49 protein-coding genes (2 of these 49 running past the window's edge) are annotated in these 57,671 nt (G+C 36.6%); 31 read left to right on the forward strand and 18 right to left on the reverse strand.

Features of this window, described 5'->3' with window-relative positions; all coding sequences use genetic code 11:
* From HCO57_RS13820 to HCO57_RS13850, 7 genes are all read left to right on the forward strand, one after another.
* Window positions 1-2,799: the 3' portion of a DNA repair ATPase gene (locus HCO57_RS13820; protein WP_167989507.1), read on the forward strand. The gene continues 2,067 nt to the left of window position 1, outside the view; 2,799 of the gene's 4,866 nt are visible here — the last part of the coding sequence; its start codon lies beyond the left edge, outside the window; the stop codon is at window positions 2,797-2,799.
* A gap of 1,069 nt (window positions 2,800-3,868) precedes the next feature.
* Window positions 3,869-6,850, forward strand: a complete 2,982-nt coding sequence (locus tag HCO57_RS13825; RefSeq protein WP_167989508.1) for a SusC/RagA family TonB-linked outer membrane protein — start codon at window positions 3,869-3,871, stop codon at window positions 6,848-6,850.
* A gap of 13 nt (window positions 6,851-6,863) precedes the next feature.
* Window positions 6,864-8,423 carry a RagB/SusD family nutrient uptake outer membrane protein gene (locus tag HCO57_RS13830; RefSeq protein ID WP_209066173.1) on the forward strand — a complete coding sequence of 520 codons (1,560 nt, stop codon included), beginning with the start codon at window positions 6,864-6,866 and terminating at the stop codon, window positions 8,421-8,423.
* Window positions 8,424-8,435: 12 nt separating this feature from the next.
* Window positions 8,436-9,749 carry a SusF/SusE family outer membrane protein gene (locus tag HCO57_RS13835; protein ID WP_167989509.1) on the forward strand — a complete coding sequence of 438 codons (1,314 nt, stop codon included), beginning with the start codon at window positions 8,436-8,438 and terminating at the stop codon, window positions 9,747-9,749.
* 11 nt (window positions 9,750-9,760) lie between these two features.
* The gene (locus tag HCO57_RS13840; RefSeq protein ID WP_167989510.1) at window positions 9,761-12,046 is read left to right on the forward strand and encodes an alpha-amylase domain-containing protein; all 2,286 of its coding nucleotides are present in this window, start codon (window positions 9,761-9,763) and stop codon (window positions 12,044-12,046) included.
* Between the two features lie 244 nt (window positions 12,047-12,290).
* On the forward strand, window positions 12,291-14,222 hold the full coding sequence (locus HCO57_RS13845; protein ID WP_167989511.1) for a helix-turn-helix domain-containing protein: 1,932 nt from the start codon (window positions 12,291-12,293) through the stop codon (window positions 14,220-14,222).
* 112 nt (window positions 14,223-14,334) lie between these two features.
* Window positions 14,335-16,170 (forward strand): glycoside hydrolase family 13 protein, encoded by a 1,836-nt coding sequence (locus tag HCO57_RS13850; protein WP_167989512.1) that lies wholly within the window; start codon window positions 14,335-14,337, stop codon window positions 16,168-16,170.
* Between the two features lie 83 nt (window positions 16,171-16,253).
* On the opposite strand, the gene HCO57_RS13855 is transcribed toward HCO57_RS13850, so the two are convergent.
* Together HCO57_RS13855 and HCO57_RS13860 are read right to left on the reverse strand one after the other, a co-directional pair.
* On the reverse strand, window positions 16,254-16,775 hold the full coding sequence (locus tag HCO57_RS13855) for a DUF421 domain-containing protein (protein ID WP_167989513.1): 522 nt from the start codon (window positions 16,773-16,775) through the stop codon (window positions 16,254-16,256).
* A gap of 325 nt (window positions 16,776-17,100) precedes the next feature.
* Window positions 17,101-17,397 carry a hypothetical protein gene (locus HCO57_RS13860; protein ID WP_167989514.1) on the reverse strand — a complete coding sequence of 99 codons (297 nt, stop codon included), beginning with the start codon at window positions 17,395-17,397 and terminating at the stop codon, window positions 17,101-17,103.
* Between the two features lie 555 nt (window positions 17,398-17,952).
* On the opposite strand from HCO57_RS13860, the gene HCO57_RS13865 reads away from it, so the two are divergent.
* The 17 genes from HCO57_RS13865 to HCO57_RS13945 all read left to right on the forward strand — a co-directional run bounded on the left by HCO57_RS13865 (window position 17,953) and on the right by HCO57_RS13945 (window position 39,809).
* A complete protein-coding gene (locus tag HCO57_RS13865; protein ID WP_167989515.1) occupies window positions 17,953-20,292 on the forward strand; it encodes a chondroitinase-B domain-containing protein in 2,340 nt (779 codons plus the stop codon).
* Window positions 20,293-20,294: 2 nt separating this feature from the next.
* The gene (locus HCO57_RS13870) at window positions 20,295-22,535 is read left to right on the forward strand and encodes an alginate lyase family protein (RefSeq protein WP_167989516.1); all 2,241 of its coding nucleotides are present in this window, start codon (window positions 20,295-20,297) and stop codon (window positions 22,533-22,535) included.
* A gap of 6 nt (window positions 22,536-22,541) precedes the next feature.
* Window positions 22,542-22,889 (forward strand): cupin domain-containing protein, encoded by a 348-nt coding sequence (locus HCO57_RS13875; protein ID WP_136951007.1) that lies wholly within the window; start codon window positions 22,542-22,544, stop codon window positions 22,887-22,889.
* Window positions 22,890-23,300: 411 nt separating this feature from the next.
* Window positions 23,301-26,342: a SusC/RagA family TonB-linked outer membrane protein gene (locus tag HCO57_RS13880; RefSeq protein ID WP_167989517.1), complete on the forward strand. Its 3,042-nt coding sequence runs from the start codon at window positions 23,301-23,303 to the stop codon at window positions 26,340-26,342.
* 28 nt (window positions 26,343-26,370) lie between these two features.
* Complete coding sequence (locus tag HCO57_RS13885) at window positions 26,371-27,795, forward strand: RagB/SusD family nutrient uptake outer membrane protein (protein ID WP_167989518.1); 1,425 nt, start codon at window positions 26,371-26,373, stop codon at window positions 27,793-27,795.
* A gap of 13 nt (window positions 27,796-27,808) precedes the next feature.
* Window positions 27,809-28,660, forward strand: a complete 852-nt coding sequence (locus HCO57_RS13890) for a PKD domain-containing protein (RefSeq protein ID WP_167989519.1) — start codon at window positions 27,809-27,811, stop codon at window positions 28,658-28,660.
* Between the two features lie 41 nt (window positions 28,661-28,701).
* Entirely contained in the window at window positions 28,702-29,589 is an 888-nt protein-coding gene (locus tag HCO57_RS13895) for a polysaccharide lyase family 7 protein (protein WP_167989520.1), read from the forward strand.
* Window positions 29,590-29,599: 10 nt separating this feature from the next.
* Window positions 29,600-30,544 (forward strand): polysaccharide lyase family 7 protein, encoded by a 945-nt coding sequence (locus HCO57_RS13900; RefSeq protein WP_167989521.1) that lies wholly within the window; start codon window positions 29,600-29,602, stop codon window positions 30,542-30,544.
* Window positions 30,545-30,721: 177 nt separating this feature from the next.
* Window positions 30,722-31,429, forward strand: a complete 708-nt coding sequence (locus tag HCO57_RS13905) for a FadR/GntR family transcriptional regulator (protein ID WP_136951013.1) — start codon at window positions 30,722-30,724, stop codon at window positions 31,427-31,429.
* 199 nt (window positions 31,430-31,628) lie between these two features.
* Window positions 31,629-32,930 carry an MFS transporter gene (locus HCO57_RS13910; RefSeq protein WP_136951014.1) on the forward strand — a complete coding sequence of 434 codons (1,302 nt, stop codon included), beginning with the start codon at window positions 31,629-31,631 and terminating at the stop codon, window positions 32,928-32,930.
* Window positions 32,931-32,963: 33 nt separating this feature from the next.
* The gene (locus HCO57_RS13915; RefSeq protein ID WP_167989522.1) at window positions 32,964-33,728 is read left to right on the forward strand and encodes an SDR family NAD(P)-dependent oxidoreductase; all 765 of its coding nucleotides are present in this window, start codon (window positions 32,964-32,966) and stop codon (window positions 33,726-33,728) included.
* A gap of 12 nt (window positions 33,729-33,740) precedes the next feature.
* Entirely contained in the window at window positions 33,741-34,496 is a 756-nt protein-coding gene (locus HCO57_RS13920; RefSeq protein ID WP_167989523.1) for an SDR family NAD(P)-dependent oxidoreductase, read from the forward strand.
* Window positions 34,497-34,530: 34 nt separating this feature from the next.
* Window positions 34,531-35,577: a sugar kinase gene (locus HCO57_RS13925; protein WP_167989524.1), complete on the forward strand. Its 1,047-nt coding sequence runs from the start codon at window positions 34,531-34,533 to the stop codon at window positions 35,575-35,577.
* 7 nt (window positions 35,578-35,584) lie between these two features.
* Window positions 35,585-36,250, forward strand: coding sequence for a bifunctional 4-hydroxy-2-oxoglutarate aldolase/2-dehydro-3-deoxy-phosphogluconate aldolase (locus tag HCO57_RS13930; RefSeq protein ID WP_136951017.1), 666 nt, complete (start codon window positions 35,585-35,587; stop codon window positions 36,248-36,250).
* A 12-nt stretch (window positions 36,251-36,262) separates the two neighbouring features.
* Window positions 36,263-37,534: an Nramp family divalent metal transporter gene (locus HCO57_RS13935; RefSeq protein ID WP_209066174.1), complete on the forward strand. Its 1,272-nt coding sequence runs from the start codon at window positions 36,263-36,265 to the stop codon at window positions 37,532-37,534.
* 118 nt (window positions 37,535-37,652) lie between these two features.
* Window positions 37,653-38,216: a type 1 glutamine amidotransferase domain-containing protein gene (locus HCO57_RS13940; protein ID WP_136951019.1), complete on the forward strand. Its 564-nt coding sequence runs from the start codon at window positions 37,653-37,655 to the stop codon at window positions 38,214-38,216.
* Window positions 38,217-38,279: 63 nt separating this feature from the next.
* Window positions 38,280-39,809 (forward strand): GH3 auxin-responsive promoter family protein, encoded by a 1,530-nt coding sequence (locus HCO57_RS13945; RefSeq protein WP_167989525.1) that lies wholly within the window; start codon window positions 38,280-38,282, stop codon window positions 39,807-39,809.
* Between the two features lie 5 nt (window positions 39,810-39,814).
* On the opposite strand, the gene HCO57_RS13950 is transcribed toward HCO57_RS13945, so the two are convergent.
* The 8 genes from HCO57_RS13950 to HCO57_RS13985 form a co-directional block, all read right to left on the reverse strand.
* Window positions 39,815-40,438: a hypothetical protein gene (locus tag HCO57_RS13950; protein ID WP_245167602.1), complete on the reverse strand. Its 624-nt coding sequence runs from the start codon at window positions 40,436-40,438 to the stop codon at window positions 39,815-39,817.
* Between the two features lie 71 nt (window positions 40,439-40,509).
* A complete protein-coding gene (locus HCO57_RS13955; protein ID WP_136951022.1) occupies window positions 40,510-40,722 on the reverse strand; it encodes a hypothetical protein in 213 nt (70 codons plus the stop codon).
* A gap of 47 nt (window positions 40,723-40,769) precedes the next feature.
* The gene (locus HCO57_RS13960) at window positions 40,770-40,931 is read right to left on the reverse strand and encodes a DUF1328 family protein (protein ID WP_080319291.1); all 162 of its coding nucleotides are present in this window, start codon (window positions 40,929-40,931) and stop codon (window positions 40,770-40,772) included.
* A 205-nt stretch (window positions 40,932-41,136) separates the two neighbouring features.
* Entirely contained in the window at window positions 41,137-41,829 is a 693-nt protein-coding gene (locus HCO57_RS13965; protein WP_167989526.1) for an SOS response-associated peptidase, read from the reverse strand.
* 138 nt (window positions 41,830-41,967) lie between these two features.
* The gene (locus tag HCO57_RS13970; protein ID WP_136951024.1) at window positions 41,968-42,861 is read right to left on the reverse strand and encodes a mechanosensitive ion channel family protein; all 894 of its coding nucleotides are present in this window, start codon (window positions 42,859-42,861) and stop codon (window positions 41,968-41,970) included.
* 62 nt (window positions 42,862-42,923) lie between these two features.
* Complete coding sequence (locus tag HCO57_RS13975) at window positions 42,924-43,130, reverse strand: hypothetical protein (RefSeq protein ID WP_136951025.1); 207 nt, start codon at window positions 43,128-43,130, stop codon at window positions 42,924-42,926.
* Complete coding sequence (locus HCO57_RS13980) at window positions 43,123-43,476, reverse strand: hypothetical protein (RefSeq protein WP_167989527.1); 354 nt, start codon at window positions 43,474-43,476, stop codon at window positions 43,123-43,125. Before HCO57_RS13980 ends, HCO57_RS13975 begins: the two co-directional genes overlap by 8 nt.
* Window positions 43,476-43,805, reverse strand: a complete 330-nt coding sequence (locus HCO57_RS13985) for a YtxH domain-containing protein (RefSeq protein WP_167989528.1) — start codon at window positions 43,803-43,805, stop codon at window positions 43,476-43,478. Before HCO57_RS13985 ends, HCO57_RS13980 begins: the two co-directional genes overlap by 1 nt.
* 180 nt (window positions 43,806-43,985) lie before the next feature.
* Here HCO57_RS13985 and HCO57_RS13990 point away from each other — a divergent pair, with 180 nt between their 5' ends.
* From HCO57_RS13990 to trxB, 3 genes are all read left to right on the forward strand, one after another.
* Window positions 43,986-44,150 carry a hypothetical protein gene (locus HCO57_RS13990; RefSeq protein ID WP_167989529.1) on the forward strand — a complete coding sequence of 55 codons (165 nt, stop codon included), beginning with the start codon at window positions 43,986-43,988 and terminating at the stop codon, window positions 44,148-44,150.
* 51 nt (window positions 44,151-44,201) lie between these two features.
* On the forward strand, window positions 44,202-47,924 hold the full coding sequence (locus tag HCO57_RS13995; protein ID WP_167989530.1) for a ShlB/FhaC/HecB family hemolysin secretion/activation protein: 3,723 nt from the start codon (window positions 44,202-44,204) through the stop codon (window positions 47,922-47,924).
* Between the two features lie 118 nt (window positions 47,925-48,042).
* Window positions 48,043-49,011: a thioredoxin-disulfide reductase gene (gene trxB, locus HCO57_RS14000; RefSeq protein WP_136951029.1), complete on the forward strand. Its 969-nt coding sequence runs from the start codon at window positions 48,043-48,045 to the stop codon at window positions 49,009-49,011.
* 73 nt (window positions 49,012-49,084) lie between these two features.
* Here trxB and HCO57_RS14005 read toward each other — a convergent pair whose 3' ends face one another.
* From HCO57_RS14005 to HCO57_RS14030, 6 genes are all read right to left on the reverse strand, one after another.
* Window positions 49,085-49,531: a hypothetical protein gene (locus HCO57_RS14005; RefSeq protein ID WP_136951030.1), complete on the reverse strand. Its 447-nt coding sequence runs from the start codon at window positions 49,529-49,531 to the stop codon at window positions 49,085-49,087.
* Between the two features lie 130 nt (window positions 49,532-49,661).
* A complete protein-coding gene (locus tag HCO57_RS14010) occupies window positions 49,662-50,384 on the reverse strand; it encodes a head GIN domain-containing protein (RefSeq protein ID WP_167989531.1) in 723 nt (240 codons plus the stop codon).
* A 93-nt stretch (window positions 50,385-50,477) separates the two neighbouring features.
* Window positions 50,478-52,250: a PspC domain-containing protein gene (locus HCO57_RS14015; RefSeq protein WP_167989532.1), complete on the reverse strand. Its 1,773-nt coding sequence runs from the start codon at window positions 52,248-52,250 to the stop codon at window positions 50,478-50,480.
* Between the two features lie 14 nt (window positions 52,251-52,264).
* The gene (locus HCO57_RS14020) at window positions 52,265-52,594 is read right to left on the reverse strand and encodes a PadR family transcriptional regulator (protein WP_010519797.1); all 330 of its coding nucleotides are present in this window, start codon (window positions 52,592-52,594) and stop codon (window positions 52,265-52,267) included.
* 188 nt (window positions 52,595-52,782) lie between these two features.
* A complete protein-coding gene (locus HCO57_RS14025; RefSeq protein ID WP_167989533.1) occupies window positions 52,783-53,292 on the reverse strand; it encodes a nuclear transport factor 2 family protein in 510 nt (169 codons plus the stop codon).
* Window positions 53,292-53,768, reverse strand: coding sequence for a DUF4870 domain-containing protein (locus HCO57_RS14030; RefSeq protein WP_167989534.1), 477 nt, complete (start codon window positions 53,766-53,768; stop codon window positions 53,292-53,294). Before HCO57_RS14030 ends, HCO57_RS14025 begins: the two co-directional genes overlap by 1 nt.
* 167 nt (window positions 53,769-53,935) lie before the next feature.
* Here HCO57_RS14030 and HCO57_RS14035 point away from each other — a divergent pair, with 167 nt between their 5' ends.
* The 4 genes from HCO57_RS14035 to nudK all read left to right on the forward strand — a co-directional run bounded on the left by HCO57_RS14035 (window position 53,936) and on the right by nudK (window position 56,535).
* Window positions 53,936-54,391: a DUF4442 domain-containing protein gene (locus tag HCO57_RS14035; protein WP_167989535.1), complete on the forward strand. Its 456-nt coding sequence runs from the start codon at window positions 53,936-53,938 to the stop codon at window positions 54,389-54,391.
* A gap of 82 nt (window positions 54,392-54,473) precedes the next feature.
* The gene (locus HCO57_RS14040; protein ID WP_167989536.1) at window positions 54,474-55,274 is read left to right on the forward strand and encodes a TIGR00266 family protein; all 801 of its coding nucleotides are present in this window, start codon (window positions 54,474-54,476) and stop codon (window positions 55,272-55,274) included.
* A gap of 12 nt (window positions 55,275-55,286) precedes the next feature.
* Entirely contained in the window at window positions 55,287-55,940 is a 654-nt protein-coding gene (locus HCO57_RS14045; protein ID WP_167989537.1) for a DUF2461 domain-containing protein, read from the forward strand.
* A 7-nt stretch (window positions 55,941-55,947) separates the two neighbouring features.
* The gene (nudK, locus tag HCO57_RS14050; protein WP_167989538.1) at window positions 55,948-56,535 is read left to right on the forward strand and encodes a GDP-mannose pyrophosphatase NudK; all 588 of its coding nucleotides are present in this window, start codon (window positions 55,948-55,950) and stop codon (window positions 56,533-56,535) included.
* On the opposite strand, the gene HCO57_RS14055 is transcribed toward nudK, so the two are convergent.
* Together HCO57_RS14055 and HCO57_RS14060 are read right to left on the reverse strand one after the other, a co-directional pair.
* A complete protein-coding gene (locus HCO57_RS14055) occupies window positions 56,525-57,124 on the reverse strand; it encodes a D-alanyl-D-alanine carboxypeptidase (protein ID WP_167989539.1) in 600 nt (199 codons plus the stop codon). The two genes, nudK and HCO57_RS14055, sit on opposite strands and share 11 nt — an antisense overlap.
* Window positions 57,073-57,671, reverse strand: partial view of a D-alanyl-D-alanine carboxypeptidase gene (locus HCO57_RS14060; RefSeq protein ID WP_317171172.1) — the 3' portion only. 184 nt of this gene lie beyond the right edge of the window; only the last 599 of its 783 coding nucleotides appear in the window; its start codon lies off the right edge, out of view; its stop codon occupies window positions 57,073-57,075. Before HCO57_RS14060 ends, HCO57_RS14055 begins: the two co-directional genes overlap by 52 nt.

Genomic DNA, 57,671 nt, shown 5'->3' on the forward strand with positions numbered 1-57,671 from the left:
TTGGTGGACCAAAGTGTAATCAATTATTTAGATATTGCATCTACTCCAGAGAAAACGGATGAACTTCTAAATAAAGTAGCCCTTCAGTTAGAAGACTTAGAGGGAAAATTTTCTGATTTTGAGGATTTTATTTCACAAATAATAGAAAAACGAGAAGAAGTTTACAATGCTTTTGAGAATAGAAAAACAGCGTTAATAGAGGCAAGGAATAAAAAAACTATAGCGTTAAAAAAATCTGCAGACCGCATAATAAAAGGAGTTATAAAGAAATCGCTTTCTTTTGATAATCTAAATGACATTAATGGTTATTTTGCCGGCGACCTTATGGTCAGTAAGATAAGAGATATCATTGCGCACTTACTAGAATTGGATGATTCTGGTAAGGCAGAGGCCATAGAAACTGCTATAAAGGTAGCAAAGGAAGATGCTGTTCGCAAACTAAAAGATAAACAAGATCTTTATGAAGATGGCGAAAATATTATAAAATTAGGAAAGCATAAATTTGGAGTTAATAAGCAGGTCTTAGACCTTACCATTGTTTACAAAAATGAACGTCTGTTTTACCATCTAACGGGAACAGATTTTTATCAAGAAATATTTAATGATATACTACAACAGTCTAAAGACTATTGGAAACAGGAGTTAGTTTCAGAGAACAAGAATATTTATAGATCAGCTTATTTAGCTTTTAAAATTTTTACGAATAATAATGCAAATGATTTACATTTACTTTCAGAGGAAGAACTTAAATCAATAGTCTCAGATGAGACTAGTAAAAATTATGCAGAAGGCTATGTAAAAGGCGTACATGATGAGGATGCAATAAGGTTTTTAAAAACTCTAGCAACCAAACATCATGATTTAGGTTTACTTACCTACAGCCCAGATGTTAGGGCATTTGCGCAATATTTCTGGAATACTCAGGAAGATACTTCTTTAGAGTATTGGTATAATAGGATTGAGAATGCTGGAGAAGTATTAAAAATTTTTCCCAATAGTACAGCTCATAAGAAAATAATACAGGAATTAGCAATAGCCATTAAAAAATTTGCAGAAGAGACTTTCTTATTTCCTGATACATTTGCTACAGAAATAGCGGATTATTTATTCTTAGAATTAAGCCAACATAAAGATTTTGTAATAAGTCACAGAGCAGAAGAGTTATACAATAAGTTTGCAAAAGAGCTTAAGAATAAGAAGTTATATAGCAAAATAAAAAATAAAGTAAGTATTGAGCCTAGCAGTTCTGAAAATACTATTGATAAAATAGCATTGTCTTGGCAATGGGTAAAAGCCTTTTTAAGTACAGATGAACAAGAAGAGCAATATCTGCATGAAGTCTGTTGTCTATTTATTTTTCCTCACAGTAATCGAACCATAGCTATAACACCATCGGAACGTATTACAGACTTAAAAGGAAGCCACGACACTTTGGTAGATGGCCAGTTTAATTTTGAATACCACACCTTTATAAAACACTTAAAGAAATTTAATTTAATAGATGTACAGCGCTTTAACCAGTTCGTAAAAGAAAAACATAGTTTAACCGAACGTGTAAAGGAGGAACTTAAATTGTCTGAATTTAAGCCACGTGTATTGTCTTCTTTTGTTAGAAATAAGCTGATTGATCAGGTTTATTTTCCTCTTTTTGGGGATAATTTAGCTAAACAACTTGGCAGTGTTGGTGATAATAAACGCACTGATAGAATGGGAATGCTTCTTTTGGTGTCTCCACCAGGTTATGGTAAGACCACTTTAATGGAGTATATGGCTAATAGGTTAGGTCTAATTTTTATGAAAATAAATGGGCCAGCAATCGGACATGAAATTACTTCTGTAGACCCCGAAGTAGCTACTAATTCTGCTGCAAAAAAAGAGCTGAAAAAATTAAATTTAGCATTTGAAATGGGTAATAATGTAATGTTGTACTTAGATGACATCCAGCACTGTAATCCTGAATTTTTGCAAAAATTTATTTCCCTCGCAGATGGTACACGCAAGATTGAGGGTATTTATAACGGCGTTGCAAAAACGTACGACTTACGTTCTAAAAAATTCTGTGTCATTATGGCGGGCAATCCATACACGGAGAGCGGAGAAAAATTTCAAATACCTGATATGTTAGCAAATAGGGCAGATATATACAATTTGGGGGATATTATCGGTGATACTTCAGAATTATTTGAGTTAAGTTTAATTGAAAATTCATTAACCTCAAACCCTGTATTACAACAACTAAGTAGTAAGTCTTTTGAAGATGTTTATCAACTGATAAAAATGGTTCAAAACAAAATAGAAGACGCATCTCAATTAAAAGGCAATCATACGACACAAGAGATTCAAGATTATTTATCAGTACTTAAAAAAGTATTGATTATTAGGGATACAGTTTTAAAAGTAAATGAGACTTATATAAAATCTGCGGCGATGGAAGATGCCTACCGTACAGAGCCTCCTTTTAAACTACAGGGTTCATACAGAGACATGAATAAATTGGTGGCTAAAATTGTTCCTATCATGAATGATACCGAGTTGTACAGCTTATTACTATCACATTATGAAAGCGAATCTCAAACCTTGACAAATGCTGCGGAAGCGAATTTGTTAAAATTTAAAGAACTGATGAATATGTTGAATACAGAGGAGGAGAAGAGATGGAGTGATATTAAGGCTACTTTTAAAGAAAAAAATAAAATAAATAGTATGGGTAGCCAAGCAACCATGTACAAATTATTAGAACAGGTTAATCTATTTAATCAGCATTTGGATGGTATACAACGCGCTTTAAATAAGGATTGATAGAGTTTCAAAAACCCTTCTTCCCTTTATTTAGCATGTTTTATGTTTGATTTTTACTAAGCAGCAATTTTCTTACATTCCTCCGCACATGCTTTGCAACTTGTTGCGCATGCAAGACAATGAGCATGATTGTGCGCTATGCACTGTTCTGCACACCAATCACATATTTCAGCGCAAATAGCAGCATAAGCCCTGCTAAACTTAGAATTAGCACTCATACTTTTAATACAGGCCAAACAAGCGTCTATACATTCCATACAACACTTTGGACAGTCATTCATACTTTCTTTCCCCGCCATTTGAGATAGGCAGTACTGGCAATCCACTAAACATTGCTGACATAAAGCGATACAAGTAGTGTATTTCTTATTCATATTGTTGGTTTAAATTCCTTTAAAAATTAGCGCTAAAGAAATTACAAAGGCAAGACAAAAGAATAGTCCTGAGCCAATTAAATAAATTTTAGTTCTAATTAGTGTTTTGTTAGCGTTACTTATAGTTGTCATAGTTTTTTTTTTTTTTTTGGTACGTTGTCTTATGTAAACAACACAACAAAGATGCAACACCATTTTAGGGTATAATTGCTGCATTAAAATTGTGTTTAACTCATTTCATTAAGAAAACATTTAGATATGCACACTTAGCATCTAATGGATACTACTAAATAGAGAAGGAAATTTCGAATTTCGTAATTAAGAGCTCGTCTATTTATAAATTTAATTTTTAAGTAGGGCAACAATTTTCATATTAAAATTTAACTAAGGCTCTATTGATAAATTCACAATAAACTTCGTCAAACGGATAGCTGCAGACAATTTTAACATCTCATGGTATTTGTCATCAAATACTGCTTTGATGTCTTCTATTTTTGTGCTTATGTATCTTAATTACAAGGTTTTAAAGGGTGTGTTGGTTTTTGATTCAAAAATGCAAATAGATGGTGTCAAAATCTATTTTTAGGTCATTTTATAAAATGAAGCGAACCTAATTACCCTCTTAACATAGTTTTAAGTTGCTAAAAAGTGAGGTTGTGTGAACCTCTTACTGATAACTAAAAACTAACTTGAATATGCGAAAGAAAATTTCGATGTTATTCTTGGTACTCTTAGCTGTACCATGTATTGCATTAGCGCAAATGAATGTGTCGGGAACCGTCACAGATGATATGGGTACTCCTTTACCCGGCGCTACAATTATTTTAAAGGGAACCACAAACGGTGTAACCACAGATTTTGATGGTAATTATACCATCCAAGCCAATGAAGGCGATGTTTTGGTATTTTCTTACATCGGTCTTAAAAACAAAGAAGTCACCGTAGCTACAGAGGTAATTAATGTTTCTTTAGAAAGTGATGTTGCCCTTTTAGATGAAGTTGTAATAATTGGTTACGGTACCACTACAAAAAAAGACGCTACAGGTGCCGTACAGTTATTGACATCAGAAGATTTGAATAAGGGAGCTATCACTACAGCAGACCAAATGATTACGGGTAAATCTGCCGGTGTACGTGTGGTTAACAACGGTGGTGACCCAGATGCAGGGATTAACATTCGTATTCGTGGAGGTTCTTCCTTAAATGCGAATAACAGTCCGTTAATCGTAATTGATGGTGTGCCATTATCCAACCAGAATCCTGCTGGTCAGGCAAACCCATTAACCTTAATTAATCCTAACGATATTGAGTCGTTTTCGGTACTTAAAGACGCTTCTTCTACAGCTATTTACGGTTCAAGGGCTTCTAACGGGGTAATTATTATCACTACTAAGTCTGGTACTAAGGGAGCACCACAATTTAATTTCTCTTCTAACGTACAGGTTGGTACGTTGAGCAATCAAATAGATATTTTCGATTCTGCGGAGTATGTAGATTTTATCCAGAATACCTATCCAGACAGTGCTGGGTTACTAGGTTTAAATGGTACTATTTATGATACCAACTGGCAAGAAGAGGTATACAGAACCTCTTACACCGTTAATAATAACCTTACGGCTAGAGCAAACCTTTTTAATAAAATCCCAATTAGAGCTTCTTTTGGCCATTCAGAAATTGCGGGTATTTTAAAAGAGTCGCAATTAGATAGGTACACAGCGTCTTTAAATATTGCACCAGAGTTTTTTGATCAGCATTTAAAAGTGACTATCAATGCAAAAGGGATTGCTACAGAAAAAGACCAGCCAGATGGTGGAGCTATTGGTAGTGCCTTAGCTGCCAATCCAACATTACCAATATACGACCCACAAGGTGGTATTTTCGGAGGCTATTTTCAATTAACAGATGATCAAGGTATAGTGGGGCCAGCCAACCCATTAGCATTACTAAAGCAACGTGAGCGTAATGAAGATGCAGACCGTTTTATTGGTAGCGCTGAATTTAGATATAAAATTCATGGTTTTGAAGAGTTAACAGCGGTGGTTAACGCAGGTATAGATTATTCAGAATCTACTATTAACGAGTATTTTTTACCAAGTGCCGTGGGCGCATATAGCGTTTTTGATGGGCTGGAGATATTCAACAATTTCAGTCCAAGTTATAGAGAAAATCAAATTAAGAGAGACCATTTGTTAGATGCCTATTTGTCTTACGCTAAAGACTTTGAAGGAGCTTTGAACAGATTAGATGTCCAAGCAGGTTATGCTTATCAAAATTTTTCAACTCAAGGAACTACATTTCCAACTACAACAGAAAATGGTTTTAGAGAGTCGCAACAACCCTTTCAGTATTTTACGGAGCTAAACTTGCAATCGTTTTTTGCCAGAGCAAACCTTACATTGTATGATAACTTTTTATTGACAGCATCTTTAAGGGCAGATGCTTCTTCTTTGTTTTCTGAGGATGACAGATGGGGATATTTTCCTGCGGCAGCTTTAGCGTGGAAATTAGATGAGGAAAAATTCTTTGAAGAAACAGATTGGATAGACCAATTAAAATTAAGATTAGGTTGGGGTCTAACAGGACAACAAGATATTACCGGTCCTGTGGGCTATTTTCCGTATACTGCTTTGTATGACGATGGAGACCCTACTGTAGGCTATATTTTTGGAAATCAAGTAGTAACTACATATAGGGCAAATGCTTTTAATCCAGATTTAACGTGGGAGAAAACATCAACCTATAATCTTGGGGTAGACTTTAATCTTTTTTCTAATGTGCTGAGCGGTAGTATTGATGGATACATAAGAAACACTACGGATTTGCTAGCAGAAGTACCACAGTCAGAGGGCGCTTTGAGAAATAGATTTGTTAGTAATGTTGGTGAAACCGAAAGTAAAGGTTTTGAAGCGGCCTTACAATTTAGACCAGTTCAAACAGAGGATTTTACTTTAGAATTCAATGCTAATGCCGCGTTTAACGAGACGTATATTACCGATTTAGATAACATAACCCAATTTTCTAGTGGCGGAGGTATCGGTCGTGGAACAGGTGTCAATATTGGGCAAACCGCTGTAGGAGAGCGTAACCGCACCTTCTGGTTGTATGAGCAAGTGTATGATGCTGATGGTAAGGCGATAGAGGATGCTTTTGTAGACCAGAATGGCGATGGCATCATCTCTGATGCGGACAGAAGATTTATTCCGTTTGAACCTAAATGGACGTACGGTTTTGGTACGTTTATTCAGTACAAAAACTTAGATTTTACAGCTAACTTAAGAGGGCAATTAGGGGGTAACGTCTACAATGCCAATTTGTTAAATAGAGGATTTGCTCAAGCAGCAATACCACAAACAGATTCTGGATTTATCAATAATACGTTGGATTTATATGATGGGGTGCAGTATAATGGATTTCCAGAAATTCCTTCAGATACACAGGCCTTATCGGATTTTTATTTATCAGATGCCTCTTTCTTAAGATTAGATAACATAACTATTGGTTACAACCTTAAGCCTTTTGAAGACAAAAAATTAAGCTTAAGATTTTACGGTTCTGCCAATAATGTTTTTGTTATTACGGATTATGACGGTTTAGACCCAGAGAACTTTAACGGTATAGAATCTTCGCCTTATGCAAGACCACGTACCTATACATTAGGTGTAAATGTTGATTTCTAAAAACGAACTACAAATGATTAAAAAAATAATATTCGGACTATTTGCAGCTACTGTTTTAGTAGGCTGTACAGACGATTTAAATACGGAGCCAAGGGTAGAACAGAGTTTAGATAACTTATTAGATTCGGACTCAAACGCCACATTAGGTATTCTAGGTAAATTATATGGTGGTCTGGCATTACACGGTATAGGTATACCGGGTAGCGGAAATCAGCAAGCAGATATTGCCGGAGATGACCCAGGAGAAACGGTATTCTTTAGAGCAATCTGGAATATGCAAGAGCTGACCACAGATATAGCTAAAAACCGTTGGGGAGATGGTGGTTTAGATCCTTTAACTACGGCTACTAACTGGGTACCTACCAATAAATTCTTTGGTTATTTATATAATAGAAGTTACTTCAATATTGCACAAATAAATAACTTCATTATAGATGTGCAAAAAACAGATGATGCCAATGCGGAATTGTATGTTGCTGAGGCTCGCTATTTACGTGCATTGTTCTATTACTATTTGATGGATACTTTTGGTGGCGTGGTTTTAGTGACTGAAGCGGACGGTGTAACAGGTGTAAGCCGTGCAAAGAGCACACGTACAGAAGTGTTTGATTTTGTAGAGAGCGAATTGTTGGCTGTAGAGGAGACTATACCTGCAAGTAATGAATATGGTAGGGCAAATAAGGCTGCAGTACACATGTTATTAGCAAAGGTGTATTTAAATGCAGAAGTGTATACGGGTACAGACAGGTATGCAGATGCATTGACGTATAGTGAAAAGGTGATTTTAGAATCGCCATTTACTTTGGATGATGATTACCAATCTATATTTCAAGGTGATAACTTTACTTCTCCAGAAATAATTTTCCCAATTATAGGAGATAGAAATACTGTACAATCTTTTGGTACGGCTACATATCTAACTAATGGTAGTTTAGGAGATACTACTATGCCAATAGCAGACTTTGGAAATTCTGAAAGTTGGTTTGGTCACCGTTGTACGCCTGCTATTTATGGTTTGTTTGGCGATTTGGAGACTACTCCAGATAGCAGAGCTATTTTCTGGACAGAGGGGCATAGTTATGAAATGGACGATTACCGTACGTGGGAGAGTGGTTACCCAACAACTAAATTCCAAAATCAATACTCAGACGGAAGTTCTGGTCAGAGTCGTTTCTCTGATACCGATATTCCATTATTCCGTTTAGGAGACGCCTATCTAATGTATGCAGAAGCATTTTTTAGAGGTGGTGGTGGTTCTGCAGCTCAGGCGGTAGATTACATTAATGCGCTAAGAGAAAGAGCTTACGGTGATGCTAGTGGAAATATCACAGAAGCAGATTTAACTGAACAGTTCTTGATAGATGAGCGCGCACGCGAATTGTACTATGAAGGTCATAGAAGACAAGATTTAATTCGTTTTGGTCGCTTTACTGGAGGAAATTACAACTGGCCTTGGAAAGGTAATGTGGCAGATGGTGCTGCTATTCCAGACCATTACAACTTGTTTCCATTTCCTTTAGAAGCGTTGCAAGCAAATCCATTATTAGAACAAAACCCAGGCTATACTAACTAAAAACTAAAGACGATGAAGAAAAATTTAGCATTTATATATGCATCCATCGTAGCAATGGCACTTTTGGTGACAGGTTGTAGCGATGATGATGAAAACATAAGAGTAAGTAGTGAGGCAAATACACAGCTTACATTATCTTCTACAGATGCTCTAGAATTAACTAGAGATATGACAGGAGAAACAGTTTTAAGCCTTAATTGGACTGCTCCAGATTTTGGCTTTACTGGTGCAGTACCTACGTATAACGTGGTTGTAGGGGTTGATGCAGCTACAGAGGCTATGCCAGCCCGTGTAAATGTGGGTAACGTGCTAAGTAAAGATTTTTTAGCAGAAGAATTGAATGATGCCGTGGCAGATGCAGGTGCTTTAGCTGGCCTAGAAAACGAAGTTAAGATTTGGGTAGAAGCTATGTTAGGTAAAGATGTAGTGGCATCTTCTGCTGCACAAGTCTTAACCATTACAGGGTATGCAACTACCTTCGATTTAAGTTCGCCTTGGGGTCTAGTGGGTTCTGCAACGCCTAACGGTTGGGATGGTCCAGATGTACCTGTTTACAGTACAGCTATCGCTAATGAATTTGTGGCTTACGTTACACTAGTAGACGGCGAGCTTAAAATCCGTGAAAACAACGATTGGACCGTAAATTATGGTGATACTGGTGCCGATGGTACCTTAGACTTAAACGGTGATAACATCCAAGTTACGGCAGGTACTTACAAAGTAATGTTTAGCTTAAACGACTTTAGCTATAGCATAGAGCCATTTACTTGGGGATTAGTGGGTGACGCTACACCAAACGGTTGGGATGGTCCTGATACTCCTTTAACGTATGACTCTTCTTCTGACCAATGGAGAACAGTGGTAACACTGACTGATGGCGAAATGAAGTTTAGACAAAATAATGATTGGGCCGTAAATTTTGGTGATACCGGTGCAGATGGTACTATTGAAGCTAATGGTGATAATATTATGGTAGAAGCTGGTAACTATCTAGTTTCTGTAGATTTTACCAATAACCTGTATACTTTAGAACCTATAGATATTTGGGGCTTAGTAGGTGATGCTGCTCCCAACGGATGGGACGGTCCTAACGTACGTTTTACACCAGATTATGCCAACGAAGGCGTTTGGATTTTGGAAAACGTAACGTTGTTAGACGGTGAAATTAAATTCCGTACCAATGATGCTTGGGATTTTAATTATGGAGATGATGGCAATGACGGTACGTTAGAGACAGACGGTGCTAACATTCCCGTAAGTGCAGGTACGTATACCATAACATTGTATTTGGCAGATGCCGATAACCCAACCTACACTATCGAATAAATCAAGAAATTATGAAAATCAAAAAATATATACATCTAAGTCTGGCTACGTTAACCTTGGTGTTCGCAGCTTGTACTAACGATGATTTTTCGCCCTTAAAAGTTAAAGAAGCAAACGATGCAGAAGATTTACCTTCTGGCTCGGCAGCTGGTAGAACAGATGCATTAGTACCTGGTAATGGTGTTATGATGCAAGCCTTTTATTGGGATGTTACCGAGGGCGGAATTTGGTGGAACAATGTAGAATCTAAACTAGACAGCTGGGCAGCCAACGGAATTGATGCCATTTGGATTCCGCCAATCTCTAAAGGTCAAAGTGGTGGTTTTTCTATGGGGTACGACCCGGCAGATTACTTCGATTTTGGTGACTTTCAACAGCATGGAACTGTAGAAACCCGTTTTGGTAATCGTGCAGAATTGGAAAATATGATTGGTACTGCGCACGAGAATAATATTGCGGTTATTGCAGACATCGTACTAAACCACAATTCTGGTGGACAGTTAGAGTACAACGAGTTTAGACAAATTGAAACCTATACCTTGTTTGAGCCAGCTTCTGGTTTATTCAATAGAACTTGGTTAAACTACTTACCTAACGCAGAAAATTTAAAGGATGAAGGCAGATTTGGTGGTTTTCCAGACTTGGATTTAAAGAATGACTATGTGCGCGATTGGTTATGGCAGTCCGAAGAATCGGTAGCCAATTACTACATGAATACGTTGAAAATTGACGGTTGGAGATTCGATTTTGTAAAAGGTTTTTCTCCAGATGTAGTTAAAGATTGGATAGCTACTGTTGGAGGTTATAGCGTAGGTGAAAATTTTGATGGTAATGTAGAAGGTGTAGTTGGTCCTTGGGTTGAAGCCTCTGGTGCTAATGCCTTTGATTTTCCTAACTTCTTTAATATGCGCAATGCCTTTTTAAACGGTAATTTAAACGAGTTGGTTAAACCTAGCTTACTATCTACCATGCCAGAGAAAGCGGTAACTTTTGTGGGTAACCATGATACGGAAGCCAGAGATGGAAGTAATGAATTTCCAGATGAGTTTGAAACCCATGCATACGCTTATATTATGAGTGCTCCGGGATATCCTTGTGTATTTTATTCGCACTATGAGGATAGTGGTGAAGAGCAAAAAGCAAAAATCAACCAGTTAATTCAGATTCGTTCAGAATTAGCTGCTGGGGATTGGACGGTTAATCATGTTTCTAATCAAGAGTTTGTGGCTACCCGTGGTGGCGATGCGGAAAAACCGGGCTTGGTATTGTATATTAACTTAAGTGGGCAAGAAGTCTCTAGAGAAGTACAAACGCATTGGGCTAGTGCCAATATTAAAGATTACACAGAAGAATATTTAATTTTTGAGCAATCAGATGCTAGCGGTTTGGTTACGTTAAAAGCGCCTGCCAATGGTTTTGCTATTTGGGCAGCTACAGAAGATGAGCAATTGGCTTTCCCAGAGACATTATATGTGCCGGGAGGTTACCAAGGATGGGACCCATCATCGGCTCCTGCCTTAAATGCTGTAGAATTACCAAACTTAGCCGGTACGTTTAGCGGTCACGTTCGTTTTACAGAAGCAAGTAACGAATTTAAGTTTACAGATGCTCCTAATTGGGATAATGGAATTTACGCAGATGCGGGAGATGGTACAACAGGTGTATTGGCTTCGCCTGGTAATAACATAGTTTTGGCAGGACCTCAAGATTATGAGATAAATGTTGACTTGGCCAATAATACCTGGTCTGCCAACACTTGGGCAATTATAGGTAGTGCCACGCCTAACGGTTGGGACGATCCAGATACGGATATGTCTTACGATTTTGATAGAAACGTTTGGACGGTAACAACTACGCTTACAGATGGTGAATTAAAATTCCGTGCCAATAATGGATGGGATGTAAACCTAGGGGACACTGGCGCAGATGGTGTGTTGGATAATGGTGGTGATAATATTGCCGTAACTACGGGTAGCTATCAAATAGATTTAGATGTTGCAAACAATTCATTTACCCTTGGTAATTGGGGTGTTATAGGTAGTGCTACGCCTAGCGGTTGGGATGCTGATACCAACATGACATATGATACTGTTAATCAAGTTTGGACCATTACCTTGGATTTAGTGGCTGGTGAAATGAAATTTAGATTTAATGATGATTGGGCCGTTAATTTAGGAGATAATGACGCGGATGGCAGCGTGGAGCAAGATGGTGCTAACATTGCTGTTGCAGGAGCGGGGAATTACACTATCACCTTAAATTTAGCTACCAATACATTTGTAGTAGTACAAAACTAAAGTTTAAGTTTTCAGTTTAGTTAATTATAATTGTGGAAAGAAGGGTTGCCAATTGGCAGCCCTTTTTTTATGAATAGTAATAGAAGCAACAAGCTGCAAGGCCAAAGCATCCCTTACCAAATTTTACTATAATTACTATATCACAAGAAAATAGAAGTTTGATAGGAACAAAAACTCGGTATTTGCTAGTTTTGTACAAAAATTTAAAGCCTTTTAGGCATAGAATTTAGTAAGAGTTTTGTGGATGCAAAAGGATAAAAGTTACAGTATTAAATTGACAATCAATAACTCCAACTGTAGAATTAATCAATTGGTATTGGTTGTTTTTTTCTTTTTTGCCATCCTTAAAATTCACGGGCAAACTACCTTTGTTGTAGATTATGTTCCAGAGTATACCAATGTTTCCCAAGACCTTTTCCTCTCTGGCTCTTTTAACAACTGGAACCCGTCTGACCCTGACTACAAGTTTACATTACAGGCCGATGGAAATTATGTGTTAGCAAATAAAGAATTTGAAAATTCTTGGATTTCTTATAAAATAACCAGAGGTAGTTGGGAAACTGTAGAAGTACAAAAGGAAGGACTGCCACTCACTGTTCGTAAACATTCTTTTAATAAAACAGGACCAGAAACCGTTACCTTACAGGTTGCCGGTTGGACTGATAATTTTAATGCATTGTCTAATGTAGATTGGCTTACCGTAAGACTAATAGACATTCCAAAAAATACACCACCCAATACCTCTATTTATATATGTGGTAATTTTAATGGATGGGTACCTGGTGATGAGCGATATCAATTAAAAGTTGCGGGTAATGGAATGTACGAAATTACAATACCAATTTATGAGAATCGCTTGGAGTACAAATTTACTCGTGGTAATTGGTCCACGGTAGAAGGGAGTAGTTATGGCAGACCACGACCTAATCGAGTTTTAGAAAGAGAAGATTTAAATCCAAACCACCCCGTAGAAAACAGTATTGCGTATTGGGAGGACCAATCTTACGGTATTTTTAATCCATATACCCTTGTTTTGGTGTTAACGGCACTACAGGGATTTTTCTTAATTTTCATTATAAACAGTAATCAGAATAACAATAAGTGGGCTAACCAAGCTTTAAGCGTGCTTATTTTTGTAATATCTTTTACTTTAATAGCGCGTGTAGTAATTTATGACCGCGTTATTTATACCAACTATCCCAAATTATCGCTGCTTACAGATTTGGTGTTTTTCTTGTATGGGCCAACGCTGCTTATTTATATTAAAAGATTATTGCATCATGCTAAAAAAGATATATGGCACTATTGGCCACATTTTGTGCCATTCTTTCTACAATGTGTTATCTATGTAAGCTTCTTTTTTAAACCTACACATACCTTTATAGAGCAGAATTTATTTCAGTCTATGGACTCTCCACCGTATTCCATTTACGAGGTAATTGTCTTAATAGCATTGATGTTTAACATTTGGTATTGGTTTAAAGTTAAAAACATCATCAATAATTATTTTAAGAATATTGAGCATAATTATTCTACCGATCAAAACATAAAATACCTAAATACCATTCTAATTATTTTAGGTATTTGCCTTGTGCTTTGGACGGTTATAATTCTTGTAGATATATATGGCACTTTTACAGAAAAGCCTGTAAATGCGCTGAACAATTTTTTAATAGATGGTATTTGGATTGTATTTTCTGTAGTGGTGTTTTTCTTAGGGTATTTTGCCATAAAGCAACCTCAAATTTTTAGAATGCCAGAAGAAGAGGAAAACCAAGAAGAAAAAGCGCCAGAAATAGAAAAGTCACCCTTAGAATCAGAAGAATTAGAGTCACTTAAACAAGCACTGCATCAAATGATGACAGAGGAGCAAGTATACTTAAATCCTCAATTAAGTTTGCCAGAATTAGCAGAAAGGATGAATTCTAACGTACATACGCTTTCTAGAGCAATCAACGCAGGCTTTAATAAGAATTTTAGAGATTTTGTAAATCACTATAGAATAGAAGATTTTATCGTTCGTGCTCAAGATGAGAAATATAAAAATCAGACCTTCTTAGCTATTGCGTTAGCTGTAGGTTTCAATTCTAAATCCTCCTTTAATCGCTCCTTTAAAAAAGTCACAAATAAGTCGCCAAGAGAATATTTTAATGACTTAGAGCAAAACACGCCCTAGGTGTTCTTAAATAAGGGTCATTTTATAAGAATTAATTACCATATTATAATTTAAGTCGATACAAACCTCCATTCTCATTAGTTTAGTTGAAACTGAATAAAAAACTAATTTGATGAGAATTACTTCTTTTTTTACTTGGATACTAGTGTTAGTTTTAACACAAGTAACCGCCCAAAATTCTATTTCCCGTTTAGAGCCACCAAATTGGTGGGTGGGCATGGAATACAACACTGTTGAATTATTAGTTTACGGCAAGGATATAGCCACTTTTGATGTAGCTTTAAAACCGTATGATAAGGTACAACTGCAAAGTGCAAAAAAAGTAACTAATCCCAATTATTTGTTTATCACTTTACAAATAGATGATACTGCTAAACCAGGACATTTAGCCTTAGAATTTAAAAAGAATAATTCGGTGGTATTTGAACAACCTTACGAGCTTAAAGCCAGGACAAATAACCGTAAGAATATAGAAGGATTTAATACATCTGATGCTATCTACTTAATTACACCAGACCGTTTTGTGAATGGAAATCCCAGCAATGATGCCGTTTCAGGTATGGTAGAACAACCCAACCGAAAGGATAAAGGGGGTAGACACGGTGGAGATGTGCAGGGTATTGTAAATAGTTTGGATGCGATTAAGGATATGGGTTTTACCGCCATATGGACCAATCCTATTTTAGAAAATAATATGCCCTCTTACAGCTATCATGGGTATGCCATTACTGATTTTTATAAAGTGGACCCACGTTATGGTAGCAATGAGGCGTATAGAGCCATGGTAGAGAAAGCTTCTGAAAAGGGAATGAAGGTAATTATGGATATGATTGCCAACCACTGCGGTCTAGAACATTGGTGGATGAAAGATTTACCATCCGATGATTGGATTAATCAATGGGATACCTACACCCAAACCAATCATAAAAAGACCGTGGTTTTAGACCCCTATGCCACTAAAAAAGATACCAAAGAATTTTTTGATGGATGGTTTGTCCCAACTATGCCAGATTTAAATCAGCGTAATGCCACTATGGCTAACTACCTAATTCAGAATACACTTTGGTGGATAGAATATTCTGGCATCGCTGGTATCCGTATGGATACGTACCCTTATCCAGACATGTATTTTATGCGGGATTGGACAGCCGCTGTGATGGCAGAATACCCAAATTTTAATATTGTAGGAGAGGAGTGGGTATTACGTCCCACCATCGTATCATATTGGCAAAAAGGCAAGGAGAATGCTAATGGCTATACCTCTGAATTAAAAAGTGTGATGGATTTTCCCATACAACATGCGCTGGTAAACTCCTTAAACGATACCAACTCTTGGAATGCGGTTTATGAAGAGCTGGGTCAAGATTATTTGTATCCAGACCCAAATAACTTAGTGATTTTTCCAGATAATCATGATATGAGTCGCATTTTCACCCAGCTTAATGAGGATGCAGCCTTAGTTAAACTCGCGTTGACTTACATAGCTACGGTACGTGGTATTCCACAGATTTATTACGGAACCGAAATTCTAATGGGTAATAAAGGTACCGAGGACCACGGAATTATTAGAACGGATTATCCTGGCGGATGGGCAAAAGACAAGGTAAATGCTTTTACAGAGAAAGGATTAACCGCTGAACAAAAAGATGTAAAGGCCTATTTAAGTAAGTTGTTTAATTGGCGAAAAAATGCGGAGGTTATCCACAACGGAAAGTTGATTCATTTTGCACCAAAAGATAATGTTTATGTTTTCTTTAGATACAATGAGAATGAAAAGGTGATGGTGATTTTAAATAAGGGAGAAGCAACAACCTTAAATGTAGAAGATTACTTAGAAGTTCTTGGCGGTAACTTAAATGGTACAGAGATTTTAACCAATAAAACCTATAACAATGTGGACCATATAGATATAGCTGCGAAAACTGCTATGGTTATAGAAGTAAAGTAGCATTTAATTTTTCAGTTTAGTGTAGAAAACACCAATCTTGAGCGGTTGGTGTTTTTGTTTTCTAGAAGATTATACTTTATAGTCTATTGCTGTACTCCATCTATAATCCAATCTTGAATTAAACTATCGTCTTTTTTGTGTAGTACAGAGACATCACCAGTTGATTCAAAAATTACCGCTTTTACCTGGTTTAAATGTGTTACGTTAGCTTCTCTTAGTTTAGCTTTTAAATCACTCTCAGTAACTTTAGCTTTCTTTAAATTTTGGTATAAGATATTTGTGCCATCCATTAGCAGTAATGGTTTATTGTCCACCAAGTTTTGAATTAATGGGAGTTCTCTAAAATGGGCAAGAATTAGCTGTAATACATAGATTGCCAATAATCCAATAAAACCTTCTGCTAAGTTTACTTTTAAAGGTAAAATAGTGGTGGCTATAACAGAACCGATTGCAATAGTCATAGAAAAGTCAAAACTAGACATCTTAGAAAAACTTCTTTTCCCAACCACACGAGTAAGTAGTATGGTTACAAAATAGATTCCTATGCTGGTCAATAGCATTAGTAAAGCAGATTCCCAAGTTGTTTTCAATAATTTCTCTAGCATGTTATGATTTCAATAATTTAAGGTAATAACGAATAGCAATAACACACTTATTGCAACCACTATAAATACCATGTTCTTCAATATCCTATTGCAATTATTTCCTTTCATAAAGAGGATGTAAAATTCTAAAGCCTAGAAATTGTGTTCTAAATTAGGAAGTTAAGCTAGAATGGATTAGCGTAAAATGAAAAATGCTTAACGCGATAAATGAGCATAAACAAAACAAAAAAAGCCATTGAGACAAGGAATCAATGGCTTTATTCCCAAAATAAACGGGATAAATTTTAAGGCATTTAAGAATCGGGACCGTCCTTTTAATGTGATTTTATAAAAATTGTGCTTTCACCTCTTGTAATAATTTGTTCCCAGTAGGATCTGCCTTAGTTTTTAAATGGCATAGTTGTTCTGCCCAATCAGATATACGCTTACGTAATGGTGGATTTTCTTCTTTTGCCAAATCTAAAATAATAGCCGCTACTTGTTCTGGGGTTTGGTAAGCAGTGGCGTCTCCGTTAGCAGCTCTATCTTGTGCTCCCTGTAAAAACGTGTCAAAAATGGGCTTGTAGGCCCCTGTAACCATTTCGCCTTTATCATTAGAAGTTTTGGCAACAGCATTATTCATAAATTCGATGGTTCATACAACTATTGTTGCGGTTTAAAGTCTGATAAATAAAGGCTTGACTGCAGAAAAACCAAGTACTATTATAATACTTCTGGCGCATATTTAGCTCCACATGTAATTCTACAAAAGTTTGCTCCAACATATCATCAACAGCTGTTATAGCAATGATTCGTCTATTTTTAGCAGCTTTCATAGGTGACAATATCACTTGTGTAGATTTAATACTTCTAAATAATTTTGATAACAAATTTTATTCTTCTAAAGATGTTTTTTGTAAGTGTATTTATAAAAAAGTAGTTGCGGTTACCATCTTTTTAAATTGTATTAAAAATGGATTAATCACCGGAATGATTATTTTAATTTTCCACGTTCAATTCTTTGTTAATCTTATTTAAAAGTTGGTACAGAAAATATCTACGAAAACTAAACTTCGGATATATCATTTTGATAATCATTAGCCTTTAAAATACATTTTTGTTAATATATAAGGTTAGATTTTGATGTTTATGAAATATGTTTATATTTGGTCAACCAAACTGGTAAACCAATTAATTTATGAAATACACTAAACTGCTGCAAACGACTTTTTTATTAACATCTTTACTGGTAATAACTAGTTGTAAAGACACGAATACACCCAAAGATGTGGTGCATAATGTGGCCGAATTTGACCAAGCTGTGGCCAACGCTAAACCAGGAACTACTATTACTTTGGCAAATGGAGTCTGGAAAGATGCAGAACTACTTTTAGAAGGGGAAGGAACAGCGGAGGCTCCAATTACTTTAACTGTTGAGGAAAAAGGGAAAGTGCTGTTAGAAGGGCAATCTAATTTAAGATTGGCTGGTAAATATTTGGTGGTAGAAGGTTTAGTCTTTAAAAACGGATATACCCCAACAACCGAGGTGATTAGTTTTAAAAAAGATAAAAATACCTTAGCGCACTATAGTAGGTTAACAGAATGCGTTATAGATAACTATAACAATCCAGAACGACATGAGCCAGATACATGGGTAGCCATATATGGCAAGCATAATAGAATAGACCATAATCACTTAGTAGGTAAGCGTAATCGTGGAGTTACCATGATTGTTAGGCTTAATACAGAAGAAAGTCAAGAAAATCATAACCAAATAGACCATAACTATTTTGGTCCGCGTCCTAATTTGGGTTCTAATGGTGGCGAAACTTTACGCATCGGAACAAGTCACTACTCTTTAACCAACTCCAGAACTGTGGTAGCTTCTAATTATTTTGACCGTTGTAATGGGGAGCATGAAATAATTTCTAATAAATCTGGAAACACTACGTATAAAGACAATATGTTTTACGAGTGTACTGGAACCTTAACTATGCGCCACGGTAGTAATACGCATGTGGAAGGCAATGTTTTTATAGGAAATAATAAGCCTAGTACAGGTGGTATTCGTGTTATCAATGGCCAGCAGACGGTTATTAATAACTACGGTGTAGGGTTAACAGGCTACCGTTTTAGAGGGGCTTTTGTGGTGATGAACGGTGTACCCAATTCACCTATTAACAGATATCACCAAGTGGTGGATGCTAAAATTGCGAACAACACTTTTATAGATTGTGACCATATTCAATTATGTGCAGGGAGCGATGCGGAACGAAGTGCAGTTCCTGTAAATTCTGTGATGGAAAACAACGTTTTCTATAGCACGGACCGTAAAAATTTATTCACGGTCTATGATGATATCAGCGGAATTACGTTCAAGAAAAATATTATCAGTCCAGTTACGGAAAGTATAGATGCAGAAGGTTTTGAGCAAAAAGAGCTTAAACTGGTTAAGAATGATGCTGGTTTATTACTTCCGGAGGGTCTTAAAGGTATTGGCGCTACGCTAAGTGATAATTTGGCTTCTAAAGAAAATACGGGTGTTTCTTGGTATTCTAAAGAGGATACAGAGGTTGCACTAAATACAGGAAAAAAAGTGCAAGTAGCACCTGGCCTTAATGCTTTGGTGGCTGCAGTTGCAAATTCCAATGCAGGTGATATTCTTGTTTTAGAAGCAGGTGAAAAGTATACCAATACAAAATCAGTTGCAGTCAATCATCCAATTTCCATTAAAGGAGCCAAGGGCGATAAACCTACGGTTTACTTCGAGAAAAAATCGCTGTTTCAAATCAATAACGGAGGTAGTCTTTCTCTTGAAAATCTAATTTTTGATGGGGAAGATGCACCAGATAGAACAGGTAATTCGGTCATTACGACTAGCAAATACAGCATGACGAAAAATTACAAGCTGTTTGTGGATAATTGTGACTTTGTCAATTTAGATGTTAATCATTCTTATGATGCAATCCGCGTTTACAAAAATACGTTTGCGGATACCATCAGCATAAAAAATTCTAAATTTCATACCATTAGTGGTAATGTTATGGCATTGGATAAAGAAACCGATGATATTGGTATTTACAATGCAGAATATGTAATTCTAAAAAACAACAGTTTTACTAATGTTGGGAGAGCGGCGTTGCGTTTACACCGTGGCGGTAAAGACGAAAGTACCTTTGGTCCTTTCTTAGAATTAGAAAACAATGTTTTTGATCAAGTTGGGCAAGACAAGCGCAATAAGTATGATGCTGCTATAAGCCTTTATGGTGTGCAGGAAATCGCTATAAAGGATAATATTTTTCAGGAATCAAAGGGAATCAACATGCATTTGGTTGTTGGGGAACCTATTGTAAACGTGGTGCATAACAATTTCTACAAGTCAGACCAGTTAACTGTTACAGGAGACCAAAAGTATAACGCCGCAAATCTATGGCAGATGCCGCCTAAATTTAAGGAGGATAGTTATGAGCTAGCGGAAGATTCGCCGTTGAAGGGAAAAGGAATTACAGGAGAGGATTTAGGACTACAAGTAGATTAAAAATGGTATTTAAAAAGCTGAAATTAGCATTAAGTATGCTTATTTGGTTACCAGTACTTTTCTTAGGAGCTCAAGAACATCCAAAATTGATTCTGACTAAAACGGGGGTAGACCAGATAAGACAACAATTGGGTAAGTTGCCCTTGCTAGATAAAACCGTAAAAGCGGTAAAAGAAGAGGTAGATATAGCAATACTAAATGGTATAGATGTTCCCGTTCCTAAGGATTATTCTGGTGGATACACGCATGAAACGCACAAGAAAAATTATCGTTTAATGCAGCAGGCAGGGGTGTTATATCAGATTTTAGAAGACGAAACCTACGCCATTTACGTGCACGAGATGCTCAAGGCTTATGCGGAATTGTATCCTACTTTACCTATTCATCCAAAAGAACGTTCTTATGCTAGGGGAAAATTGTTCTGGCAGTGTTTAAACGATTCTAATTGGTTGGTATACACCAGCCAAGCTTACGATTGCATTTATGATTTTCTAGATAAAAAAGACCGTAAGTATCTAGAAAACAAGTTGTTTAAGCCATTTGCCGATTTCATATCCATAAAGAACCCTCAGTTTTTTAATAGAATACATAATCATAGTACTTGGGGTAATGTAGCGGTAGGTATGATTGCCTTGGCTATGGAAGATGATGCTTTACTAGAGCGAGCTTTGTACGGAATAAAGGATGCGAAGCTAGCGCAAGGTTTAAAAGATAACGACGGAGGATATATTATAGAACCAGGCAAGGCAGCCGGATTCTTTGCGAATTTAGATGAACCTTTTTCTCCGGACGGTTATTACACAGAAGGCCCATATTATCAGCGCTACGCCATGTATCCTTTTTTAATTTTTGCGCAAGCATTACAGAATGTAAAGCCAGAGGTTAAGGTGTTTGAGTACAACAATGGTGTGCTGCTTAAAAGTGTTTATGCGCTTTTGCAATTATCAGATAAAGACGGTGAATTCTTCTCTATAAATGATGGTCAAAAAGGCATGTCTTATTATAGCAACGCTTTAGTAAATGCTGTAGATATAGGATATTTCTATGGTGGTAAGGATGCATCACTGTTATCTATAGCAAAAGAACAAAACACGATTGTTTTAAATGATGCTGGCCTAGCTGTGGCCATGGGTATAAAAGCAGGTCAACAATTACCATTTATAAAGGAATCTGTTGCATTTACAGATGGAGCAAAAGGAGACGAAGGTGGTATTGCTGTGTTACGTAAAAATGATTTAGAGCTGGTATATAAATATACTGCTCAAGGATTGAGTCACGGACATTATGATAAATTGTCTTATTCTTTATACGAAGATGGAGAAGAGGTGATACAGGATTACGGTCTAGCTAGGTTTGTAAATATTGAGCAAAAAGGCGGTGGCAATTATTTAAAGGAAAATAAAACTTGGGCAAAGCAAACCATTGCGCATAATACCTTAGTTCAGGATCAAGAATCTCATTTTGGAGGTGCGTATGAGGTTGGTAGTAAACATCATTCTAATTTAGTATACGCAACCCTAGACCAGTCAGAAGTTGTAGCTGTAAGAGCAAAAGAAGAGAATGCATATCCGGGTACAAAGATGGTTCGTACAATGGCAATTGTACAAGATAGTACTTGGCAAAGTCCTGTGATTTTAGATATCATGGAGGTGCAATCTAAAGAAGCGCATCAATATGATATGCCTTTGTATTATTTAGGTCAGCCAATGACGGTAAGCGTACCTATAACTTCAGCAGAGTTATTAAAACCTCTAGGGGCTAAAAACGGCTACCAGCATTTATATAAAGAAGCTGTGGCATCATTAACAAATGATAATCTAAAATTCTCTTGGTTACAAAACCAAAGATTTTATACTGTAACTGCTATAAGTACAAATAAAGATTCCTTAGTAATGGGGAGAACAGGTGCTAATGACCCTGAATTTAATTTACGCAGAGATCCTGTTTTAATTCAAAGAAGAAATGCAGTAGCAAATACGGTATTCGTATCTACAATTGAGTCTCACGGAACGTACAGTCCTGTATCAGAATTGGCGGTAAATGCAACATCTACAATTCAAAAAATAGAAGTTATACTGCAAAATGAAGATTATTTAGTTACAAGTATAACTAAAACGGATGGTAGTATTTACGCAGTTGCATTCTCCAAACAAAAAACGGATAAAAGCACTAAACATAATATAGCGATTAAGGGTAAGCAAATTACTTGGCAAGGCCCTTGCACACTAATCAATTTAAATTAACAAAGGATGAAATCATTTGGAGCAAGTAAAGAATTTTTATTGGATCAAGACCAAGAATGGGAAACTGTTGGTGAAGGCGTAAAACGAAAAATTATGGGCTATGATGATAAAATTATGCTCGTAAAGGTTCATTTTGATGAAGGGGGTATTGGGTATGAGCATGAGCATTACCATTCTCAAACAACCTATGTTGCTAGCGGTGAGTTTGATTTTACCATCGGTGGTGTAAAAAGAACCGTAAAGGAAGGGGATAGTGTATATATTCCGCCACATGTACTACACGGTGCAACTTGTACAAAGACAGGGATTTTAATTGATGTTTTCAGTCCTATAAGAGAAGATTTTATGGAATAGCCATTTAACTAAGGCTAAAATTGTTCATGCAGCCAAATTTTACAGGGTAAATTGTTAAATAAGTAATTTTTGTAAGATATTTTTTCAAAATCATTTTTAATTAACATTTCTGTAACTTATATTTGGTAAACCAAATTGGTTGACCAGTTTGGGTAGCCAAATTAAAATAGACTACATGAGAATAATTTAAAAATAAAAAAAAGGATAGGTGCACGCCTATCCTTTTGGAATATCACTTCTTTCGGAGGGAAGTAATAAACAGACACATTACTGTAATCTGCTACAACAAAATTAACAAAATTCATTTGATTTTGATTGCAACCGATTGCAGGTAATTGAAAAGTAAACAAACTGCATAAAATTTAGCAGGGGGAGAGCGCAAGAAGAATTAATTAGAAACTAACTGAACAAATGAATTTTAAACTGAAATTAATGCTGTTGTTTGTCGGCTTTTTAAGCTTACAAACATTTGCTCAAGATACCTTTACAGTTACAGGTACGGTATCTGATAGCAACAATATCCCGATTCCAGGGGCCACCGTTTTGGTGCAAAATACTACTAGAGGAACAACCACAGATTTTGATGGAAACTTTAGTATAGCTGTTTCTCAAGGAGAAGCACTCCAGATTTCTTATTTAGGTTATGCTACGCAAACGATTTCAATAGAAAATCAGCAAAGCATAAATGTGGTGTTACAAGAAGATACCAATCAATTAGATGAGGTAGTAATTGTAGGTTATGGAACTAGAAAGAAAGTTCATTTAACCGGAGCGGTTGCGCAGGTGGTGAATGAGGACTTAGATCAGATAGCTGTAGCTAGGGTAGATGATGCCTTGGTTGGGCAAATAGCTGGTGTAAATATTTCTGCTACAGAAGGTGAGGCAGGTTCAGCACCAACTATTAGAATTAGAGGGGTAGGTTCCTTGAACGGTGATTCTGCACCCTTAGTAGTGGTAGACGGTTTGCCTGTAGATAGTGATTTCTTAGGTAATTTAGATATGAATGAAGTACAGAGTTTTGATGTATTAAAGGATGCTGCTTCTTCTGCTATTTATGGTTCTAGAGGTGCTAATGGGGTAATTTTAATTACTACAAAACAAGGTAAAACAGGTAAAACCAAATTTAGCTATAATGGATATACTGGTTTTAAAGAAGCAAAGCAAAGTGATGCCTATTATTTCTCTATTGCGGAGACTGCAGCGGCAGAGCAAGCTGCTACAGGTGGACTGTCTGATAGGACAAGATATAAGCAATTAATTGGTATTGATCGCGATTGGCAAGATGTAATTTTTGATGGCGGTAAGATAGAAAGTCATTCTTTAAGTGCACGTGGCGGTAGTGAGAATACTAAATTTAGCACTTCCCTAGGATATTTGCATGATGAAGGGGTATTGCTGACAGATGATTACAAGCGTTACAACATGCGTTTAAAGGTAGATACTAACGTAGGGGAGCGCGTAAAGTTAGGGGCTAACATTGCGCCATCTTACTCTAGAAGAAGAAGATTTGACGGTTCTACGCATGATATTTTAAGACAAACACCTTGGTTACCTGTATATCATGATGCAAATACTATTCAATATGTAGATAGAAATGTGTATCCAGACGTGCAAATAGGTGATTATGCATTACAGAGACATTTTGATAACTACGATTTGTATGGTGATGGTAGTGCATTGGTGGATATTTCCAATACATCTAATACCAACCCAGCTGCAAAGGTTCTAGAAAGAGACCGTAATGATTATAAATTCAAAATTGCAGGTAGTGTTTATGCGCAGTATGAAATTGCAGAAGGTTTAAGTTTTAGAACTGTGCTATCTGGAGACTATCAAAATACGTTTAGAGATAGATGGCAAGGAGTAGAGTCTAATAGAAATGGGGCATCTGCGGCAAGTTACAATGTTAGTAATGAAAACAGATTTCACGTAGTTTCAGAAAATTATTTTACCTATGATAAAGTTATTGGTAAGCATGATATTTCTGCCATCGCTGGTCTTTCTGGTGAAAAATGGGAATGGCAAGGTGATAGTTCTGCAGGTACAGGTTATACCTCAGATTTGTTAAAAACCCTTAGTGCAGCTACTGTATTGACATCTATTGGTTCTTTTAAGTTGGATGAAAGATTTCAATCTTATTTTGGTAGGTTAAATTATGCTTTCGATAATAAGTATTTAGCATCTTTTAGTTACAGAAGAGATGGTAGTTCTATTTTCGGTGTTGATAAAAAATTCGGAGACTTCCCGGCTGCCTCTTTAGGTTGGAGGGTTTCTGAGGAAAACTTCTTAAACAACAGTTCAATTATCAGTGACCTTAAATTAAGAGTGAGTTATGGATATACAGGTAATAAAGATATAGATACGGGTAGTGATGTTATAGATTTATATCCTTCTATCCCATTATTAGGTACAGCAGTTTATAATTCTCAAGCAGCCTTTGTGGCATTAAACATTCAAAACCCAACATTGCAATGGGAGCGTTTAGAAGAATTCAATCCTGGGGTAGACTTTGGTTTCTTCAACGGTGTTGTTTCAGGTTCTGTGGATTATTATGAGCGTAAGTCAGATAAACTTTTGCTGTATAACCCTGTTTCTTCAACCACTGGTTTTAGCAGTGCGTTGGTAAATTTAGGACAAGTTAAAAATAGTGGTTGGGAGCTAGAATTGCGTACTAGAAACGTCTCTACAGAAAAATTTAGATGGTCTACTACATTCTTAGCTTCTATGAATGAGAATGAGTTGACCGACTTTGCAGACGCTAATGGACAGATATTAAATGTGGACAGCAAACGTGCAGCTGAGTGGATTAACTTAGTTGGCAATCCAATTTCATCTTATTATGGATGGGTTGTTGATAGGGACATTCCTTTGGAGTATTTAAATAACCCGTATCACCCAGTAGGTGGTGAGGCACAAGATGTATATGTAAAGGATTTAAACGGAGATGGTCTTATTGATGATGATGATAAGACAATTTTAGGGGATCCTTATCCAGAATTGATTTGGAGTTTAACCAATGATTTTAAGTTTGGTAATTTAGATTTTAGCTTTTTATTCCAAGGAAGTCATGGTGCTGAAATAAGAAATATGGGAGACCAATACATCTTTAATCACTTTAACAGTGCACAAGATTTTGATCCTGCTATTACTCCAGACCAAGGATTTATAAAGGAAAAGATTTTTACGGATGATATTATACAAGATGCATCTTATATCGCATTAAGAAATGTCAATTTAGGATATAATTTTTCTAAAGACATTACAGACAAATTAGGTCTTAGTAGCTTTAGATTATACGTTACAGGGCAAAATTTAATGTATTTAACTGCGGATGATTACACTGGTTTTAATCCAGAATCAATCAATGATACTAGTCCAACCACTTATGGTTACCAGCGCGCAGGATCACCTGTTTTCAGAACTATTTCTATTGGTACCAATATTGAATTTTAAGGTTTAACTATTAAGAAGAGATTTAAAAATGAAGACTATATACAAATATGTTAGTTTGGCTTTAATTCTAGGCTCGTTAGTAGCTTGTGAGAACGATTTTTTAGAGCCAGTACCAGAAGCTGCTGTAAGTAGTTTAGGGTATTTTAGTAATGATGATGAGATTGAAACTGGGGTTATTGCAATGTATGATGCTATTCAGGGTATCAATTCTACAAACTTAAATGATAATAGGGGAGTACAGTTAGAGTACTATTTAACAGAAATGCGCAGTGATAATACTAGAACTAAAAGTCAAGAAGGTGAAGCTGCCCAATTTGAATCGTTTACAGTTTCTACTGCTAACGGTATAGTTAACAACTATTATAAGAGTTTTTATAATGTAATTTATCGTGCTAATCTGGTACTCGCCAACCTAGGAAATGCTTCTGAGGCTAAAGCGACCCAATTTGAGGCAGAGGCAAAATTTGTTAGAGCTTACGCGTATTTTAATCTAGTAAGATTATACGGTGATATTCCTCTTATAGATGGCTTAATTGGGCCATTAGATAATGAAACTGCATTTACAAGGGTAGCTGCTGCAACTATTTACGAATTAATAGTGGAAGACTTGGGTTTTGCGGCTGCAGGATTAACTAATGGGGAGAAATTTAGAGCATCTAAAGCAGCAGCAGAAGCTTTATTGGCTAAAGTACATTTAACGCTTGGTAATTATACAGAAGCTCAAGTTTTATGTGAAAACGTTATGAGCTACGGTTTTGCTTTGGAATCAAACTTTAATGATGTTTTTTATAATGAAGGAAATAATGAAATAATTTTTGCTATCGCCTACAACCCAGGTATCGAATCTGATAGTCAGGATTTTTCTGCGGAGTTCATGAATGGTGTGGGTAGAACTGTTGGTGTAAACTATGTTACTGACGAGGCTATTGCTGCATTAGACGAGTTTGGTGGTGATAGAACACAATATTCTTATCGTGTTGATCCTTCACAGCCAACCCAAACGCAAGTGGTAAAATATCTGCCAAACGGAGAAGACGGCGGTGCAGACGGAAAAAGTTTTAGTACAGATGCAACCTTATCTGGTAATGATTGGATAGTTATTCGTTATGCAGATGTTCTTTTAATGCATGTAGAAGCTATATTAGCTGGCGGTCAAGAAACTAGTGCAGGTGCGGCATTATCATCATTTCAAACGGTAAGAGATAGAGCCGGAATTACAACTCCAGTAAGCTCAATCACTAAAACAGATTTGTTAAATGAAAGAAGGGTAGAGTTGGCTTTTGAAAATCACAGATTATTTGATCTGATTAGATTTGGTGTTGCTCAAGATGTATTATCAGCATTTTCTACGGCTAACGGATACGGTTTTACAGCAACAGATTTATTATTGCCAATTCCACAGAATGAGATAAACCTAAGTAAAGGTTTAATGAATCAAAATCCTGGTTACTAAAATTAAAATTGAAATGAAAAATTCTATAGATAACATTAAAAATTATATGTTCGCCGGTATAGCCCTACTTGGGCTTGCTGCGTGCGACTTTGAGTATGATATAGCAGAAGAAGCCTCAATAGACGATTTAACTCCTCCTAGTGCTAGTTTTTCTGCATCGCAAAGCGAGGTGGATTTTCTGCAGTACGCCTTTGCAAATCAGTCTAATAGTGCTACTACATATGCATGGGATTTTGGAGATGGTAACACTTCAGATGAAATAGACCCTGTAAATATTTACCCAGCAGAAGGCACATATACCGTAAGTTTAACGGCTTCGGATGCGTTGGGTGCAGTTAGTACTTTTACTATGGATATAACCGTAGTAGAGCCAGAAGAGCCAGAAGTAATAACTCCAGTGGTTTTAGAAGCAGATTTTGAAGATTTGAGTTTACCAGATGGAACAGGAGATGGTCGTGATTCTTGGAGAAATGATTTTGGAGGTGTAATACAGATAACAGGTAGCCCTGTACAGTCTGGTGATCAAGCGGCTAAATTCCCATCTGCTGGTGACCGTGTTGCTTACCAGTCAGATATAGCTGTGACTCCAAATACAGATTATGTATTAACATATTACTACACACTTAAAACAGATAATCCAGGTAGCATAACCTTATCTGTAATAGGTGGTGGTATTAGTGATTTAGCAGAATTAGATGCTGCTAAACTTGCAGACTTTGTAGGTGACAATCAAACTAGTGCTAATGATTATGTAAAGGTAGATTTAGCATTCAACTCAGGTGCAAATGCAAGTATTGCAATTTTAATAACCAATCAAGGAGCAGAGGCTAGGTTAGATAATATATCTATAGAGCCTGCACAGTAAAATAGTTGTATTTAGTTTAGTTTTTTAGTTTAAAAAGGATAATGAGATTTTCGGCATTCATACTTAGTTTTTTAACGCTTACCCTTACATTGTTGGTGAATTCACAAGAGGTAGCGATTAACACCACAACTTGCTTAGTCAAGGAGAAGCCAGTTAAGAAACAGAAAAAGTATCGTTTGCCGAAAATTGACCTATCCCACTGGAAGGTGACCATACCAACAGGGAAACCAGATGAAGTTACCCCTCCAGAAATAAAGGAATACGCTACCATAGAAAAATTGAAACCGTTTATGTACACGGATTCTACAGATGGTTCTATAGTATTCCATGCTATTCCTAATAAAACTACTGCGAACACCAAATATTCTAGAACAGAATTAAGGGAGCAAATGGAGCCAGGCAGTAACCATGTAAACTGGACTTTTGCAGAGGGTGGTGCCCTTAGTGGAACTATGAGAATGGACGCTGTTTCTAAAGCAGCAGATGGTAAATACCATAAGGTAATCATCATGCAAATACATGGTAGGTTAACCAATGAGCAAAGAGACTTAATAGGTCAAAAAGATAACAATGCACCTCCTATTTTAAAGATTTATTGGGATAATGGTAAAATTAGGGTGAAAACCAAGGTGCTAAAAGTAAAAGGACTTTCTGGTGATGCCTTATTACACGAAAGTGTTTGGGGGGATGATGAAGGTCGAAATTTTGAAGAAAAAGTCAATTTTGACAAATTTAAATTAGAAGTTAAAGTCACAGATGGCAAAATGGTCGTTTCGCTAAATAAAAACGAATATTTTGTATACGATGACATCAATATAAAAAAATGGGGAATCTTTGAGAACTACTTTAAAGCAGGTAATTATCTGCAAACTAGGGATGATGGTGCTTTTGCAAAGGTGAAAATATACCAGCTTAACGTTTCTCATTAATAACTAATAGATGTATAATTTTTGTTCCAAATCAAATAACAACTATAATCTTTATTTAGTACTTAGTTTGCTGCTAACAGTTTTAATAAGCTGTAGTGATAAGCAAGGAGAAGAAGAGGTTGTGGCTAAAGAGCAACCCAATGTTGAGGCAGAAGAAGAAGGTACGGTACAAGAAGATGCTACAGCAAATTATACACTACCTACAATAGACTTGAACCATTGGAAGGTAACACTACCCATTGGTAACAATGGTAAACCCATAGAAGTGGAGCCGCCAGAGATATTGGATTATGCTACAAATGAGACCTTATTGCCGTACATGTACAACGACTCTACCGATGGTTCTTTAGTCTTTTATACTTTTCCAGAAGTTAGTACTGCTAATAGTACTTATTCTAGAACAGAATTAAGAGAGCAAATGGTGCCAGGTAGCAATTCTACAAATTGGACGTTTGAACAAGGAGGGGAGCTATCTGGAACATTATCGGTTCCAGAGGTTTCTTTGGACCAAGATGGCAATCCTTACCGCATAATTGTAATGCAAATTCATGGCAGATTAACAAATGAACAACGAGATTTAATAGGGGAAGATGATAATAATGCACCCCCAGTTTTAAAAATCTATTGGGCTAAAAATAAGGTTAGGGTGCACACAAAAATGCTCAAGGATACTACATTGTCAGATACTGAAATTTTATATACTACTGCTTGGAAAGATTCGGTTAGAGAGTTTTCTGAAGTTGTAGGTACAGCTAAATTTAACTTAACAGTAAAGGCATCAAAAAATAAATTAGAAGTAAGTCTCAATAATGCAGAAACGTTTGTTTACGAAGATGTACATATGCGTAGATGGGGCATATTTGAGAACTACTTTAAAGCTGGTAACTATTTTGTAAGCAAAGTAGAGGGGACAAATGCAACTGTAAAATATTATCAATTAAAAATTGACCATTAACATAAAGATTGAGTTAGTTTAGTTTGGTTCTTAAGCTGTTGACAAATAGCAATTTGTCAACAGTTTTTAAGAGCTGTGATAAAAAGAGAAATTTAACTTTATTAATGTTTTGTGGGTTTTGCAAATTGTGTAATTTTAACAAACCAATCTGGTTAACCAATTTTAATTCGGTAGTTTATGAGAATGGAAATTCTTACTAAGGGAGATAACGAAGGCGTCCAAAAAGATATCATTAAAAAGTTGAGAGACTTAATAGATTATAAAAATTTGGAACCTGGGGACAAGCTACCTTCTGAGCGTATGTTATCGGAAAAATTTGAGGTAAGCCGGAGTAATGTTAGAGAAGCAATTCAAAAACTGGAATTTTTCGGGATTCTCAAATCCAAGCCACAAAGCGGTACGTTTATAGCAAACATCGGCCAGATTGCTATGAAAGGGATGTTAGAAGACATTTTAAAATTAGAGGATCCTGATTTTAAATCTTTAGTAGAAACACGTATTCTATTAGAGCTTAAAACGGTGAAGTTAGCATCCTTAAGAAGAACAGAGGAGGATTTAAAAAAGATAAGAGAAACCTTAGATGCCTATAAGGCAAAGGTTTTAAATGGGGAAGATGCGGTTCAGGAAGATTTGCTATTTCACTTAGCCATTGCAAAGGCAAGTAAAAATAGTACTATGAATACGTTCATGTTGATTATCACCCCAGAAATCATTACCAATTTTGAAAAATATCATGTTTGTGACAATAATCAATCTTTTTTAGGGATTCAAGAGCATGAGGATATTTATGAAGCGATAAAAAAGCAGGACCCCCAGTTGGCAAGAGAGAAAATGAAGGTCCATTTTAAAATTTTGTATCAGTATTGTTACAATACTAAAGAATAATAAAAAAGCTGACTATTGTAGTTGCACGCCTGCAATAGTTATACATGAAATAGGAGGGAAGTAAAACTTACTACACATTTGAAGATGCGTTCCTAGCATCATTAACATGCATGTTGTCTAAGTTTTATGTAAAACTGGATGGTTATAACAGGTAGTTGTAACATTCTGGATAGGGTTTTAATTGTTTAAAAACAAGTATATGAAATTTAAAGGATTACGGTGGTGGGTTGTAGGATTGGTAGCTTTAGCCGCAATCATAAACTACATAGATAGGCAGGCTTTTGGAGCACTATGGCCAGATATTGCAAAAGAGTTGTTCCCAGATATGGATGCAGATGGGCACAAGGCCATTTATGGTTCAATTTCTACTGTTTTCATATTATCCTACGCCGCAGGTCAAGGTTTATTTGGTAAAATTTTTGATTGGATTGGCACGAGGTTGGGTTTCGCATTGTCTATTGCAGTTTGGTCCATTGCAACTATGTTACACGCAATAGCACAAGGTTTGTACAGCTTTTCCATATTTAGATCCATTCTAGGTTTGGCAGAAGCGGGCAATTGGCCAGGGGCTGCTAAAGCAAATGCAGAATGGTTCCCTACCAAAGAGCGTGCTTTTGCTCAAGGAATCTTTAATTCGGGTGCAGCTATTGGGGGTATTGTGGCGTATCCAATCATAGGAATATTAGCAGATTTTCTTGCATGGAAATCCATTTTTATTGTGGTGGGTATACTGGGGCTACTATGGTTATTACCGTGGTTATTTATCGTTAAAGCAAGCCCTAAAAAACATCCTTGGCTATCAGAAGAGGAGAAAGAATATATTCTTAGCGGACAAAAGAATCAAGATTTAGATGGTGATGGAAATTATGATGAAGGCTATAACCCAACTACGGGAAAACTTTTAAAGCATAAAGAAAGTTGGGGTGTAATTATTGCGTCTGCCGCTATAGACCCCATATGGTGGTTATTTATCGTGTGGATTCCCATTTACCTTTCAGAAGTTTTTGGACTTAATGTAAAAGAGATTGCGTTCTCTGCCTGGTTGCCTTATGTAGGTGCCATGTTAGGTGCTTGGGCAGGTGGATTGTTGGCGCAGAATCGTATAACAGCAGGTTGGTCTGTAGATAAGACTAGAAAAATGGTCATAACCCTAGGATGTTTAATCATGTTGCCTTGTTTCTTTTTATTAAAAGCCCCAGGAACGGCTACCAATGCAGTAATTATTATGGCTGTTTTATTGTTCGGTTTTCAAGTGGCTATAGGTAACATTCAAACACTTCCGAGCGATTTATTCAGCGGTAAAATAGTAGGTACGCTTTCTGGTTTTTCAGGAATGGCGGCCAAATTGGGTGCTGCAGGTTTAACCTTATTAGTAACATTTATTACTACAGGGGGTAATTATACACCAGCCTTTATCATCGGTGGCATCTTAGCACTTGTAGCCCTTGGAGCGGTATGGGGTTTATGCCCAAAGATTGCACCGCTAAAACCTAGACAATAATTAGTAATTAGATAATACAAACAAATACATAAAATGAGCAATTCTAACGGAAAAGTAGCGGTAATAACTGGTGCAACAGGAGGTATCGGTTTTCAAGTAGCCAAAAGGCTAGGTCAAGACGGATACACCGTTATCCTTAATGGTATCGAGGACGAAAAAGGTGCCGAAAGAGTAAAAGAATTAGAGGCAGAGGGTATCAAAGCAGAATATTATGGTTTTGATGTTACCAAAGAAGATGCCGTCAACGAAAATATTATAGCTATTGGCGATAAGTACGGGAAAATAGATGCACTTATCAACAATGCCGGTGGTCTTGGTGGTCGTTCTAGATTTGAAGAAATGACAACGGAATTCTACCGTTTTGTAATGGCATTGAACTTAGATTCTACCTTCTTTGCTTCTAGAGCAGCAATTCCTTACCTAAAAAAGGGAGAGAATGCTTCTATCATTAATTATACGTCTATTGCAGGTTGGAATGCAGGTGGGCCAGGTGCAGGTATTTATGGAACATCTAAGGCAGGTGTACATGCTATCACTAGAGCGTTAGCTAAAGATTTGGCAGAATACGGTATTCGTGTAAACGCTGTTTCTCCAGGTACAATAGATACCCCATTCCACACCCAAATAAAATCAACCAAACCAGAAGTATTCGCTTCTTGGAAGAATAATATTTTACTAGGAAGATTGGGACAGCCAGAGGATGTAGCCTCTGTGGTTTCTTTCTTAGTAAGTGACAATGCTGCCTTTTTAACGGCAGAGACCATCCAAGTAGGTGGTGGACAAGGATTAGGAATCTAATAAAATATAAAAATGGGTAAGCTAGAAGGAAAAATTGCAGTAGTTACTGGTGGTTCTAGAGATATTGGTAGGGCTATAGCCGTGAAATTAGCCAAAGAAGGTGCTCACGTAGCGGTAAACTACCTTAATTCAGAAAAAGGAGCCAACGAAACTGTTGCAGAGATTGAAGCATTGGGTAAAAAAGCAATTGCCGTTAAAGCAGATGTATCCATACTAGAAGATATTCAACAACTAAAAGCAGCGGTCACTAAAGCTTTTGGAGAAAAGGTGGATATTTTGGTAAACAACGCTGGCGGTTTATTTGCTCGTAAGACCTTACAAGAGTTCGATGAAGCGTTTTATGATTTAGTGATGAACGTGAACTTTAAATCTACGGTATTTGTATCCCAAGCTTTTGAACCTTCGATGGGAAAAGGAGCTTCTATCATCAATATTTCTTCACAAGCAGCTAGAGATGGCGGCGGTGGCGGCTCTGCTTTGTACAGTTCTTCTAAAGGAGCAGTAACAACCTTTACTAGGGCTATGGCCAAAGAATTAGGACCAAAGGGAATTCGCGTAAACGCACTTTGTCCAGGTCTAATCGGTACAAAATTTCATGACGATTTTACAAAGGATGAAATTCGCTCTAAAGTAGCATCGGTAACTCCTTTGCGTAGAGAAGGCCAAGCTGCAGAAGTTGCTGATTTAGTAGCTTACTTGGCTACGGACGATGCCACGTTCGTAACCGGAAATAATATAGATATCAACGGAGGTTTGGCATTTAGCTAAGCTTTCTACAAACAACAAAGCATAACAGTCAATAATGAAAAAAGTAGTAACCTTTGGAGAAATTATGCTCCGATTGGCCCCTCAAGGGTTTTTAAGATTTTCACAAGCCAATAGTTTTGATGTGGTCTATGGTGGTGGCGAGAGTAACGTTGCCGTATCCTTAGCCAATTATGGTGTACCCGTAGATTTTGTAACGCGTTTACCTAAAAATGATATTGGCCAATGTGCCCTTATGGAAATGCGTAAGCGTGGTGTGGGTACGGATAAAATTGTTTACGGTGGTGACCGTTTAGGCATCTATTTTTTAGAAACTGGTGCGGTTTCTAGAGGTAGTAAAGTGGTGTATGACCGTGCACATTCTGCTATGGCAGAGATTGAAAAAGGCATGGTAGACTGGAAATCTGTTTTTGAAGGTGTAGAATGGTTCCACTGGACAGGGATTACCCCTGCCATTTCTCAAGGTGCCGCAGACGCTTGTTTAGAAGCGGTAAAAGCAGCTAGTGATATGGGTGTTACCATCTCTACCGATTTAAATTATAGAGCTAAACTTTGGAAATATTGTGATGATGCTAAGCGCGAAGAAATAATGGCAGAGCTTACATCGTATTGTGATATTGTTTTGGGGAATGAAGAAGATGCAGAAAAGCATTTTGGCATTAAACCAGAAGGTTTAGATATTACTACTCAAGGAGAACACGTAAAGGCCGAAGCATTTTTATCGGTTTGTGAGCAAATGATGAAACGTTTTCCACGGGCTAAGAAAGTAATTACCACCTTAAGAGGTTCCCTTTCTGCAAGCCATAACACATGGGCAGGTGTATTGTACGATGGTACAACCATGTACAAATCTCCAGAATACCAGATTACACACATTGTAGACCGTGTAGGTGGGGGCGATTCTTTCATGGGTGGTTTAATCTACGGATTATTAAAATACCCGGAAGATGACCAAAACGCCTTGAATTTTGCAGTTGCTGCTTCTTGCTTAAAGCACACGATTAAAGGTGATGCTAATTTGGCTACGGTAGATGAAGTAGAAAAATTAATGAGTGGTGATGCATCCGGAAGGGTGGCTAGATAAAAATGGCATGGCACAGTATTCAAGAATTGAAGTAATACAAGCAATGAAGGACACCGGAATGGTGCCTTTATTCTATCACCCAGATGTAGAATTGGGTAAAAATGTATTAAAAGCCTGTTATGATGGTGGTGCACGTTTGATGGAATTCACTGCACGAGGTGATTTTGCTTATGAAGTATTTTTAGAGCTGAACAAATATGCAATTAAAGAGCTACCGGGCATGATTATGGGCGTTGGTTCCATTACAGATGCAGCGGCAGCTAGCTTGTTTATGCAAATGGGAGCTAACTTTATAGTAACACCATCTTTAAGAGAAGATATCGCAAAAGTTTGTAACCGAAGAAAAGTGTTATGGTCTCCAGGCTGCGGTAGCTTAACAGAGATTAATGCTGCAGAAGAGTTGGGGTGCGAGCTGGTAAAGCTATTCCCGGGCTCTACTTACGGTCCTGGATTTGTAAAGGCCATTAAAGGCCCACAACCTTGGACAAGTGTAATGCCAACGGGCGGGGTAAGTACAGACAAAGACAATCTAAAAGGTTGGTTTGATGCTGGAGTAACCTGCGTAGGTATGGGGTCTAAGCTCATCTCTAAAACTATTTTAGAAAATAAAGATTACGATGGGTTACAGCAATTGGTGGCTTCTACTTTAGAAACTATCAAATCTTTACAATAATATCGGTTTAAATTGAACACGCTATCACCCATTTTTAAGAAGATACTTGGCCTGATTTTAAGTTTCGGGCCGGGTATTTTTGCTATTGGCTATACTATTGGTACTGGTAGCGTAACTTCTATGACTGTTGCAGGCAGTACTTATGGTATGCAGTTGCTCTGGGTTTTAGTGCTTAGTTGCTTGTTTTCTGGGGTGCTTATTTATGCTTACGGCCAATATGCATTGGTTACAGGGGAGACAGGCCTATTTGCGTTTAGGAAGCATTTAAAGTATGGTAAACTCATGGCACTATTAGTGCTAGTGGGAATTTCTTTTGGGCAATGGAATTCACTCATGGGAATATTGGGTATTAGTTCTAATATTGTTCAAGAGATTCTTGCCATATACATACCTACAATAAAATCAACTGATGTTAATATGGTATTCATAATTGCCGCTATTATTATTATCACCATGTACTTACTATTACTCAAAGGCAAGTACACGTTTTTTGAAAAAATATTGGTCATTTTCGTGACCATCATGGGATTTTCATTTTTGTTTTCATTATTTCTTGTACATCCCTTACCTGCAGAGGTCATACAAGGATTAATCCCCTCAGTACCCCAAGTAGAAGGGGGTAAGATGATGGTAGCTGCCTTTGTAGGTACTACTATGGCATCTGCTACTTTTTTATCTAGACCTCTATTTGTGAAAGGAAAAGGTTGGACCATAGAAGCTAATGGAGCACAACAGAAAAAAGACGCAATCATTGCTGCGATTTTGGTATTTGCAATTAGTGGTGCAATCATGGCTGTTGCTTGTGGAGCCCTTTTTCATGAAGGCAGAGGTGTTAAGACGGTGTTAGATATGGTTGGAGTACTAGAACCCGTAGCAGGCAAATTTGCACTAACCTTATTCTTTTTTGGTACTTTAAGTGCGGGGTTATCTTCTATTTTTCCCTGTTTATTAATAGCTCCTATTCTTTTAGCAGATTACCAGTCGGGAGAATTAGATACCAAGTCTAAGCAGTTTAAAGCAATTACAGCCATAGCTTGCTTATTTGCATTAATAGGGCCTGCAATTGGCGCAAATGCTATTGAAGTGCAAATACTTTCACAAGTGTTTAATGTATTTGTGCTACCACTTGTTGTTGCTGGTATTTTGTACTTGATGAACTTTACATCTGTTATGGCAAAACATCGTCCGCACTGGGCACTGAATTTTGTGATGGGGGCTGCGTTTATTTTTGCTTGTATAATATCTTACAATGGTGTAATTGCCCTGTGGAATTATTTAGGGTAGCAAAACACCATTTCATCTTAAATTCTATCACTTTCGGTAAACAGTTAATCTTCTAACGGATAGAACAAAAACACTCTTCTGTTGCTATGTACTTTTGAGTAACAAAAAAAAGCAAGATATGAGTTTAGAAAATAAAAAGGTAGCTATGTTAGCTACACACGGTTTTGAAAAATCCGAATTATTTCAACCCCTAAACGCACTAAAAGAAGAAGGTGCACAAGTAGATATTATTTCTTACCATGAAGGTGAAATAAAAAGCTGGGACGGTGACAATTGGGGAGAAAGTATCAAAGTAGATAAACAAATTAAAGATGTAAAAGCAGAAGACTACCATACTTTGGTATTGCCAGGTGGGGTAGCGAATCCAGATAGTATGCGTACTAATGAAGACGCATTGTCATTTATCAAAGACTTTTTTAAATTAAGCAAACCAGTAGCGGCTATTTGCCATGCACCTTGGTTGTTAATTAGTGCTGGAGTGATAGAAAATAGAAAGGTAACTTCTTACAAGAGCATTAAGGACGATGTAATTAATGCAGGAGCTACATGGGTAGACGAAGCAGTAGTGGTAGATGATGGATTGACTACCAGTAGAAACCCAGACGATTTACCGCAATTCATCTCTAAAGTAATAGAGGAATTAAAAGAAGGTAAGCACGAAGGTCAGGTTGTAAACGCCTAAGAAAAAGAATTTATGTTGAATCAAAAGGCAAGGTATACATCTTGCCTTTTTTAAGTTAAAAGCATGGCAATATTAGGGAACATTATTAAAGGGGTTATAGATGTCACAGGTAAGCTAACAGAAGACCACAAACCCGTAGACGAGCAAAAAGCAGTATTGGCAAATTTGCTTAAGACTGCAGAAAATACATTGTTTGGACAGCATTACGAGTTTGGAAAAATCTTGGCTGCCCCAGATATTCAGGCTGCTTATGCTCAAAATGTTCCCTACCATGATTATAATAAAATGGCTCAAGAATGGTGGCAAGATGTGGTAGATGGGAAAGTAGATGTTACCTGGCCTGGGAATCCTGATTATTTTGCTTTGAGCTCTGGAACAACAGGTAAAAAGAGCAAACGCATACCAGTAACGGATGCTATGATTAAAAGTATAAGAAAAGCAGGAATAGAGCAGGTTTTGGCATTGCATAATTTTGATTTACCTCCAGATTTTTTTGAAAAAGAAATTATGATGCTTGGCAGTTCTACAGATTTAAACAAGAGAGATGGCCATTTAGAGGGAGAAATAAGTGGTATAAGTGCTAGTAATATTCCTTTTTGGTTTAAAGGGTATTACAAACCGGGAGAAGACATTGCTAAGATAGATGATTGGGATACACGTGTAGAAACTATAGCTAGAGAAGCAAAAAAATGGGACATTGGTGCACTAAGTGGAATTCCTTCTTGGATGGAGCTAATGTTAGAGAAAGTAATTGAGTATCACAATGTGGAACACATTCATGAGATTTGGCCCAATTTACAGGTATACACCTCTGGTGGCGTAGCTTTTGACCCTTACCAAAAGAGTTTTAATGCATTATTAGGTAAGCCAATACAAATAATAGATACTTATTTAGCTTCTGAGGGTTTTATCGCTTTTCAAAATAGACCAGAAACTACAGCAATGAAATTAGTTACAGATAATGGTATTTATTTTGAGTTTGTACCCTTTAAACCAGAATACATCAATCCAGATGGCTCTTTGGTCGCAGACGCTCCTAGTTTAACTTTAGACGAGGTTACTACAGAAGAGGATTACGTATTGCTAATCTCTACCGTTGCAGGGGCTTGGCGATATATTATTGGGGACACCATTGCATTTACAGATGTGGCTAGAGCAGAGATTAAGATAACGGGCAGAACCAAGTTTTTCTTAAATACCGTTGGGAGTCAATTATCTGTAAATAAAATGAATGATGCTGTTCGGTATTTAGAAGAACAGCTCAACTTACATATTCCAGAATATACGCTCTGCGCTAAACGTTATGACGATGGATTTTACCACACTTGGTATCTAGGAGCAAGTGAGAATAAAGATGTAGAAAACACTGCTGCATTGTTAGATAATTTTCTAAAAGAAGCCAATAAGAATTACAAGGTAGCAAGAACCAAAGCATTAGAAGGGGTAAAAGTACATTTTGTAAAGCAAGAAGCATTTACGGAATGGAGTGGAGCCAACAAAAAGAAAGGTGGGCAAGTGAAAATGGAGCGTGTTATGGGAGAGGAGAAGTTTGCAGAATGGGAAGAATTTTTACAGAGAAATAAGTATCAGTAAATGATTTACTCGCCAGTTTCCTTAACCAATTCCCTAATTTCTTCTGGAGATAGATAAAATTCCTTTATACGTTGTTTGTATAAAGGGTCTATATCCGCATTATCTAATATAAAATGCTTCGTTTTTAAAATATAGGCTGCCATTCCATTTTTTACCGCAAATAGGTCTGCATTACGCTCTGCGGACTTTATGTGTTCTTTAAAAAGTACATACCTAATACCAAATATGAGCATTTCCCAATTATTTAGTTGTTGGTAATCCATAATGTGTCCTAGTTCATGGCCTAACCATCCTATAAGTACATCTTTTGGTACGTATATGGTTTTAAACTCCTGATTATTGATTTTAAACTTTTCGCTAATCAAAATAACATAACCTCTTTTCTTTTTACTTCTAAAAAAGCTACCGAAAGTAGGCTGGGCCATCATTACAGACTTTTTAATATTCTTTTTGAATTTAAAATGAATAGGAACATCTTTTAAACTAGGAAAGTGTTCTAATGCAATTGTAGCTTCTTTTTGTATGGTTTCTGGTATATGCATAGTAGGGGTAATGCTATTAAAATATACAAATAGTACTGCTAGGAGTAAAACAATGGGTTGTACTAAGTAAATACGTAATTTCTTCATAATCCGTTACGGCATAAAAAATAAAAACCTGGTTGTAGACCAGGTTTTTATTTCATAGCAATTTTTTAATCTTAATGGTCATCTGTATCACCATCAAATTCTTCTTTAACGTCTTTAGCAGCGTCTTCTACTTCTTCACCTGCTTCTTCAACACCATCTTCAATTTCTTCCATGGTGTCCTCTGCTTTATCTTCTGTAGTTTCTCTACAGCTAGTGAACATAACCGCCATTACAAACAATAGGGTAAAAAGCGCTGCTGTTTTTTTAGTGATTCTCGTAATCATTTCTCTGTTTTTTAGATTCAACTTTAGTTTTTAGGGTCAATTAACTTCTAGATTCTTTTTCTACCAGTTATCAATGAGATAATAAATAGAATAATAAAAATGAAGAATAATATTTTAGCAATACTTGCTGCCCCTGCAGCTATTCCTCCGAATCCAAAAATTGCGGCTATTATAGCCAATATTACAAATGTGACTGTCCAACGTAACATAGTTTTCTTTTTTTAGGTTGATGTCTGACTATCTCTTAATCAGTACACTACAAATATACAGCTGCTTAGGGGCTTGTTTTGATGCTAAGAAATTAACAATTAACTCATTAGCATGTAACTAAAACTAATGGTCTTAAATACTGTTAAAAAAAACATCCGTCTAAATAAGACGGATGTTTTGAGTTAATTATTAAAATGTGTGCGCTTAGTTTAAGGAAAAAGGATACAGGTTATTCCGCAGAAGCTTATCCGCCTGTTCTTTTTCAAAAAGTTTTTTGGGTACGGAATGTATGTTAAATTCTAAATCATACATAGTTCCCATCAGTTCTTTTGCAGAGGTTTGGTCTAAATCATCTCTAAGCCAAGAATTACCTTGTTCTTTAGAAATAATTAATGGTGCTACATTGCTAATATCTTGGTGGTCTGTAATATTGCTATATGTACCTGTAGTAACTACTGCACAGGTAAGAAATCCATCTTCTAATTTACTATAAACCCCAGCAATAAAGAAAGGTTTATTGTCCTTTAGAGTGATAAGAAACGGTTCTATTTTTCCATTGTTGAATAGATACGTGTAGAAACCAGTAACCGTAATTAGGCATCTATCGTTCTCCAGAGAGCGTTCCGCCCAAGGAAATTTATCTTCTGTTTTAGAAATGTTTAAAGTATTGGCTTGCTTTTGAAAAAACATCCAGTCTTCCTTGAATCCGTTAGGCATAAGACCCCAAATGGCAAATTGAAGTTGTTCAGGTTCTGCTAAGGTGATTATGGGTAAATTTTCTTCCTTAAACCCATTAATAATCATTCTAGGATTATATAGTTCTGGATATTCAAACGGTACACCAAACTCCTCTTCTATTTCTTCTTTTGCCGCTACATTAGAAAGTTTGTATATCATGTTTAAATCTTTTAATGCAAGTTCGCAATAACTGTTGGAGTAAAGTGTCTCAATTCCTTCTAATGCTAATCCTTTTAAAATTAAGTGTTTAGCTTTTTGGCTTTAGGGAGGAATATTATTAGGATAAGCTTCAACAAATTAAGATGTAGTAGTTTCACCCTTTAGTTGTGCAACCAAATCTTGTGGTACATCAAGGGTGCGTATGGGGAAAGGGATTACAATACCTTCAGCATCAAAAGCCGCTTTTATTTTAATCATTGCTTCTGTTTTAGCTTTAGCTACTTCTAAGGCAGAAGTAGAGTTTATCCAGAAACGGGTTTCAAAGTCGATAGAACTACTACCAAATTCACGATAAAGAAAAATAATTTCTTCGTCTGAAGTAACTGCGTCAAAATTGGCTACTATAGTTTGCTTAACAATTTTTCGAACTAATTCCAAATCGGAATCATATCCTACACCACATTCTAAAATTACCCTAGATTGGGAGGTAGTGCTGTAATTTTTGATGGGATTTTCTACTACCATTTTGTTAGGGATGTATACCAGATTATTATCTACTTGTTTAAGCGTTATAACTCTTAAATCGATGTCTACTACCTCGCCTTCGTAATCATTGGTTTTAATCCAATCGCCAAATTTTATTTGTTTTACGTAAGAAAGTAAAATGCCAGAATAAGTATTTGCTAAAGCTCCTTGTAGCGCTAATCCAACTGCCAAACCAGCAACACCTGCTCCTGCAAGTACTGTATTTAAAGCTTTGCCCAAGTTTAGAATGCCTAAGACAAGAAAGAGTCCAATAAGAATAACAGCCACTGACGTTATCTGAGATAACAACTGTTTCATACTTTCTTGCAGTCTACTGCGACTCGTAAGCTTATAAGCAAGCTTTTTTATGTATCTAGAAAGTATGATGGTAAGGACAAATACTAAAATGGCTAAAATAAGATTGGGTAGGTTCGCTACAAAAGCGTTTAACCAACCGTCTAATTTTGTCCACATGCCTTCTAAGGCTTTTTTAAATTTGTCTTCCATTTGTTTTTTTATGGTGTTGGTGAATAATTTAAATTCACCTTGTTTGTTTGGAGTTAAAAAATCTATTTAAAGACTTTTTTTAGTAAGTAAGCAATGACAATTTTTTTGACTGGCGAAATAATTTTGTGCGCTAAGGTCATAGGTTGAAAGTAATGTTCAATATCGTCTTTGCTAGACTTTAATAGTTCTACATTAATCTCCTTTCTAAGGCGTAGAATTTTAAGTTCTTGTTGAATTTCTGCAAGCGAATTAAAATCGGTTTTACTCATCTCTTAATAAGGTTTTAGAAAGTTTTCTAACAATCGCTTTTTCAATAATTCCTCTAAAAGGAATAAGTGCTAAACCCAGTAATATGTAGATACCACCAACTATAGCGTATCCTAAACTACTACTGTTAATGCCTTCGCCTATATAAATAGAGAGTCCTATAGACAAAAACACTGCAGCCATAATAGCAAATATGCCTAGCATACAATATTTTATAAAAGAAATACTGATTTCCGAAGTATGGTAAAACAGTTTCAATTTATAATACTCCCAAGAATTTTGTAGCAATTCTTGGGAGTTGTCTAATGACTCAGTTGTTATAGTGCTTATATTCTTTTCGGCCGCCATTAGGATGCTTGTAATTTTTTATTTCTTGCTTTTAAATCTTTCAACTTACTTTCTAAGGTAGAAATGACGTCGTCTGCTTTATAACTAGCATCGCTTACCAGAGCCTCTACTTCATGCTCCAAACTATTTCTTTTAGTAGTGAAAGAGCTAGCAATCTGATTACCTAATTGGGTAGCGCTGTTTGCTACGTTGTCTACCACATGGTTACTTTCTTCCACCAATTTTTTTCTTGTAGAAGAACCTTTATCTGGGGCAAATAAGATACCTAATGTAGCTCCTATAGCCGTACCAGCTAATATTCCTAAAATTGTATTACTGCTATCGCTCATAGTATAAATTTTTTAATGATTCAAATCAAAAGTACTTCAGTTATTAAGGTTTGATTAATGCAAAAGCGAAAGTCTTTGATGGTTTTACAAAATGCAATTGCGTTAAGGATAAATGCATTAACAATACGCTAGGAGACAGCATACGGGTAACTTGCGGTGATTAATCTAATACCAAAAAATATGAAACAAGGAGAAGAAAAAACCGAGTTCGTTAAAGAAGAACATAAGGATAGCAAAAAGTATATCTTTCAAAAAAACACCAAAACCAAAGTAGCATTCTTTTTTATACTGAGTGTGCTTGTGTTACTTATTTTAGGAGTTGTAGTTAGTGGTGTTTCCTTCTAATTGAGCACACCAGATACAAACCAATATCCAAGTAGAACTAAATAAAAATACATGCTAACTTCACAAATCAAAATTATAAAACACAAGTATTTATTTGTTTTAAGTGCAATGCTCACCCTAGGTTGTGCCACACATAAACCTCAAGAAATTAAACTGGCTAATGCTGAAAACTTAAAAAAAGATACACCTGTGTATACCTTTTATTTAGCAGGCAATTATGGTAATGCCGCCCAACAACCCAATAAAACAACTTTAAATGCCTTAAGAAATACATTAAAGGATGCTCCAGAAAATAGTATGATGATTTTTACAGGAGATAACATCACTAATTTAGAAGACAATTGGGATAAAGACAAAAAAGTATTAAAAGAGCAGTTGGCCTTGGTAGAAGGATACAGGGGAAAAACACTATTTATACCAGGGAACAATGCCTGGAAACAGCATGATACCAATACAGTAGAGGACGTAGAAAACTATATTAAAGACCAAGAATTAGAAAATATAGAATATTACCCAAAAAATGCATGTCCGCTAGAATATAAAGTTATTAATGATCAGTTAGATTTAATTGTAGTAGATTCTAAATGGTTTATATCTAACTGGTCCAGAGAAAAAGACATCAACAAAAAATGCCACATTATAGATACCCGTAGACGATTTATGGAGGAGCTAGAAGGATATTTAAATGATGCACAAGGAAAAAATATTGTAATTGCCATGCACCATCCCATATTTAGCAATGGGGAATATGCAGGCCATGCCAGTTTAAAAGATCATTTAACTCCTTTCCCTATTTACGGTTCTTTAAAAGAAGCCATGTTAGACCTGGGCGCTTTTGACCCAGACCATTTAAACAGTAGAAGATATAACTACCTAAGAATTTTAGTAGCGGCGCTGTCCCAAACAGCGGAACGGGTTACTATAGTATCTGGTCATGAAGAAAGCTTACAATATTTAACGGGGGGCAATATACATCAGGTAATTAGTGGTGCGCTAGCAGATGTACAAGGCACAAATAGAGGCAAAGATAGAATTACTGCCATTGGTGGAACCTTGGAGTTTGAGGGACAATATACGCACGGCACTAATGGGTTTGCCAAGTTAGAATATTTTAAAGATGGGAGTTCTAAGGTTACCTTTATTACACCAGAAGAAAATCAGAAAGAAAAAACATTAGCAGTATTAGGCGCCCTACCTACTTATGACAGTTCCAAGACGTACGCAAAAACGAACAAAAGCATAGCAGTGGCCTCTGTTTTAACAGACCCAAAAGCATATAAAAAACTAGGCCTATATAAATTTTTATGGGGAGACCGTTATCGTAACTATTTTGGTGAGCAGGTAAAAGCACCTGTAGCTTATTTAGATACACTTTATGGCGGTTTATCTGTGGTAAAAGAGGGAGGAGGACACCAATCTTTTTCGCTTAGGTTAGAAGATAAGGACGGTAAGCAATACAATATGCGTAGCCTTAAAAAAAGTGCAATGAAATATTTGCGTTTTCAACTACCAGGTGTTTCGTTTAATGAAGAAGATTATTTAGATACTTTTCCAGAGGAAGTGGTAACAGACTTTTTTACTTCGGCACATCCCTATATGCAATTGGCTATAAACCCTTTGGCTAGAAAGGTAGGTATTAACCATTCTGATACTAAGTTATATTACATTCCCAAACAAGAAATTTTAGAGGAACATAACGAGACCTTTGGGGACGAATTATATTTTATAGAACGTAGACCCTCAGACGAGCAACTGCATTATAAGGGTTATAGAAGAACCATTACAGAAGCAGGTAGGATTAAGGATTTTGAGAGCACTACAGATATGCTAGAGCTTATTGCGAGTGATGAGGATTATACTATTGACCAGCGCAATTACATAAGAGCACGGTTATTTGATATGTTGATTGGAGATTGGGATAGGCACCAAGACCAATGGCGTTGGGTAGAATATGAAAAAGAAGATGGTACGGTAGAATTGATGCCAGTACCAAGAGACAGGGACAATGCATTTCCTAAATTTGATGGATTTGCACTTAAACTAATTAAATTGTTTGCTCCAAACAGTAGAAGGTTTCAATCTTACGATGCTAACTTTCAGTCTGTTAAATGGTTAAATGTTGGTGGTAATAAATTAGACAGAGCACTTTTAAATGAGTACGATGTTGCTATCTGGAAAGAAGAAGCCCAGTACATTATAGATAATTTATCAGATGCGACTATAGATAAGGCATTCACGAACTTGCCAATAGAAGTGCAAGACAATACTGTAGAACGTATTAAAACCCAATTAAAATTAAGGAGGGGTCAGCTGCAAAAAGCAGCAGAAGATTATGCCAAATACCTTAATAAAGTTGTTGCCGTTACAGGTACAGAAAAGGATGATAAATTCCAAATAGAGCGCTTAGTAGATGGTAAAACCAGGGTTACTGTAGAGCGTATTTTTAGTGATAAGCAAAATGAGGTAATGTACGATAGAACATTTACTAAAGATGTTACTAAAGAAATTTGGATTTATGGTTTAGGGGACGATGATGTGTTTGAAATTAAGGGTGATGGCGACCACAAAATTAAATTACGCATTGTCGGCGGCTATGGAGAAGACGCCTACGATTTTGAGAATACAAACCGAGTAAAATTGTATGAGTGGGACCACGAAAAATCTGAATTTAAAGATAAAGTACCTGCCAAGCAGATGAGTGATATATATACCACCAATAACTATCATTGGCGCTATTTTAAACCTAATATGAATATTGTGGCTCCAAAAATAGGATTCCGTACAGATGATGGTTTATTTGTTGGTTTGGGTGATACCTACATTAAACAAGGACTTAATGCAGACGATTTTAAACAAAAACATAGCTTTTTAGCCAATTATTATTTCGGGTTTAAAGCGGTAGAATTACAATATACAGGTGTTTTTGCCAATATATTTCCCAAATGGAATTTTGAAGTAGAAGGGTATTATACTAGTGACAAATACACCAAAAACTTCTTTGGAATAGGGAATGAAACAATAAATAATGAAGATGCGTTAGATAGAGATTATTACCGAGCAAGGATTAGGCAAATAAAGGCCCGCGCTGGTATAGCATATTATGATTTACGATTTAACGCTTTATTTGAATCTTTTGAAGTAAGTGAAAACGAAAATCGCTTGTTTAACCCATCAAATTTAAATCCAGCCTTGTTCGATGCACAAAATTATGCTGGGGCAGAGGTTTCTGCTCAATACGATAGGGATAATGCAGATGATTTCCCTACCAAAGCCATTTTATTTGCTTTAAGGGCAGGGTACAAAATGAATTTAGATAATAGTGATAATAAGTTTGGTTATGCTAGTTTTAAAACTGCTTTTGCCCATAAGTTATTAAATTCAGGAAATTTAGTTTTAGCATCAGAAGCAGAGGTAAGTACAAATATTGGAGCTAACCCATACTATTTTTACCATGCGCAATCCTTAGGTGGCAATAATGGTTTGCGTGGTTTTCGCGATGAACGTTTTGCTGGGCACTCTTATTTTTATCAATCTACCGACTTAAAATTGCGTTTAGGGCACACGGTTACACCAGTAACTCCAGTTACTTTCGGTTTATATGGTGGTTTTGATTATGGTCGCGTTTGGGAAAGAGAACAGGTAAGCAATGAATGGCATACAAGCCAAGGAGGTGGTTTATGGATTAGTACCTTAAAAGCTTTTAATTTTAACATTGGTTATTTCAATTCTAAAGAAAACAACCTCATCCAAGTTGGGTTTGGATACGATTTCTAATGCAAAGGGCCATGCTACTAAATACAACTTATTTACAAACTTTGGTTAATAAGTAAGCTGTAAGGTTATACATAAAACTGCTACTTTTGTAGTACCAAAGCTAAAAGTTTAGAAAGAGATGACTCAAGGTATTGAAAGGATAAAAACGTTGATTATTGGTTCTGGTCCTGCGGGCTATACTGCAGCAATTTATGCTGCTAGAGCAGACCTAAAACCAGTTATGTACACAGGTATGGAACCTGGAGGGCAGTTAACAACTACCACAGAAGTAGATAATTTTCCAGGTTATCCAGAAGGTATAGATGGTCCTACTATGATGATGCAACTACAGCAACAAGCGGAGCGTTTTGGTACAGAAGTACGTATTGGGATGATTACTGCAGTAGAATTTAGTGACGAAGTTGGCGGCATTCATAAAGTAACGGTAGACGATAGTACACAAATAGAGGCAGAGACCGTAATTATCAGCACGGGAGCTTCTGCAAAATATCTTGGGTTGCCAAGTGAACAAAAATTACGCGGTGGCGGAGTATCTGCCTGCGCGGTTTGTGATGGATTCTTCTACAAAGGTCAAGATGTTGCCATTGTAGGTGCAGGTGACACGGCGGCAGAAGAGGCTTCTTATCTTGCTAACATTTGTAAAAAAGTAACTATGTTAGTGCGTAAAGACCACATGAGAGCCTCTAAAGCTATGCAACACCGTGTAAACAGCTTAGAAAATATAGAAGTTCGGTATAATACAGAAGTAGATGAGGTTTTAGGAGACCAAGTTGTAGAAGGTTTACGTATGGTGAATAACCAAACAGGAGAAAAGGAAGAAATAGCAATTACAGGTCTTTTTATAGCCATTGGGCATAAGCCTAATACAGATATTTTTAAAGGACAGTTAACCATGGATGAAACAGGCTACATAGTAACGCAACCGGGTTCTACAAAAACAAACAAACCAGGCGTTTTTGCAAGTGGTGATGCTCAAGATAAAGTTTACAGACAGGCGATAACGGCAGCAGGTACAGGTTGTATGGCAGCCTTGGATGCAGAGCGTTATTTGGCGGCTGTGGAATCTAAAGAAATCATGGAAGCATAATTTACATATATTAAGAAACTAAAAAAGCCACATGAATATTTCATGTGGCTTTTTTTTTCTAGCCGCAGATGGTCTAATCTATTTTTCGATAATTTTCGGAAAAGGTACGTTGGCCTTCTTCATCTAAATTTATCTGGCTGTAAACCTTATCCTTCAATTTAAGTTCAAAGGTAAATACCCTCATGGTATCTAGAGATTTCATCATTTGGGCATCTCCATATTCAATGGTTTCTATAAGCTTGTTGTCTGTTATCTTATAGGTGCCATACCCAAACCTGCCATTCGGTTCTTCGGGTACAAATCTGCTCCACATAATGTAGCCATTAAAGTACATCTTAATTTGTCTGTACCCATTGGCTTTAATTATGGTATCCGTCACATTAATTCCATCATCATAGTTGTAAAAGCTCTCCAGTTCCCATGTGCCTTGGATGGATTTTTCGCTCACGGGTTGGTCAGGGGTCGGTTGGGTCGCGCTTGCACCCACAAAAAGCAAAATAAATGCGAGTAAACTTTTCATATCCCTGAGTTTAGTTTAATAAAATAATGATAATAAATTACGATAAAAATTTAACTTTTAATATAATAAAAGCAAAAAAGCCATCACATTACTAATTATGTGATGGCTTTAAAATTGTATTTATTAATTTTTAATCTCTTCTTATAGACCCTGAAACTGATTTATTAGTTTTCACCGTAGGGTCACCAGCGTAAGAAATATCCGCACCACTACTAGCATCTGCTACAAGCATTTCTGTAACGTTAACAGAAATATCTGCACCACTACTGGCATTTGCATTACATTCTCTAGTTCGTAAGCTTCTCGCCTTAATATCAGAACCGCTACTAGCACTAGCTACTAATTTATCTGTACTACCTGTAATGGTAATATCTGCGCCACTACTACAATCCGCTTCAATACCACGAGCAATTAAGTCCACCTCAATATCTGACCCGCTGCTAGCATTTAAACTCACATGTTCTGCAGTAATACTGTTTTCTGATATTAAATCGGCGCCACTAGAGGTAGATAGTACAGTAACTTCTGGGAGTGTAACGTAAACTTTTTTAGTGGCTCTACCAATGTTTTCTATAGCATGGATTTTAAGTTTATCACCTTCAATATCAGTACCAATTAATCCAATTATATTTTCGTCTGCTTCAACACGTATTTCATAAGAATTCCCTTGGGCTACAAAGACATCCATACCTTCAGAAGCATGAATAACGGTAAAATCTCCAGTAACGGAACGGGTTTCTTCTACTATTTGTCCGTTACCTTTGGTGCCATCTCCAAAGTTAACATCAAAGGCGCAAGAGCTGGCAAATATGGCCAATAGGGCTGTGATTATGATTCTTACTAATGTTGTCATGATTGTTTGTTTTTTAGATCGATTAAATTTCCTTTTTATTGCTTAATTATTAGCATATTATTTACTGAATTGTCGTTTTTAAAGGGTCAGTTGTTAGTTGTTGTCCTTGGCTTTTAATTGTACCCCGTTTTCATCTATTTTAAGGATAACAGATTCGCTTCCATCTTTTACGTCTATATCTATCCCGTTTTCTCCAATTTTTACATGCCCGTTTTCGTCTCCCACGTTAATATCAATGCCAGATTCACTTATGTTTATCTTACCCTGTTCGTCTGTTTCAGGGTCTTCTGGGCAATTTAGACACTCTAAGATGCCATCATTGCCCATGACCCAATGGTAATCAACTATTTCACTACGGTAAAAATCTTTGTTATTTTTAGTACTCCACCCAATGTGCCTGTCTACGTTTTCCGCAAAAATTACTACGGTACCAACAGGAACAAACAACTCTGCCCGTACCTCTTGATTTCGCATTTTTGCTTCTTTAGGTGTTGTTAAATAATCATTTATAATGAATTGATTTTTGTCTAATTGATAATCAAACGCAATTTTTTCTGCTCTTGCTCTAGCTTCCTCAAAAGAGCTACCATCCGCATCTCTTTTAATTTTTATTTGAGTCAGCGTGTCCGTAGCTTTTTTTACATCTAAACGTATGTTTTTAGAATAAATAATGGGTTCGCCATCATCAGAGAAAACCAGCTCTAATCCTTCATAACGCATGCTATTTTCAAAATCTAAATCTTGAGCACTACGCGTACTAATGTAAAGGGTATCATTAGACTTGTTTATGGGCAATACGCGAGTTTCTGTAGTTGTACCAGTATAGGCATATGCCATAGATTGTTTAATACCTAAATACACTAGGCAAGCTGTGGCAATAAGCCAAACCCCAAATAAGGTATATTTAGCTACATTACCAATAGATTTAAGATTAGAAACTAATATTTTTAATCCTAAATACAGCAAAAAGAAGAAAGGAATACCAATGGCAAAAAATACAAGTAAAGAAACCAACCAAATTGGTGTGCCTGTAGTATTTACCATATTGTAAAAATCCACACCGGGTATATTAACTGATTTTATAATACCTATGGTAAACATACTAATAAAAAGACCTATTAAGGCAGCTGCCCCAGTAATTATCATGAGTATGCCTATGAACTTGCCAAATATTTTAAAGATGAACATAAAAATATCTGCAATCGTATCAAAAAAAGTTTTGGAGCTGCTCTTTACTTGGTTTCCTACCTTTTGGTAGTCTACGCTTTTAACTTTGTCTGCAACATCAACAAACCCCTCTTTTACTTTGCGTTCTATATTGCTGATGTTGACGGGCTCTCCCCGCATGTCTAGTTTTTGACTTGTAGATGCAGCTTCTGGCACTAAAATCCAAAGAATAATGTAAATAAGAATCCAGAATCCAGAGGTAACTAGTGCTAAGAATATAAATGCCAAACGTATCCAAAGGCTATCCACCCCTAAATAATGTTCTAAACCAGCACATACGCCACTAATGTATTTTTGGTCAATATCTCTATACAGTTTTTTACCTTTTCTTGGTTTTTCTGTATGGGTTTTGGGTGTGTCTTCAAAAATATCTTCGTCTACCATATAATCTTCTGGTTGCCCCATGATGTTGATTACGTGGTCTACCTCTTTTTGCGTGATAACCTGACGGTCATGCTCCATTTTTTCTGAAAAAAGCTCAGCAATCCTGGCCTCTATATCCATGATTATTTCTTCGCTACCTGCAGTGCCTGCAAAAGACCTTTTAATAGCTTCTAGGTAGCGCCTTAGCTTAGTATACGCCTCTTCATCTATATGAAAGAAGGTATTTGCCAAATTTATGTTTACTGTCTTGTTCATTTTTTGTTGATGTCTTAATTGTTGTTGGTTACCAGGTTTACTGCATTTCTTAACTCGTCCCAAGTGCCATTTAATTCTTTTAAGAATAATTGACCTGTTTCTGTTAGGGCGTAGTATTTTCTAGGCGGGCCAGAGGTAGACTCTTCCCACCGGTAATTTAATAGTCCCGCATTTTTTAAACGCGTCAGTAGGGGATATATAGTGCCTTCTACCACAAGCATCTTAGCGTCTTTTAGGGCTCCTAAAATCTCAGAAGCATACTTGTCCTCATCTTTTAAAATAGATAAGATACAATACTCCAGAACCCCTTTGCGCATTTGTGCTTTTGTGTTTTCTATATTCATAACTTCATGGTTCTTAATTTTCCGGACTGGGTCCGGGATTTGATTAACTGTTCGTTTTTTTGCTTTACAATTTGGTTTCCTTTCGGCACTCCATGATGAGGGGAGCGCCTAGAAACCGCTTTTTGATTGATTGATGTTGTTGTTTTTTGATGATTGATTGATGAATAAACTCCTATTTCTGAGTGTTTTTATTGCTGTAATTGATGGTCATAACTTAACTCTCTTTTTAGTTTCCATTCGCCATTTTCTATAATCCATATATGGGTAAATTTGGCAATGTCTCCCTTTTTATACGTTTGGTTTTGGTCTAAAGAGCTAAAACTATGTACCCCATGTTGTATAGCTCCATACAAAACCTCTTTTTTATATAAAGGATAAACTTTAAAACTATCTGTAACCAAATGGCGCTTAGCTGGGGGCAATGCCCTTGAACCTCTTCTGTTGCACGCCTCTTGCATTGGTCTTAAAAATGCTTCTTTACCTTCTGTAAAGCCTCCCTTATCATGATAAAACTCAAAATCTTCTGTAAAGAGCTGGTCAAGATAATCTGTGTTGCAGGTTTTAAAGGCAGCATCAAACAGTAAGCTGTCCTTCTTTGCCAATAACTTATACAGCTCGTCTGTTTTGTTGAGTTGACACCATGATGTGTGCACATTAAGTAATAGCAATAGCAAACTTAACGATAGTACATTTTGCATTACTTTATAAATTTAATGGTGATAGGGTATTCAAAATACGTACCCTCATTGGTTCTAAGGGTAGCAATGATGGTATAGATAAGATTTATAAGGCTTAGAATCATGTGTACAAAACCAGCAATACCTACAGGCCAGAAAAACCGATTAAACGGAAAACTACTGCTTTCCCAATGAAAATTAATTGTATCCCATTGGTTAATGTCTTGCCAAACACTGTTGTGAAAAATATCAGAAAAACTACCAATAAAGAAAGGTATAGTTAACAACCCTGCTAGCGCACTATATAAGATTAAACTTATCTGAAAATTTAGAGCTTGTTTGCCGTTGTAGTCTACAAATTTAAGTTCATTACGGTTGGCCAACCATAATACTAAAGGCAATACAATATTGCCTAAAGGAATAAAATATCTAGACAAAGTAGCGGCATGTATTACAGCCGATAAATTGCGTTCGTGTTTGGTTAATGTAGTGTCCATTTTGCTCGTTTTTTGATGATTGTAAACAGTTTTACCTATTAGCTTACGATGCAAATATATATCCTAAAGATGGTACTATGCAAAACAAAGTACTAAATATTAACAATTAGTTAACATTTTAAACTTTCAATTTTTTCCCTATTTTTAGCGCAACTAAAACTAAAAAAATGGCTGCAACCCCCAGTAAATTCAACACTTTCTGCTTTTTTAAACTGCCTTCTGCATGGTGGAGCGGCGTACGCTTACGCTATATTGATGAAAACAAGGCAGTTACCACCGTTACCCATAGATGGGTAAACCAAAATCCGTTTAAAAGTATGTTTTGGGCCGTACAAGGTATGGCTGCGGAACTAAGTACCGGAGCAATGGTTATAGATCAAATTAAAGAAAGTGGTAAGCGTATATCTATGTTGGTGCAAAATAATAATGCCAACTTTTCTAAAAAGGCCACAGGTAAAATTACTTTTACTTGTGAGGATGGTCATTTAATAGCAGAAGCTATTGAAAAGACTATAGCAACAGGTGAAGGCCAAAAATTCTGGATGAAATCAGTTGGGGTTAATCAAGATGGAGTTGTAGTTAGTACGTTCAATTTTGAATGGACGGTTCGGTTAAAAAGTTAATTCGCATTCTTGTTTACGTATGATTTGTAACAATTGATAAATTTAGAATACCAATAGGTAAATTAAAATCATCAATCAAGTTATGAATGCACACGAAATAGACTACAAGATTTACGGGGAAGAAATGCAATATGTAGAAATAGAACTAGACCCGCAAGAGGCTGTTGTGGCAGAGGCCGGCAGTTTTATGATGATGGATTCTGGGATAAAAATGGATACCATTTTTGGAGATGGTTCTAACCAAGAATCGGGCGTATTGGGTAAAATCTTTTCTGCAGGTAAGCGAATTTTAACGGGCGAAAGTCTATTTATGACCGCTTTTTTAAATGTAGAACATGGTAAAAAGCAAGTTAGTTTTGCTTCTCCGTATCCCGGTAAAATATTACCTATAGACTTGTCAGAAAAAGGGGGCAAGTTTATTTGCCAAAAAGATGCGTTTTTATGTGCCGCCAAAGGGGTTACCGTAGGTATAGAATTTTCTAAACGCTTGGGTAGAGGTTTATTTGGTGGCGAAGGATTTATAATGCAAAAATTAGAAGGAGACGGTATGGCCTTTGTACACGCTGGCGGTACTATGGCTAAAAAAGAGCTGGCTCCTGGTGAAGTATTAAAGGTAGATACGGGGTGTATTGTAGGCTTTTCACAATCCGTAGATTACGATATTGAATTTGTAGGCGGTATTAAAAACACCGTTTTTGGTGGCGAGGGGTTATTCTTTGCAACTTTGCGTGGGCCCGGTACGGTGTACATACAGTCTTTACCTTTTAGTAGATTAGCAGGTAGGGTTTGGGCAGCCGCACCTAAAGCTGGGGGTAAATCTAAAGGTGAAGGTAGTATATTGGGTGGTCTTGGAGATTTGCTAGATGGCGATAACGGGTTTTAGTACCTTTGGTACATGAATTTTACTCAGCTTTTCAACTTTTTAGAAGAATTACAACAAAATAATAATACGGAGTGGATGGATGCCAATCGTAAATGGTATCAATCCCTCCGTTCTGATTTTATTGTTTGGTTAGATGATTTAAATCAGACTTTAAATCAGTTAGATGAGGATTACTATGATACTCCTGGAAAACGGGGGATAAATCGTATCAACAATAACCTCATGTTTCATCCTACTAAACCTATTTATAAAGACCATTTTGGCGCAGGATTGGACAAAGCTCCAGAGTCTGCCGATTTTTATATAGAAGTCGGACTAAAAAATTGTATGCTAGCCGGTGGCTTTTGGCGACCGGCACCAAAAATCTTAAAAAGTATAAGGGATGGAATAGATTATGATGGAGAGGTGTTACAAGAAATTATTAGTACACCTTCCTTTAAAAAAACCTTTGGTAGCCTGTACGAGGATGAAAAGTTGAAAAAAGCACCCAAAGGATATACTATGGGGCATCCGCATATAGATTTACTACAGCACAAAACGTTTGCAGTGGTGCATCTAATTTCTAGGGACCTTGTAGTTTCGGCAGATTTTAAAGCACATTGTATTACGGTTTATAAGGAAATGTTGCCGTTCAGAAGATATTTAAATAAAGCTGCTTCTTTATAATTGTAAGATGAAATACGGCAAGGTAAAAAACATAAAAACAGAACTACTATCAGACAATTGGTATACTTTAAATAAAGTAACTTTTGATTATCAAAGAGAAGATGGTAGTTGGGAAGAACAATCTAGAGAATGTTATGATAGGGGTAACGGAGCTGCTATTTTACTATACAATTTAGACAAAAAGACGGTTGTCTTAACCAGACAATTTAGAATGCCCACCTATGTAAATGGCAATGAAGATGGTTTTATGGTAGAGGTTTGCGCTGGTGTTCTGGAAAAAGGCAATGCAGAAGAGACCATTAAAATGGAGGTAGAAGAGGAAACGGGTTATCAAATTGATAATGTGGTTAAGGTGTTTGAATCATATATGTCTCCTGGTTCGGTTACTGAAATATTGCATTTTTTTATAGGGGAATACCAACCCAATATGAAGATAGGTGCTGGAGGAGGCGCGGAAGACGAAACCGAGAATATAGAAGTTATAGAGCTTCCATTTGTAGAAGCTTTAAAATGGATGGCCACGGGCAAAATCAAAGATGGCAAAACTATCATGTTACTACAATGGGCACAAATACATCAGTTGTTTAATAAGTAGAATACAATTGTTCTAATAATAAATACATTTCTTCTCTTATAGCGCTGCTGGGGCGTCTAAAATTGTTTTTCATTAAGGAAAAGTATAGCAGATTACCTTTTTTTGTACGTAAGTAACCGGCAAGATTGCTTACCCCACCCATGGAACCGGATTTGGCATAAATAAAATTAGATTCTCTATTCTGTGGCGTATTACTTATGGTACCGTTAGCATTCCATATAGGCAATAAGGAAAACAAGCGTGTACTATCCAATTCCTTATGCATTTTACCAAGTAATTGTACTACAGATGTAGGGGTAAATAGGTTATACCTAGATAAGCCAGAACCATCTACCCATAGGGGTTCTTCTAATATTCCTTGTAATCGGTTTTTTAATAGGTAATTACGCATAGCATCAAAAGACATGCTATCTGTTTGGTAAGCGGCGCTTGTAAGCATTAATTGCTCAGCTAAAAAATTATCACTTTTTCTTAGCATATACTTCAAAACACTATCTGTTTCAATACCATTCAATAGCTTAGAAAGCGGTATAGGCTTTAAACTAAAACCAAGATTTGCCTTAGGGTGCTCTTGTTGTATGAGCGCCAATTGCAAGCTGTCTGAAACAATAAAAGGTATATGTAGCGTGTCTTTTGTTGTATTTTTTTAATGTAAAATCTATTCCAGTGCTGGTCTCTAGCAGTTTTAGTAGACTTAAAGGTTATGTTTTCTTTAAATAGAGCAGGAGTTACGGATTCTTCTCCTGTTTTGGTACTTACACCAATTACGTTCCCGTACATAGGCATACTGGAGCGTTCAGCAGAAAAATAATAGGGATAATCTTCCCAGGCCCAACCGGGACCAAAGGGTTCAATAGTTGGGTAGTTTTTTACAATACGTATGGTTTTAAATTGTTTTAAAAAAGATAAGGCGGTACTATCCTTAAAATAAGGATGTCTCCATGTGGGGTCTCCTGTACCTTTTATATAAAGTGTATCGTTTTTAATTGTATACACTAGAGCAGGTAACTTTTTAGGTAAGGTAGTTGCTGCCGTATAAAATGTAAATAATTTAGTGGTACTTGCAGGGATAAAATAGGGTTTGTGGTTATAGGCCAATAGGGTGTCTCCGTTTTGTGCATTTACCACCAAAACTC

It is taken from the genome of Croceivirga sp. JEA036 (assembly GCF_011882165.1).
Lineage (GTDB): Bacteria > Bacteroidota > Bacteroidia > Flavobacteriales > Flavobacteriaceae > Croceivirga.

Bases quoted from the DNA above. Each gene is read 5' to 3' on its own strand.
- HCO57_RS13825 (WP_167989508.1), top strand. From the start codon at position 3,869: ATGCGAAAGAAAATTTCGATGTTATTCTTGGTACTCTTAGCTGTACCA.
- HCO57_RS13830 (WP_209066173.1), top strand. From the start codon at position 6,864: ATGATTAAAAAAATAATATTCGGACTATTTGCAGCTACTGTTTTAGTA.
- HCO57_RS13835 (WP_167989509.1), top strand. From the start codon at position 8,436: ATGAAGAAAAATTTAGCATTTATATATGCATCCATCGTAGCAATGGCA.
- HCO57_RS13840 (WP_167989510.1), top strand. From the start codon at position 9,761: ATGAAAATCAAAAAATATATACATCTAAGTCTGGCTACGTTAACCTTG.
- HCO57_RS13845 (WP_167989511.1), top strand. From the start codon at position 12,291: ATGCAAAAGGATAAAAGTTACAGTATTAAATTGACAATCAATAACTCC.
- HCO57_RS13850 (WP_167989512.1), top strand. From the start codon at position 14,335: ATGAGAATTACTTCTTTTTTTACTTGGATACTAGTGTTAGTTTTAACA.
- HCO57_RS13855 (WP_167989513.1), bottom strand. From the start codon at position 16,775: ATGCTAGAGAAATTATTGAAAACAACTTGGGAATCTGCTTTACTAATG.
- HCO57_RS13860 (WP_167989514.1), bottom strand. From the start codon at position 17,397: ATGAATAATGCTGTTGCCAAAACTTCTAATGATAAAGGCGAAATGGTT.
- HCO57_RS13865 (WP_167989515.1), top strand. From the start codon at position 17,953: ATGAAATACACTAAACTGCTGCAAACGACTTTTTTATTAACATCTTTA.
- HCO57_RS13870 (WP_167989516.1), top strand. From the start codon at position 20,295: ATGGTATTTAAAAAGCTGAAATTAGCATTAAGTATGCTTATTTGGTTA.
- HCO57_RS13875 (WP_136951007.1), top strand. From the start codon at position 22,542: ATGAAATCATTTGGAGCAAGTAAAGAATTTTTATTGGATCAAGACCAA.
- HCO57_RS13880 (WP_167989517.1), top strand. From the start codon at position 23,301: ATGAATTTTAAACTGAAATTAATGCTGTTGTTTGTCGGCTTTTTAAGC.
- HCO57_RS13885 (WP_167989518.1), top strand. From the start codon at position 26,371: ATGAAGACTATATACAAATATGTTAGTTTGGCTTTAATTCTAGGCTCG.
- HCO57_RS13890 (WP_167989519.1), top strand. From the start codon at position 27,809: ATGAAAAATTCTATAGATAACATTAAAAATTATATGTTCGCCGGTATA.
- HCO57_RS13895 (WP_167989520.1), top strand. From the start codon at position 28,702: ATGAGATTTTCGGCATTCATACTTAGTTTTTTAACGCTTACCCTTACA.
- HCO57_RS13900 (WP_167989521.1), top strand. From the start codon at position 29,600: ATGTATAATTTTTGTTCCAAATCAAATAACAACTATAATCTTTATTTA.
- HCO57_RS13905 (WP_136951013.1), top strand. From the start codon at position 30,722: ATGAGAATGGAAATTCTTACTAAGGGAGATAACGAAGGCGTCCAAAAA.
- HCO57_RS13910 (WP_136951014.1), top strand. From the start codon at position 31,629: ATGAAATTTAAAGGATTACGGTGGTGGGTTGTAGGATTGGTAGCTTTA.
- HCO57_RS13915 (WP_167989522.1), top strand. From the start codon at position 32,964: ATGAGCAATTCTAACGGAAAAGTAGCGGTAATAACTGGTGCAACAGGA.
- HCO57_RS13920 (WP_167989523.1), top strand. From the start codon at position 33,741: ATGGGTAAGCTAGAAGGAAAAATTGCAGTAGTTACTGGTGGTTCTAGA.
- HCO57_RS13925 (WP_167989524.1), top strand. From the start codon at position 34,531: ATGAAAAAAGTAGTAACCTTTGGAGAAATTATGCTCCGATTGGCCCCT.
- HCO57_RS13930 (WP_136951017.1), top strand. From the start codon at position 35,585: ATGGCACAGTATTCAAGAATTGAAGTAATACAAGCAATGAAGGACACC.
- HCO57_RS13940 (WP_136951019.1), top strand. From the start codon at position 37,653: ATGAGTTTAGAAAATAAAAAGGTAGCTATGTTAGCTACACACGGTTTT.
- HCO57_RS13945 (WP_167989525.1), top strand. From the start codon at position 38,280: ATGGCAATATTAGGGAACATTATTAAAGGGGTTATAGATGTCACAGGT.
- HCO57_RS13950 (WP_245167602.1), bottom strand. From the start codon at position 40,438: ATGAAGAAATTACGTATTTACTTAGTACAACCCATTGTTTTACTCCTA.
- HCO57_RS13955 (WP_136951022.1), bottom strand. From the start codon at position 40,722: ATGATTACGAGAATCACTAAAAAAACAGCAGCGCTTTTTACCCTATTG.
- HCO57_RS13960 (WP_080319291.1), bottom strand. From the start codon at position 40,931: ATGTTACGTTGGACAGTCACATTTGTAATATTGGCTATAATAGCCGCA.
- HCO57_RS13965 (WP_167989526.1), bottom strand. From the start codon at position 41,829: ATGATATACAAACTTTCTAATGTAGCGGCAAAAGAAGAAATAGAAGAG.
- HCO57_RS13970 (WP_136951024.1), bottom strand. From the start codon at position 42,861: ATGGAAGACAAATTTAAAAAAGCCTTAGAAGGCATGTGGACAAAATTA.
- HCO57_RS13975 (WP_136951025.1), bottom strand. From the start codon at position 43,130: ATGAGTAAAACCGATTTTAATTCGCTTGCAGAAATTCAACAAGAACTT.
- HCO57_RS13980 (WP_167989527.1), bottom strand. From the start codon at position 43,476: ATGGCGGCCGAAAAGAATATAAGCACTATAACAACTGAGTCATTAGAC.
- HCO57_RS13985 (WP_167989528.1), bottom strand. From the start codon at position 43,805: ATGAGCGATAGCAGTAATACAATTTTAGGAATATTAGCTGGTACGGCT.
- HCO57_RS13990 (WP_167989529.1), top strand. From the start codon at position 43,986: ATGAAACAAGGAGAAGAAAAAACCGAGTTCGTTAAAGAAGAACATAAG.
- HCO57_RS13995 (WP_167989530.1), top strand. From the start codon at position 44,202: ATGCTAACTTCACAAATCAAAATTATAAAACACAAGTATTTATTTGTT.
- trxB (WP_136951029.1), top strand. From the start codon at position 48,043: ATGACTCAAGGTATTGAAAGGATAAAAACGTTGATTATTGGTTCTGGT.
- HCO57_RS14005 (WP_136951030.1), bottom strand. From the start codon at position 49,531: ATGAAAAGTTTACTCGCATTTATTTTGCTTTTTGTGGGTGCAAGCGCG.
- HCO57_RS14010 (WP_167989531.1), bottom strand. From the start codon at position 50,384: ATGACAACATTAGTAAGAATCATAATCACAGCCCTATTGGCCATATTT.
- HCO57_RS14015 (WP_167989532.1), bottom strand. From the start codon at position 52,250: ATGAACAAGACAGTAAACATAAATTTGGCAAATACCTTCTTTCATATA.
- HCO57_RS14020 (WP_010519797.1), bottom strand. From the start codon at position 52,594: ATGAATATAGAAAACACAAAAGCACAAATGCGCAAAGGGGTTCTGGAG.
- HCO57_RS14025 (WP_167989533.1), bottom strand. From the start codon at position 53,292: ATGCAAAATGTACTATCGTTAAGTTTGCTATTGCTATTACTTAATGTG.
- HCO57_RS14030 (WP_167989534.1), bottom strand. From the start codon at position 53,768: ATGGACACTACATTAACCAAACACGAACGCAATTTATCGGCTGTAATA.
- HCO57_RS14035 (WP_167989535.1), top strand. From the start codon at position 53,936: ATGGCTGCAACCCCCAGTAAATTCAACACTTTCTGCTTTTTTAAACTG.
- HCO57_RS14040 (WP_167989536.1), top strand. From the start codon at position 54,474: ATGAATGCACACGAAATAGACTACAAGATTTACGGGGAAGAAATGCAA.
- HCO57_RS14045 (WP_167989537.1), top strand. From the start codon at position 55,287: ATGAATTTTACTCAGCTTTTCAACTTTTTAGAAGAATTACAACAAAAT.
- nudK (WP_167989538.1), top strand. From the start codon at position 55,948: ATGAAATACGGCAAGGTAAAAAACATAAAAACAGAACTACTATCAGAC.